Consider the following 55388-nt stretch of genomic DNA (forward strand, 5'->3'; position numbering starts at 1 on the left):
CCTATCAATCCAACGAAAATAAAAACCAGTGGAACTTACCCTGACACGGATTTCCACTGATTTTATCATGTTTTCGCAGACTAACTTCCACGCGACTGGACGGTGGAACTTACTTTGGGAATTTAGCTAATTTTTTCAACCCCACATTTGTTTGAAAGTTCTAATACTTATTTAACGTCAAAATCTGAAACCTGAAAGATAGGTTTGCTTGGTTGTCGGTTGTGATGACAAGCTAAATCGTTATCATTTCTTTGTTAATGGTTTGGAGAATTGGTTACAACTCAAACACTTGGAAAATTAGAATTAGCATGCATTATCTGGTTTTGATTTTATTTGAGTATAAAATGTCTTAGCCACTTTCTAGTTGAAAAAAATATAAAAAAACACCCCAGAGAGTTATCATGTTGTTCACCATAAACACATTAGAAAAATAATGAAAATCATAATCGACTGATCCAACATTGGCTGCCGAAAGAAAGTAGGAAAACGACCCAGAAACAGATTGCTTTTATGAAAACTGCTTGAACAACTATTCACTATCCTTAGAAATTAGCGAACTACTAATCTCCTAGACAAGGTTTGAAATCTGGATAACTGAAATTTGAATTTTAGCTTTATTTGGGACTTGAGTTTTGTCTTTTCTTATCTCCTTCAACCCCGCTCAGTTCCCTTGCTATTATAGTGCCAAAGTCTCTTGATGTAAATAGATTTAAGAGAGGCTTATGTATTTCGCCTTTTATAAAAATTTGCATAGAACTATTGAAATCTCTGGTTAAAAGCTGGTATATTTATGATAAAACGCCTGCTTACGAAATAATTATCAAAAGATAGTTATTTCGTAAACAAGCGTTAACGTTTTATCATAATGTTGATGAGTGTTACCGCTGACTGGTAAAGTCAGCGGTAGACCAGAGCTAGACTAAGATTCATCGTGGGAATCCATCATCATAACACTCAACAAAATTGATGATTTTAGACTAATTCGATGATGGCCATCGGTGCAGCATCACCACGACGTGGTTCAGTTTTCAAGATACGAGTGTATCCACCATTACGTTCTGCATAACGAGGCGCAATTTCAGTGAACAATTTTTGAAGAGCAGTTGTAGAAGTGTACTTATCGGTTTCTTCATCATAGTTTTCTGAAGCAATTTCGTTGCGAACAAATGCAGCTGCTTGACGACGTGCATGTAAATCACCACGCTTACCAAGGGTAATCATTTTTTCAACAGTTTTACGGATTTCTTTTGCACGAGCTTCAGTTGTCACGATTGATTCGTTAATGAGCAAGTCAGTTGTCAAGTCGCGAAGCATCGCTTTACGTTGAGAGCTGGTGCGTCCAAGTTTACGGTATGCCATGTTTTCCTCCTCTATTTATCGTTTTTTAAACCAAGGCCTAAATCAGCAAGTTTGTACTTCACTTCCTCAAGACTCTTACGGCCAAGATTTCTTACTTTCATCATTTCGGGCTCTGTCTTCTCTGTCAAATCAAACACAGTATTGATACCTGCACGTTTTAAACAGTTATAAGAGCGAACAGATAAGTCCAGTTCCTCAATGGTGCGATCAAGCATTTTTTCTTCAGAACTTGTTTCAGCTTCTTTCATTACATCAGCTGTTTTCGCAACCTCAGTCAAATCGGTGAAGAGATCCAAATGCTCTGTTAAAATACGTGCTGACAAGCCAAGGGCATCTTCTGGAATAATCGTGCCGTTTGTCATGATTTCAAGCGTTAATTTGTCAAAACCATCATTGCTCCCTACACGAGCAGGTTCAACTTGGTAATTAACTTTTGATACTGGTGTGTAGAGTGCGTCTACTGCCAGAGTACCTACTGGAGCATCATCTTTTTTGTTACCTTCAGCAGGAACATAGCCACGACCTTTATTTACAGTCATAATAGCTTTAAACCCCTTACCTTCACCAATGGTAAAAAGATAATGATCAGGATTAACGATTTCAACATCGCTATCAGATAAGATGTCTCCTGCAGTGACAACTGCTGGACCTTCAACATCTAATTCGATAGTTTTCTCGTCATTTACATATGATTTTACAGCAATCCCTTTAATGTTCAGGATAATTTGCATGACGTCTTCACGGACACCTGGTACAGTATCGAATTCATGAAGAACACCCTCAATTTTAATTGAGGTAATCGCAGCGCCAGGGAGTGAGGCCAACAGAACCCTACGAAGAGAATTTCCTAATGTTGTACCATAGCCACGTTCAAGCGGTTCGACTACAAATTTGCCGTAATCTTTATTTTCATCAATTTTTGTTATTATTGGTTTTTCAAACTCAATCATTTACAGTACTCCCTCTTCAACGTCAGTTGTGTAAGTTGTATGATCAATTATACACGGCGACGTTTTGGAGGACGAGCACCATTGTGTGGTACAGGAGTCACATCACGAATTGCGGTTACTTCAAGACCAGCAGCAGCAAGTGCACGAATAGCAGACTCGCGACCTGAACCAGGGCCCTTAACTGTAACTTCAACTGTTTTCAAACCGTGTTCTTGTGCTGATTTAGCAGCTGCTTCAGAAGCCATTTGGGCAGCGAACGGTGTAGATTTACGAGAACCCTTAAAACCAAGCGCACCAGCTGATGACCAAGCAATTGCATTACCATGCACATCAGTAATCATGACAATTGTGTTGTTAAATGTCGCATGGATATGTGCAATACCTGACTCGATATTCTTTTTCACACGACGTTTACGTGTTGGTTTAGCCAATTTTTTTACCTCCTATTTTATTTTTTCTTACCTGCAATCGCAACAGCTTTACCTTTACGAGTGCGAGCGTTGTTTTTAGTGTTTTGTCCACGAACTGGCAAGCCACGACGGTGGCGGATACCACGGTATGAACCAATTTCCATCAAACGTTTAATGTTGAGGTTTACTTCACGACGGAGGTCACCTTCAACTTTGATGTTGTCGACTTCGCGACGGATTGCGTCTTCTTGTTCTGGTGTTAAGTCTTTCACACGGATATCTTCAGAAACACCAGCAGCAGCTAGGATTTTCTTAGATGTTGGCAGACCGATGCCATAGACGTATGTTAACGAAATCACTACACGTTTGTCATTTGGAATATCAACTCCAGCAATACGAGCCATCTTTTCTCCTTTCTATATATTAGCCTTGACGTTGTTTGTGTTTTGGATTTGCTGGGCAAATTACCATAACACGACCATTACGGCGAATCACTTTGCAGTATTCGCAAATCGGTTTAACCGACGGTCTTACTTTCATTCTTATCCCTCCAATTTTTTCGACTATTTAAAGCGGTATGTGATACGGCCTCTTGTCAAATCATATGGACTCAATTCAACAGTAACACGATCTCCGACTAAAATGCGAATATAATTCTTACGAATTTTACCTGAAACTGTTGCTAAAATCTGATGACCATTTTCAAGCTCGACAGTAAACATTGCATTGGGCATGGTATCAACTACCTTGCCTTCAATTTCAATCACATCTTCTTTTGCCACGCAAAAGTTCCCCCCTTTAAATTTCGATTTGATGTCCTCTGGGCACAGAGGTAACAATTATAAGTCAGACTAGCTTATCATACCATTTTTTATAGCAAAAAGCAAGCCTAGTAACTATCTTATTTAAGATTAGTCAACACTTTTTCAATCTCTGCAAAAACAAGGTCGATATCTTGGTCCCCATCGATGTCATGAACAAGACCTTTAGCACGATAATGGTCGATAATTGGCTGCCCTTGAGCAATATTAACTTCGAGACGACGCGCAACAGATTCTGGTTTGTCATCTTCGCGTTGGTAAAAATCGTCTTCATTGTATGTTTCTGCCGGTGGGTTGAAGACTTTATGGAAGGTTTCACCTGTGACTTTATGAATAATTCGACCGCTCAACCGTTCTTGTAATTTAGCAGGGTCAATGTCGATATTAATAACACCGTCTAGTGTAATCCCTAAATCAGCTAGATTTTGATCCAAAGCATGGGCTTGGTCTATCGTTCTTGGATAACCATCCAAAAGGAAACCTTTGGTCTGGATGTCCTCTTGAGTCAAGCGCTCTTTAACAATGCCATTTGTGACATCGTCAGGCACTAGATTCCCAGCATCCATAAAGGATTTAGCCAAAAGGCCTAGTTCGGTTTTATTAGCAATAGCTGCGCGGAACATATCCCCTGTTGAGATGTGTGCAATATTGAACTGTTCAACAATTTTAGCTGCTTGAGTTCCTTTACCTGCACCTGGTAAACCCATAATTAAAAGATTCATAATGACTCCTTATTTTGTTTTTCAATAAATCTGCCATTTGTGACAAACTTATTAAAAAACAAAATAGAAGAGGATGAGGTTTTTCTCCCCATACTCTTATTCTATTTCATTTAGTCATTCATAAAGCCAGTGTACTTACGTTTCAACAAGTACCCTTCTAATTGTTTGATGCCTTCGACTGCTGTCGAGATGATGATTAAGAGACTTGTACCACCAAGAGCAACGGCATTAGAAAGACCAAAGGCATTTTGTGCTAAAATTGGGATGATAGCAACAAAGCCTAGGAATAAAGCACCCACTAAGGATAAATGTTTCAACAATTTAGAAAGATAAGCTTCTGTCTCACGTCCGGGACGAACGCCATGGATGTAAGCAGCACTTTTCTGTAGATTTTCAGCAGTCCGTTCAGGATTGACCTGAACAAATGTATAAAAGAAAGTAAAAACTATAATTAAGAAAAGATATACCAACATTCCTGCTGGCTTTGTTGTGACAAACAAATCTCCCAACTTAGATAACCAGGTTATATTCTCATTTCTAGCACTAAAGAATTGGATCAATGCGCTAGGTACTGCAGTAATTGAGCTTGCAAAGATAACTGGAATAACTCCCGCAGGATTTACCTTTAATGGTAAATAAGAACTTGACGGAGCCCCTTGAGCTAACTTGGTGTATTGAATTGGAATTTTATACTCTGCTTGTTGCACAAATGTTGTAAACATGACGATAGCAAATACGGCTAGAACAAACATAACCACAAAGATAATGGATGATGTCAATCGATCGCTAGAAATGTTGACAAATTTATCCTCATAAATGGAGTACATCATGTTTGGTAGGGAAGAGACAATCCCTGCAAAGATAATCATGGAAACACCATTTCCATAACCCTTATCAGAAATTTGTTCCCCCAGCCAAACCACAATCATGCTACCAGCAGTCATAATTGTACCAATAATAAGATAGGTCTGCCATGTTGGGTTTGGAACCAATTGAGCACTGGCCAAAGACTCAAGACCACCTGTTACAACAATAGATTGTACAAAAGCTAGGAAGAGTGAAATCCAACGAGTCGCTTGGTTCAGTTTGCGTCGCCCAACTTCACCCTGCTTGCCCCATTCCACAAATTTTGGATAGAGATCCATTTGCAAGAGCTGGACAACGATCGAAGCTGTAATATAAGGACTGACACCTAAGGCAAAAACTGAGAAGTTTTGCATGGCGTTCCCTGATACCAAACTCAACATATTCAAGAAAGAGAGTTCACTGAGGGCACCAAGTGCAGCAGCATTTACTCCTGGCACTGTAATATGTGTCCCTACTCGAAAAACCAAAATAATAAAAATAGTAAATAAAATTTTGGATCGCACTTGCTTGACTTTTAGTGCTTCTATTAAAAGTTTAAAAAACATATCGGGCCACCCCTTTAGATGATCTCGATTGAGCCACCCTTAGCTGTGATTGCTTCTTCAGCAGTTTTTGAAAACTTAGCTGCTTTAACAGTCAATTTTTTAGTTAATTCGCCATTGCCAAGAATTTTAATGCCTGATTTTTCAGCACGAACAATACCAGCTTCTTTAAGAATAACTGGCGTTACTTCAGCGCCGTCTTCAAAAGCATTCAGTTGATCAAGGTTAACAATAGCGTACTCTTTTGCATTGATGTTAGTGAAACCACGTTTTGGCAAACGACGGAAGAGTGGTGTTTGTCCACCTTCAAAGCCAAGACGTACACCGCCACCGCTACGAGCTTTTTGACCTTTTTGACCACGTCCAGAAGTCTTACCGTTACCAGATGATGTTCCGCGACCAACACGGTTACGAACTTTACGTGAACCTTCTGTTGGTTTTAATTCATGAAGTTTCATTATTTTCTCCTATTTTTTGTAAAATGCTAGCGCCTTAGCATTAGTTAAGGTTAAGCTAATGCTAAAACTCGCCTATACGATAATGGTATTTAAGTCGCGTGGTTGCCCAAGCGACTTAAATCATCAGTTTAATTATTTAACTTCTTCTACTGTTACCAAGTGAGAAATGGTGTTAACCATACCCAAGATCGCTGGGTTGTCTTCTTTGATAACTGAAGAGTTCAATTTACCAAGTCCAAGTGCAACAACAGTTTTACGTTGGTTCGGTTTGCGTCCGATTGGAGACTTAGTCAAAGTAATTTTAATTTGAGCCATGTTAATCTCCTTTCTTAAGCTAAATCAGAAACTGAGATGCCACGAAGTGCAGCAACGTCTTCTGCACGTTTGAGCTGTTTCAAACCTTCGACGGTTGCACGAACAATGTTGATTGGTGTGTTTGAGCCAAGTGATTTAGATGTGATATCTGCAACACCTGCTAACTCGACTACGGCACGAACCGCACCACCAGCAGCTACCCCAGAACCTTCTGCAGCTGGTTTCAACAAGACACGAGCGCCTCCGAATTCAGAGTAAACTTCGTGTGGAATTGTTGTACCAACCATAGGTACTTCAATCATATTCTTTTTAGCAGCTTCTACTGCTTTACGGATTGCTTCTGGAACTTCTTGCGCTTTACCAGTACCGAATCCAACGCGACCATTACGGTCACCAACTACGACAAGGGCTGCAAAGCGAAGACGACGTCCACCTTTAACAACTTTTGTAACACGGTTGATACCAACCAAGCGTTCTTCAAGTTCAACTGCATTGTTGTCTTTAAATGCCATTTTTTAGTGTCCTCCCTATTAGAATTTCAATCCGTTTTCACGGGCTGCATCAGCCAAAGCTTTCACACGTCCGTGATAGAGATATCCACCGCGGTCAAAGACAACTTCAGTAATACCTTTAGCAACTGCACGTTCTGCAACGAGTTTGCCGACGACTTCGGCTTGTTCTGTTTTAGTTCCTTTTGAAACGGCTTTATCAAGAGTTGAAGCGCTAGCGAGTGTGACACCCGCTACGTCATCAATCACTTGAGCGTAGATGCCTGTATTAGAACGGAAAATGTTCAAACGTGGGCGTTCAGCTGTTCCAGAGATTTTACCGCGAACGCGACGGTGGCGTTTTTGGCGGATTTTATTTTTATCTGGTTTAGAAATCACTATATTTCTCCTCTTAATATTTGTAGTCTTTAGAAGTTTTAAGCTGTTAGAAGAAAATTCTCTAACAAGAACTTAATGTTACTTACCAGTTTTACCTTCTTTAAGACGAACGTACTCACCAACGTAACGAATACCTTTACCTTTATATGGCTCTGGTGAACGTAAACTACGGATGAAAGCAGCAGTTTGACCAACAACTTCTTTGTTAATCCCACTAACGTGAATTGTTGTTGGGTTTGGCAACTCAAAAGTGATACCTTCTGGTGCTTCTACTTCGTCCGGATGAGATTTACCAACTGCAAGCACTAATTTATTCCCTTGCAATTGCGCACGGTAACCGACACCTCTCATTTCAAGCTCTTTTTTGTAGCCTTCAGAAACACCAACAACCATGTTATTGAGAAGGGCACGAGTTGTACCGTGGATAGTTTTCATTTCTTTTGAATCGTTTGGACGGTGAAGCGTAACTTCAGTTCCGTCAACACGAATTTCAATATCTGTAGAGAGTGCACGTGACAACTCTCCTTTAGGTCCTTTTACAGTAACTACGCCGTCAGCTTGAGTAAGCTCAACGCCAGCAGGCAAAGTAATTACTTTATTACCAATACGTGACATATTTTATAATTCTCCTGTTAAATTGTCAGGCCATTCGACCAGTTTTCACGGGGCGATACAATTCAAATTATCTAATTTGAACACGAGCTACGGCCTATGTGAAAAAGATAATTCTTCCTAGAATGCAAGCATTCTTAGTTAGAATTCCTATTTTCACTTTGTCCGCTACGCTCTTTGTATCATGGTTTTACCAAACGTATGCTAACACCTCACCACCAACGTTCTTTTGACGAGCTTCTTTGTCTGTCAAAAGACCTTCTGATGTCGAGATGATGGCAATACCAAGTCCGTTAAGAACTTTAGGAATATCGTCGCGTTTTGAGTAAACACGAAGACCTGGTTTTGAGATACGTTTCAAGTTTGTGATAACTTTTTCACCGTTAGTTCCGTACTTCAAGAAGACACGGATGATGCCCTGTTTGTCATCTTCGATGATTTCAACGTTTTTCACAAAACCTTCGCGTTTAAGGATTTCAGCGATTCCTTTTTTGATGTTTGACGCAGGTACTTCAAGCACTTCGTGTTTTGCTTGGTTAGCATTACGAATACGTGTTAAAAAATCTGCAATTGGGTCAGTCATAACCATTTTTTATTTCTCCTCTTACTAGTAGTTTGAAAATTTCACTTGCTAGTTAATGAGCTCTTACGAGCAGTAATGATACTGATGTATCTTTCGTTAATGATGAGCACGGACTAAAATCCTAGTGAAAATGAGACACAACCGTTATAACTTTAGCTATATTACGGGTGTGGCTACCTTTAGGTATAGATTCTCCTAGACGCAAGTCGTCTGTGTCAAATCTCCTATTTTCACTGTAAGCTTTTTACGCACTCGTATCATGTTTTTACCAAGAAGCTTTGGTAACGCCTGGGATTTGACCTTTGTATGCCAATTCACGGAAGCAAACACGGCAAAGTTTAAACTTGCGGTATACTGAATGTGGACGTCCACATTTTTCACAGCGAGTGTAAGCTTGTGTCGAGAACTTCGCAGGGCGTTTGTTCTTAGCGATCATTGATTTCTTAGCCATTTTTTACCTCCCTATTATTTTGCAAAAGGCATCCCTAAACCTGTAAGCAATGCACGTGATTCTTCATCAGTGTTAGCCGTTGTAACGATAACAATATCCATACCACGTGTTTTATCAACATCATCGAAGTTGATTTCTGGGAAGATCAATTGTTCTTTAACACCAAGTGTGTAGTTTCCGCGTCCATCAAATGATTTTGTTGGAACACCATGAAAGTCACGGACACGTGGAAGAGAAACTGATACCAATTTATCCAAGAACTCGTACATGCGTTCGCCACGAAGGGTAACTTTTGCTCCGATAGCAACACCCTCACGAAGACGGAAGCCGGCGATTGATTTCTTAGCTTTTGTAATCAATGGTTTTTGACCTGAGATCAACGCTAATTCTTCAGCAGCCTTTTCAAGGTTTTTCGCGTTTGATACAGCATCGCCAACACCCATGTTGATAACAATTTTATCAACTTTAGGCACTGCCATAACTGAGCTATAATTAAATTGTTCAACTAATGAAGGAACAACTTCTTTAAGATACTTTTCTTTTAAACGATTAGCCATTATACTTCTCCTTTCCTTCGTGATTAGTCAAGCAATTCGCCTGATTTTTTGTTGTAGCGCACTTTTTTACCGTCTACAAATTTGTAGCCTACACGTCCAGCAACACCATTTTTGTCCAAAACCTGTACGTTAGATACATGGATCGGTGCTTCTTTTTCAACGATAGCTCCTTGAGGGAACTCGTTGTTTGGTTTTTGGTGTTTTTTAACGATAGCTACGCCTTCAACGATAACTTTGTTTACTTTTGGTAATGCCACAAGAACTGTAGCTTCAGTTCCCTTGTCCTTACCTGCAATCACGCGAACTTTGTCGCCTTTTTTTACAAACATGGTTTTCTCCTATGTATTTCTTACGCCCTTAATGGGCACCCTAGGCTAGCCTAGGGGACTGAGTTTGTTTAAGATTAAAGTACTTCTGGTGCCAAAGACACAATTCTCATGTAGCCACCTTCACGGAGCTCACGTGCAACTGGGCCAAAAATACGAGTTCCGCGAGGCGTTTTGTCATCACGGATAATAACAGCAGCATTGTCGTCAAATTTGATGTATGAACCATCTGGACGACGAGCACCTGTCTTGGTACGAACGATAACAGCCTTTACAACGTCACCTTTTTTAACCGCACCACCAGGAGTTGCTTGTTTTACGGATGCGACGATGACATCACCGATGTTGGCGAATTTACGTCCTGAACCACCCAAAACTTTGATGGTCAAGATTTCGCGAGCACCGCTGTTGTCAGCGACTTTCAAACGGGTTTCTGTTTGAATCATTTAAGTTTTCTCCTTTCTGGTTAATTAGATGATAACTGCTTCTTCCACGACTTCTACCAAACGGAAGCGTTTTGTAGCTGAGAGTGGACGAGTTTCCATGATACGAACGATATCGCCTTCTTTGGCAACGTTGTTTTCATCATGTGCTTTGTATTTTTTAGAGTAGTTAATACGTTTACCATAGACTGGGTGGTTACGTTTCGTTTCAACTACAACAGTGATTGTTTTGTCCATTTTATCAGACACAACACGTCCTACAAGGACTTTACGTTTATTGCGTTCCATTGAAAATTCTCCTTCCCTAGTCTATTACTTAATTTCAGATTGCACGGTTTTAACACGAGCAATTTGCTTTTTAACTTCGTTGAGGCGAGCAGTTTGCTCAAGTTGACCTGCAGCAGCTTGAAAACGCAACTCAAACAATTCTTTTTTGAGTTCTGTTTCTTTTTTAGCAAGTTCTTCTTGAGAAAGGCCACGAAGTTCTTTTACAAAATCTTTAATTTCTTGAAGTTTCATGTCTTCTCCTTATTCTGCTTCGCGTTTAACGAATTTACATTTAACTGGCAACTTGTGGCTTGCAAGACGCAAAGCTTCGCGTGCTACTTCTTCAGATACGCCAGCAACTTCGAACATGACTTTGCCACGTTTTACTGGAGCTACCCAACCTTCAGGAGCACCTTTACCAGAACCCATACGAACCCCGATAGCTTTAGCTGTATATGATTTGTGAGGGAAAATCTTAATCCAGACTTTACCACCACGTTTCATGTAACGCGTCATTGCGATACGAGCAGCTTCGATTTGGCGGTTTGTAATCCATGAGCTAGTTGCAGCTTGGAGACCGTATTCACCGAAGTCAACTTGTTTACCACCTTTAGCCTCGCCGCGCATTTTTCCACGGAATTCACGACGGTGTTTTACACGTTTAGGTACTAACATCTGTTATTTACCTCCTTGGTTTTTACGAGCCGGCAAGACTTCACCACGGTAGATCCAGACTTTAACACCAAGTTTACCGTAAGTTGTGTCTGCTTCTTCCCAAGCGTAATCAATATCTGCACGAAGCGTATGAAGTGGAACAGTTCCTTCAGAGTAGCCTTCTGAACGGGCGATATCAGCACCATTCAAACGACCAGATACTTGAGTTTTGATCCCCTTAGCACCCGCACGCATTGTACGTTGGATAGCTTGTTTTTGAGCACGACGGAAAGCCACACGTTGCTCCAATTGACGAGCAATGCCTTCACCAACAAGGTGTGCATCAAGATCAGGATGTTTGATTTCGATGATGTTGATGTGAACTTGCTTACCAGTCAATTTGTTTAATTGCGCACGAAGTGCATCAACGTTTGCACCTGACTTACCGATAACCATCCCTGGTTTAGCAGTGTGAAGTGAAACGATAACTTTGTTAACAGCGCGTTCGATTTCAATAGTTGAAACAGAAGCGTCAGCTAATTCTTTTTGAATAAAGTTACGGATTGCAAGATCCTCATGGAGGTAATCCGCGTATTCTTTTTCAGCGTACCATTTGGCATCCCAGTCACGGATAATACCGACACGCATACCGATTGGATGTACTTTTTGACCCACGTTTTTACCTCCTAGTTTACTTCAGATACAACCACAGTGATGTGAGATGTACGTTTATTGATTGGCGAAGCTGAACCTTTCGCACGTGGACGGAAACGTTTCATTGTTGGTCCTTCGTTTGCAAAAGCTTCGCTAACCACCAAGTTAGCTTTTTCCAATCCAAAGTTGTTTTCAGCATTTGCGATAGCTGAGTTCAAGACTGACAAGATAATGCCAGCAGCTTTGTTTGGAGTGAATGTCAAGATGGCAATTGCGTCTGCAACGTTTTTGCCACGGATTGTGTCAAGTACAAGACGTGTTTTACGAGGTGAAACACGCACTGTACGAGCCATTGCTTTAGCTGAAGTAATTTCTGCCATTGTGTTCTCCTTCTATTATTTACGTCTTGTTTTCTTGTCGTCTGCAGCATGACCTTTGTAAGTACGTGTTGGCGCAAATTCACCAAGTTTGTGACCTACCATGTCTTCCTGAATATAGACAGGAACATGTTTGCGACCATCGTAAACTGCGATTGTATAACCGATAAAGCTTGGGAAAATCGTTGAACGACGTGACCAAGTTTTGATTACTTTTTTCTTTTCGTCATTTGCTTGAGCTTCAACTTTTTTCATCAAATGCTCATCGACGAAAGGTCCTTTTTTAAGACTACGTCCCATTATGTAGTTTTCTCCTTTAACTAATGTACCACAGCGGCCCACCCTGCTAAGCGGGGTCACCGAGCTGGCGGATAGATTGTAATGTTAGCTAGCTAACCAAAGATTATTTTTGGTTACGACGACGAACGATAAGTTTGTCTGATTTAGCTTTCTTATTACGTGTTTTAAGACCAAGTGCTGGTTTGCCCCATGGTGTAGATGGTGCTTTACGACCAACTGGTGCTTTACCTTCACCACCACCGTGCGGGTGATCGTTAGGGTTCATAACAGAACCGCGAACGGTTGGACGAATACCCTTCCAACGGCTACGACCTGCTTTACCAAGGTTAACAAGTCCGTGTTGTTCGTTACCTACTGTACCGATAGTTGCACGGCAAGTTCCCAAAATCATACGCACTTCGCCAGATTGCAAACGTACAAGGACGTATTTGCCTTCTTGACCCAAGACTTGAGCAGAAGCTCCAGCTGCACGTACTAATTCCGCACCGCGGCCTGGTTTCAACTCAATGTTGTGTACCACTGTACCAACAGGAATGTTAGCAAGTGGAAGAGCGTTACCGACTTTGATATCTGCTTCTGGACCAGAAACGATGCGTTGACCTACTTCCAGACCTTTTGGTGCAATGATGTAAGCTTTTACACCGTCTGTGTAATGAACAAGAGCGATGTTTGCAGTACGGTTTGGATCGTATTCGATTGTTTTAACGATAGCTTCAACGTTATCTTTGTTACGTTTGAAGTCGATGATACGATAGTGACGTTTGTGTCCACCACCGTGGTGACGAACTGTGATACGACCGTTGTTGTTACGACCTGCTGTTTTCTTTAAAGAAACAAGCAAGCTTTTCTCTGGTGTATTTGTTGTGATTTCAGCAAAATCCAAAGAAGTCATGTTACGACGGCCATTTGTCGTTGGTTTATAAACTTTAATACCCACGTGAATTCCTCCTCAGATTATTCAGCTTCAGCTGCGAACAACTCAATAGCTTTTGAGTCTTCTGTCAAAGTGATGATTGCTTTCTTAACTTTGTTAGTGTAACCAACATAACGACCAACGCGTTTTTGTTTTGGTTTAACTGTAACAGTGTTGACGTTAGCGACTTTCACACCTTCAAACGCAGCTTCAACAGCTTGCTTGATCAAAAGCTTGTGTGCACGTGTGTCAACTTCGAACACATATTTGCCAGCTTCCAGCTCAGTCATAGACTTTTCTGTGATGATAGGCTTTTTAATTACGTCGTACAAATTCATTATGCAAGAACCTCCTCAATAGTAGAGATAGCTGCTTTTGTTACAAGAAGTTTGTCCGCGCCAGTAATGTCAAGAACACTTGCAGTTGATGCAGTAGCCACTTTAACATTTGGCAGGTTACGAGCTGACAATGCAGCAAATTCATTTCCTTCTTCAAGGATAACTAAAACTTTTGTATCAAGGCTAAGCGCTGCAAGTACTTTTGCAAACTCAGCAGTTTTTGGAGCTGCAAATGAAAGAGATTCAACAGCTACAAATTTGTTTTCAGCAACTTTTTCTGAATAAACTGATTTCAATGCTAAGCGACGAACTTTTTGCGGAAGTTTGTAGCCGTATGAACGTGGAGTTGGTCCGAAGACAACGCCACCACCACGCCATTGTGGAGAGCGGATAGACCCTTGACGGGCACGGCCAGTTCCTTTTTGGCGCCACGGTTTACGACCACCACCACGAACTGCTGAGCGGTTCTTAACAGCGTGTGTCCCTTGACGAAGGCTAGCGCGTTGGCTAATGATCACATCGAAAACAACTGACTCGTTTGGTTCGATACCAAAAATCGCATCGTTCAATGTTACTTCGCCAGCTTCTTTACCAGTTTGGTCAAACATTTTTACTTTTGCCATGATGACTGAATTCCCCTTTCCTTATTATTTAGCAGCTTTGACTGCTGATTTGATGATGATAAGAGATTTCTTAGCACCTGGTACGTTTCCTTTGATAAGAATAACGTTCTTTTCTGGAACAACTTGAACAATTTCAAGGTTTTGAATCGTTACACGGTTACCACCCATGCGACCTGCAAGTTTTTTACCTTTAAAGACGCGGTTAGGCGCAACAGGACCCATAGAACCTGGACGACGGTGGTAACGAGAACCGTGAGCCATCGGACCACGGGATTGACCATGGCGTTTGATAACCCCTTGGAAACCTTTACCTTTAGTTGTACCTGTGACGTCAACAACATCACCAGCTTCGAATGTATCTACAGTGATTTCTGCACCAACTTCTAAGCCTTCAATGTTTTTGAATTCACGAATGAAGCGCTTAGGAGCCGTATTTGCTTTAGCAGCGTGGCCTTTGGCAGGTTTGTTGCTCAATACGTCACGTTTGTCATCAAAACCAACTTGAACAGCAGCGTAGCCATCTGTTTCAACGGTTTTCACTTGAAGCACTACGTTAGGAGTTGCTTCGATGACAGTTACAGGGATGAATTCGCCTGATTCAGTGAAGACTTGAGTCATTCCCACTTTTTTCCCTAAGATTCCTTTTGTCATGAGAAAATATTTCCTTTTCTTTTTTTACTTAAAAAGTTTTTAACGAGCGTTTTTTATGCTCAAAGTAAGATACTAAAGGCGTTAAACTCAAAGGAAAAACAGGAAATCTGACGAAGAAACGTTTGTTTCTAGGAAGATTTATCTTTTTCACACAGAGTTTAGCCTGTGTTCAATTGTATTTGAACACATCCCTAGCTTATTTTTTCAAACAATTAAAGTTTGATTTCGACGTTAACACCACTTGGCAAATCAAGTTTCATCAAGGCATCAACTGTTTTTTGAGTTGGCTCAATGATATCGATCAAGCGTTTGTGTGTACGCATTTCAAATTGTTCGCGAGAGTCTTTGTATTTGTGAGTCGCACGAATAATAGTATAGAGACTACGCTCAGTTGGAAGCGGTACAGGACCAGCAATTTGAGCTCCAGTACGAGAAGCAGTTTCTACGATTTTTGCAGCAGCTGTATCAAGCGTACGGTGTTCGTATGCTTTCAAGCGAATGCGGATTTTTTTGTTTGCCATCTTGTTCTCCTTTTTTCGTCTATTTAAGATAATAGGCTAGCTCTTCGAGAAAACCAACACGGATTGCGTGGCAATGCAACCAGGCGTGTCGCAACCTCTCGCGTCAAAGCTAAAGCTGTAATTTTTACAGCACCATAGTATGATACCAAATCTCTGAAGAGAATGCAAGCTATTTGGTGTTTTTTTCTAATTTTTTCCTGTCTCGCTTGTCACCTGTTTGATAAACATCTCAAAATCAGACTAATTATGACTAATTATATAGTAGAAAACTAAAAAACCTCCACATTTGTGAAGGTCGTCAGACTTATCTCGCCTGTTTGCCAATAGTAAAGAGAGCCAGAGTCCCTGGTCCAACATGAGCAGCAATAATCGGTCCCAGCGGAAAAAGGAGGACTTCTTTAATACGTGAATCTTCTAAAAGACGATTTTTGATAGTTTCAGCTGCACCTAATTCATCCGCATAAGCAACAACGACAGTCGATTCAGACAAATCTTCAAGAGCCAAGCCAATGAACTCTGTCATAGCTTTTTTCTTGCCACGGACCTTCGCTGCCGTCCCCAACTTCCCATCAGTCTCAATAGAGATAATCGGTTTGATGTTGACTAAGCCACCAATCATTGCTGAAGCCTTTGAAATTCGGCCACCACGCATGAGATGGTTGAGGTCGTCAACCAGAAAGTAGGTTTTTAGACGTGCTGCTAAGTCTTGAATCTCGGCCTGTGTTTCTTCAAGCGAGTGCCCTGCATCGCGCAATCTAGCAGCCTGCATGACCAAATAACCCTCTCCAGCAGAGGCTGCCAAGGTATCGATAATCGTTATGGCTGCTTCTGGAAATTCCTCTAAAACGAGGTCACGAGCCATAATAGCCGACTGGTAGGTCCCTGAAAGAACGGATGAGAAAGCTACATAGAGAACCGCTTCACCTGCTTGAGCTTTCTCTTTGAAATAGGCTTCAAATTGGCCAACATTGATCTGACTGGTGGTTGGCTGACTGCCTGCTGCCATTTTTTCTAACAGAACGGGACTGGTTAAGCGGTCGTGACCAACTGTTTCATAATGGACCCCATCTAATTGGATGGTTAATCCAAGGACATCGACTTGATTAGTTTCTAACCATTCTGGTGAAAGGTCAGCGGTTGAATCGGTTAAAATATGAAATGTCATAAAAACTCCTTAGTTACGATTGCGATAAACTTCATACATGAGAACTGCTGCTGCCACGCTGGCATTGAGACTTTGGACATGGCCACTCATGGGAATGGTAATCATCTCATCCACCTGCTTTTTAATATTGGCTGAAATCCCCTTGCCTTCATTGCCGATGACTAAAGCAACCTTGCCCGCTGTGTTCCACTTGGTGGACGGTGTGCCATCCATATCGGTCCCAAAAATCCAAAAACCGACTTCCTTGAGCTTGTCAAGGGTCTGGGACAGATTGGTTACCCGAGCAATCGGCATGTGTTCGACGGCACCGGTCGAGGTCTTCGCCACCACCGGTGTCACACCGACAGCCCGATGTTTGGGAATAATGACGCCTGACACATTGGTCGCATCTGCCGTCCGCAAGATAGAGCCAAAATTATGGGGGTCATTCAGACCATCTAGAATCAGAACCAAAGGGTTCTCCTCAGTCGCAACCTTTGCTAGAATGGTGTCCAACTCTGCATAGGCATACTCAGCTACACGCAAGACAAAGCCCTGATGAACAGCGCCCTCTGTCATTTCTGACAGGGTCTTTTTAGGGGTCCAGGAAATGGATACCTTCTTCTCTGCCGCCAAGGCCTTGACCTTGTCGACATTTTTACCCCGCAGATCATCTTGAATGTAGAGCTTATTGCCCGTATTGGCCTGCAAACTCTCTACAACGGCATGCACGCCGTAAACAATATCTGTTTTATCCATAATGCCATTATACCACGAAAAGAGGCTGGGATAAAAGTCCTAGCCTCCTAATAATTTATTATCAGTTAAACAAGACGCAGTGGTTGAGTGGCCTGTAATTCGCTGATTTCATCAGCTTTTACAGCCCTACTCAACTGTGCGGGGGTGGGACGACAAAATCGAACCTATTCGGTTACCGATTTTTGTCCCACTCCCTTTATTTTTTATTTGAGATAATGGCTGATCGCCTCCACCATAAAATCGGTCAAATGAGGGTCTCCATATTTTATAAAATAAGACTTAAACCGCGGATCACAAGTGTAGGATTTTGCAATGGAGCGCAGGACATCATCTGAAAAATCACTGACTGTCAGCAAAGCAGTCTTCCAATTCTCCACAGCCTCAGCTACTTCCTTTGCAGTAAGGGGCAAATGGCTAACAGTCAAAAAATCTTGAAAGACTTTATCAAATCGGTCTTCAATAGTTTGATTGTGTGTCGTTTTTTGAGACGAATCAAGCTGTGCTTGTCGCTGTTTATAGGTCTGGTAGGCTGAGGTGGCTCCATAACGACATTCTGCTTCTGCCTGATATTGATCAACTAGTGGTGTCTCAAACATTTCCAAGTCAAGCAAGGGTGTTCCTGCTAAAAAATCCTTGAGTTGTTTTTGTCTTTCTTGGAGTTCAAGAATTTTTTGAGTCAGACCTAGCTGTCGCTCCTCTAAAAAAGGACGCAAGTCTGTATCAGACAGTTTGAGCAAGGGCTGGATGTCTTTAATAGAAAAGCCCAGCGCTTTAAGAAAAAGGATGCGCTGCAAGTCGATTAAATCCTGTTGACTATAAATACGGTAGCCATTGCTTAATTTTCGGGCTGGTAGGAGACCTGTCTGATCGTAATAGTGGAGCGTTCGTTTGGTCAAACCGGTGATCATCATGATTTCTTTTAATGTGTAATCTCTGTCCAAAATCCCTCTACCTCCGCTAAGATTTCTGAAGCCGGCAAAAGCGTCGCTGCTTCTACTGATTGACCTGTCTTTTCTAAGTAGTATTTTACCAGATAATAACCACAAGCGTAACCTGCACAATAAGGCATTCCAACTCCTTCTTGTCCCATCATGGCAGCTATTTCGTCACCGTAAAGATAGGCAGTAACCTTCTGCAGGCCAGTCACTTCAAGATTTTCATACAAAAAAAGTTTTATCAATTGATTGAGCGTCTCTAAGTCTGTCTTATCCACCCAGGGGCCTAGCTTTTCTTTACCATACATCTGCACCGCAAAATTCTCTGCCAGCCCTTCTGCCACAAGCATTTCTTTTAAGGAACCACCATCCCAGTCGATAAATTGATAACGGACATTGTGATTAACTTCGTGGGCCAGAGCAGATTCTACACGACTTAGGGTATTGGGGTTAGGAACCAAAGATAAGAAAATATACCCTGGTATTCCACCGTCTCCACTGTAGCCATCATTAATTTGTAGCATAGGAGCAGTTGGATTGGCCAGTAAGGTGGTGAATATATAGTCTTGAATTGGCAAATGGAACGAATGGAATCTTGCCAGACTATCTCGAATAGCTTTCTCACATTTTCTCCAAAAGTCGTCATCTAAACGGTCCATAAAGACCTGATCCTGTCTTGTCACCATTTCAGGCATGAGGTGCATCCAGCTCAGTAGCATCATGACATCAAAGCCGCCACTCTGTTTAGCCTTATAAGGAATTCCCTGCTTGTAGAACTTGGGCTTAAAAGGCGCCAGTAACTGTTCCTTAAAATAAGCTGTCCTCTCTTCTAAGGGCATCTTTAGCAAATCACGGTAAATGTTATCTGAACGAATTATACGAATAAACATTATATTTTCCTCCTATACCTAACAGTATAAAGGATGACGTAAGGTGATGGTCAAGTAAAAAAACAGTTTCCCTTTGAAAACTGTTTTCAACTAGTCTCCACCCGCTCAATGCACCAGGCGATCAGATCTTCCAGACGGTCATGGCGCTCCAACATGTGGAGGTAGCCAAGGACCGCTTCAAAACCAGTGGACATCTTGTAGGTGACGATGTCGGTGTTTTTGGCCTTGGTGTGGGTGCTGGCATTGCGACCGCGTTTGTAGATGGTTTCTTCTTCCTCGGTCAGCAGGTTTTCATCCAACATTTGGCTAACTAACATAGCCTGAGCCTTGGCCGAGACGTAGCGGGTTGCCTTGTGATGCAGCTGACTAGGCTTGGTTTGTCCCTGAAAGATGAGGTGACGGCGGACATACATGGAGTAGACCGCATCGCCTTCAAAGGCCAGAGCTACGCCATTAATCAGTTTGACATCGACTCTAGTCACGCAACCACCTCACGCCATCTTTGGTGTCCAAGAGCTTAATGCCTTGCTCTGCCAGTTCATCGCGGATCCGGTCTGCTGTCGCAAAGTCGCGATTCGCACGAGCTTCCTGACGCTGGGCGATCAAGGCCTCAATGTCTTCATCTAGAACCTCCGTCTTAAAGGCAATGCCGAAAACGTCCAACATGCGGGCAAATTCCGATTTGACCGTTTCAGTGTAGTTGCCTGAATTGATCCACTTAGCCAAGTCAAAGAGTACCGTCACACCGTTTGCAGCGTTGAAGTCATCGTCCATAGCTTCTTGGAAACGTCGGATAAATTGGGCCAACTCTGCCTCATCTGCTTGCTCGGTCAAGGGTTGTGAGTAAGTGTTTTTCAGGTACTTGATATTGGTCTCAGCATCGTGGATGGCCTTCTCGGTATAGTTGACCGGACGGCGGTAGTGTTGGGTCGCTAGGAAGAAGCGCAAGACCTGACCATCAACCGTTTCCAGCATGTCATGGGCTGTGACAAAGTTGCCCAGTGACTTGGACATCTTTTCGTTATCAATGTTGAGCATGGCATTGTGCATCCAGTAGTTGGCAAAGGTCTGACCGGTCTTGGCTTCTGACTGGGCAATCTCATTGGTGTGGTGGGGGAACTCTAAATCGGCCCCGCCACCGTGAATGTCAATGGTGTCACCAAGCAACTCCGTCGCCATGACAGAACACTCAATATGCCAACCTGGGCGCCCGTCTCCCCATGGACTGGCCCAAGATACCTCGCCCGGTTTGGCCGACTTCCAAAGGGCAAAGTCGACCGGATTTTCCTTGAGGGCTGACTCGGCATCCACACGACCACTGGCTCCCAATTCCAAATCTTCTAGGGTCTTATTAGCGAGCTTGGCATAGTCCTTGGCCTTTTCCACGCGGAAATAGACGTCGCCACCGCTTTCGTAGGCATAGCCTTTGGCCATCAAAGCCGCTACAAAAGCGATAATCTCATCCATGAAGTCGATGACCCGTGGGTGGACCGTTGCAGGCTTAACGCCAAGCTTGGTCACGTCCTCACGAAAGGCAGCGATAAACTTGTCCGCAAAGGCCTTGGTGTCCATCTGGGCCTCCGCAGCGCCCTTGATAATCTTATCGTCCACGTCGGTGAAATTGGAAATGTAGGTAACCTCGTAACCCCGGTACTCAAAGTAACGGCGAATGGTGTCAAAAGACACAACACTTCGGGCGTTGCCGATATGAATGTAGTTGTAAACCGTCGGTCCGCAGACATACATCTTGACTTTGCCCTCTTCCAGAGGAACAAATTCACGTAAACTGCGGCTCATGGTATCGTAAATGCTAATCACAGGCTTTTTCCTTTCAAAAAGAGGCTTACTTTCGGGTAATGTGGTAGAGGTAGAAAAAAACAAGCAAGGCAAAGACAAGAATGGCCAGAGCTGCTAATGGATTCCCAGCGTGAAACTGAGCAGAGCTCGACAGCAAGCTTCCCACAAGATAGATCGCAAAAAGCTTGTTTTTCTTAAAAAAGGCTTTCATTTAAAGCTCCTTAGCAATGGCCAAAGCAATCTCAAAGAAGGTCAGTACATCTGCTGTCCGTTCTTCTTGGCGTTTGTCCCACTGGTTGGTCGTGTGGTCCACATAGTCTGACGTGTAGAAGAATTGGTAGACCTTGGCTGAGCGAAACTGGGCCCAGGCCATGATGGCAGACGCTTCCATATCGACTACGGTTGCCCCAGCCGCCAAGCGCCGTTTGACCTTGTCGGCCGTCTCTCGGTAAAAGGCATCGGTCGTCCAAGCCTTGGCACGGACGTGTTCAATCCCGTGTTTATCAAGGGCTTTTTCCATGGTTAAAAGCAGGGCTTCCTCATAAAAAATCTCATCGCTAGCTGGCGCATAGTGATAGCTGGTCCCCTCGTCCCGTAGGGCTGACGCTGGTAGAATTATCTTATCAGCTCCGATGGACTTGTCCAGAACCCCACAAGAGCCTACAACAATGAAATTCTCAAAACCAAAAGCCTTGAGTTCTTCCAGTTGTCCTACTGCCATAGCTGCGCCAACCACTGCCATCATGACCGCCACCTTGAGCCCATCTTTTTCATAGAGATAGACCGGATTGTGGCCATTAATGCTGTTCACAAATCCAATCTGCTTGACGCCTGGCATCTGGCTCACGCGCTGCATAATTTCCCCATTGAAAGAGTAAATCAAGGTCGGACAGACCTCGTCCATATGGTGACTGGCCCCCAGATTACTAGGCTCAATGACTGCAGGACTATTTTCAAATTCTTCTAGTAGCATTCAGTCTCCTTGGGGATAGTCTAGATAGATGATTTGCGTCTGTTCGGAAAAGCCGATTTTTTCATAAAGGCGCCTTGCGCCAACATTTTCATCTTCCACAGCAATCTGAAAGGCCTTATCATTTTGCTCTATCAGGGTATTGACAATCGATTGGACCAAATAGGTTCCGTAGCCTTGACCTTGATGACTAGGCAAAACAGCTAAGCCGTAGAGGTAATTGTAGTCTGAACTCACATCAACAGTACAAGAAGCGATGACTTCCTCGCCTTTTTGGAGAAGGTAGAGCAGGCTGTCAGGATCTCCTATGGCTTCTCTAGCATAGCGCAGACTGACGTCATAAGGATTGTCAAAGACCTGACTTTGAAAAGTGGCTATCGCTTCACTATTTTCCAAAGTCGCCTGGTCAAACACAATATCCTTCCGACTACTCAGAGGATAGGACGTCCGCTCACGGACCAACCAGGTGTCTCTATCTGGATTTTCAACCAATCCCCAATGTTCAGGCAGGCTAGGGTTCTTTTCTAGAAAGGCTCGTTCCGTCCAAAAGGTCACTGCTGTTATCGGATAGCTAGCTGTCTCTGCCTGAAAAGCCTGAAACAGCTGCCTGGCAATCCCTTTTCGCCGATGGTCTGGATGAACCAGTATAGCTAACTCAGCTTCCTCATCCTCATCATCCGCATAGACGGTTAAAAGGGCAATTAATTGATCTGCATCATAAGCCAAGAAAAAAGCTGGCATGGTCGGATCAAAATTCATTATATTTGACAGATAAGGGTCACGGGCTGTCCCATCTGCCTGTTGAACAGCTGCAATCAATCCTTTAGCTGCAGCTAACTGGTCCATTGTTAACCGAGAAACGGCTGTTATCATGGTCGTGCTCCTATATTCTTTTGACGAAGAAATGCTCCGAATAGTCATCTGTTTCATGGCGATAATGACCAACTTCTTCGTAGCCGATGGCTTTGTAAAAGTCATAGCCCTGCCAGTCAAAGGTATCCAGACGTATGGTGTCAGCACCAAGGAGCTTGGCCTGCTTTTCCATTTCGGACATAAGCTGACGCCCTAGGCCTGTTCGCCGGTATGGCTCTGATACAAACACTGTCGATACATAGAGAATGTTAAAAGCGGTCATCGTTGCATCTAAGCCAGCAATTACTGCTCCAGTGTCCTCTTTAATCCCGATAGAGACCTTACCCTCTTTGGGATAACGGATAAACTGACGGTCATACTTGTCAAGGTTATTTTCTAGGGTTGTTACTTCCTTTTCGGTCAAGGTTACCATTTCCATTTTTTCTACCTACAAATGCGAGGAATGGTGGCTGGCATCTCGCATAGCTTCCAGCTTAGTCGTGTAGTATTGCCCTTCTCGAACTTCTTCCAGCTGATGGATGGCTTCTTCGTCTTTTTCACCGTGGACACGGACAACCTTAGCAGGTATACCTACTACGGTCACGTCTTCTGGGACATCTGCCAGAACCACTGAAGCCGCTCCAACCTTAGCATTACGTCCGACTTCAACTGGGCCAATCACTTGAGAATGAGCTGAAATCAGTGCACCTTCTCGTATGGTCGGATGGCGTTTGCCCACATCTTTTCCTGTTCCGCCAAGGGTCACGCCATGATAGAGCATGACCCCACGTTCAACAACAGCAGTCTCCCCAATCACCAGTCCAGACCCATGGTCGATAAAGACTCCTGGAGCAATTTGGGCCCCTGGATGAATCTCAATCTGTGTCCAAAACCGCCAAAATTGACTGTGCATACGGGCTAACAGCTTAAAATTATGGTTCCAGAGGAAGTGGCTCAGCCGATGCGCTGCTAAAGCTTTAATGCCAGGGTAGGTCAAAACCACCTCAAGACCGTTTCTTGCCGCTGGGTCTAGCTCTTTCACAATATCTATGGATTCTCTCCACCAGCCCATACTGACTCCTTTACCTCTACGATTCCTCTACATAAGTTCTTATCTAAACAATTGTATCATACAATTCCAAATAATCATCAATTACACCCTCTATTGCCTCTTGACATTTACCTTGGATAGCTTTTTCAACTTGATTTCGAATCGCAGTTAGGGAACTCTTTGTTTCAGTAGCGACATCTTGTATCTCGTTCTTGTATTGCTTTCTCAACCGTTCTTTTTGTTGCAACACAATTTTTGCCATGACTTTTGCACGATTTATCTCTGCCCTACGACGTATTTGTTTCAGTTGAAAAGCTTGTTCCTCAACAGATACATTATCCGTGTATAAAATATCAATGGGATCGAACATATTGTTTCCTTGCCTCCTCTATTTCATCATCCAATTGGTATCGGTTTTTTCGATATTGATCTTCTATATCTTCCAATTGTCTTTCTAACCTTGCATAGGCTTGAAAATATCCATCTTCAGACTGTTGGTTCATCAAAGACATCGCATTATAGAAGGAAGATTGGATTTCAGAATCAACTGTGTCTCCGCGACTCCTTAGAAATGAGCCCATTTTTGCAACTTCCTCATCGACAATTTGTTCAACCATTCTGCGTCGCATATCTAAACTTTGAAGTTGTTCTTCTAGCGCTTGTTTTTCCTTTTTAAAGGTCCGAACAAGATCTTCATAGTCTTGCTCTTTGGCAATAAGTAGTTGATAAGCTTTTTCTCTGTCTATACGCTCCATCTTTGAAACTCCATTGCCAATTCGTTGTCTTGTTCTATTTTCTTTTGAACTAGCTCGTTTATATCACTACTTAGCGTGGCAAATTTATCCGAGATAGCCTTTGCTTTTGTTCGTCGCTTGTCGAAATAGCGATTCGTATTTCCAACAATTCTATCGTACGTGACACCTTCTGCAGCAAAAATAGATTGCACCTCTACACTACTTAACTCCTGAAAACCATACCAGTCAATCGTACGCCATTTTTCTTCTACCGCTTGTGTAGCCTGATCGCAATATCGACTTATTTCATCACTACCTACTTGAGCCGCTAAATCAAACCCTTCAGCAACATTTAACGCCTGGATGCTGTCAAGATAGATTTTCGCCACGCCACTCAATGCACCTGCTCGTCTGTAATCATCATAGCGCAGTTTGATCTGGCGCAACTGTGACAAGGTAAAATCTTGATAAAAACGTGCTTGCCCTCGAACAGTATTGCCATCTTCATCCACCACTAAACCTGTCTTTTCATCAAACTTCCAAGTTGATAAGCCATGGTGATGAGAGACCAAATCCTTAAAGAATCCCTTCTGGGGTGCTGTGGTAGTGATATAGCGGGAAATGCCTAAAGGGTCCCCGCCAAAATTGCCAATATGATCGTCAGCGTTCCGGTAGTTGATAAAAAGGTGCCTATTTTGCTTAAGCCACTCTTTTTGTTCCTTGGTCAAAAACGAAGCATAGATCTGTGGTGCATTAAAAGCTGTTACAGGCGATTGGTTGACAACACCAGCATAACAGGCCAAAAAACCACCTAGTGAGTGCCCTGTATAGCTGATGTGGGCTCCTTTGAAGCGAGGATCGGTTTTTATCTTATTTGCAAATTCAAGCGCCGTCTGAACCTGACCTTGTGTCACTTCATAAGGACTAGCATTCATATCGTAATCCTGTTGGTACAACATGACCTGATTGAGATCGACATAGAGGTCTTTCTTATCATCTGGATTCGTACCAGCGTAGGCGATGGTGATATTGTTATAATCCACCACACCATTCACCACCGGCGCTACCGCCATGGCCTGCATGCCGTTGTCTGTATTGTCTTCAACCGCAACCACTTGGAATTGACCGAGGGAGGGATTGTCAGGATTATATGGGTATTGCTTACCTTCTTCCGGTCTATAATTAACTCCTTCCTTTTGAGAATCAACCCAATAAGATTGTTCTGCTAGCCATTTATTTTGTTCATCTGTAGTCATCTTCAATCCTCCAAATAAATAATTTTAACAGCCGATATATTAACATCTTCGCTTTGAGATAACTCCTCAATTCTTTTTAAGTACGCAAAATCATTAATCGGACCTAAACCTATACTACTAGTATCATCATCAAAACGAGATAGGTCTGTAACAGGTAACATCGCCTTTAGATTATCATCGTTATTTATTGTAAAAAACAAGTAATATGTCCCCGTTTTTTCGTGCTGCATAAACTCAGTAAATTCAACTTGTGTAATTGGGTCATATCCTCTGACAATTCTTCGCACCACATTATCTTGTTGCTCCTTGGTCAGAGTTAATTCCTCTTCCTTCTTCTGCACAGTCCTTTCTTTTTGCTCTAAAATTGAATCTCCAAATCCAAAAATCATCACAATTCCTCCTAAAAAAATAAATGATAAAAGACCTAAAACTAAAATAATTTTTTTCATCCGCTTGTCCTCCATCCCTCTAATCAACACTTTCTCCTAGATTTGAAATCTACCCAATACGACTGTTCTGCTAGCCATTTATATTGTTCATCTGTAAGCATACTTAATCCCCCAAATAAATAATCTGCACGGTAGATATATCTACACTTTCATTTGAAGGAATCTCAATATCTCTTTCCAAAAATTTAAAATTTTCTATTGGACTCATACCAATATTCCCTGTACTATCATCGAATTCAGAAATAGTTGAAATAGCTAATCCTGTCTTTAAATTATCATCATTATTTAACTGAAATAACAAATAATATGTTCCTGTTTTTTTATCTTTGCTAAACTCTGTAAACTCAACTTGTGTAATCGGATCATACCCTCTGACTATCCATCTTACCACATTATCCTGTTGTTCCTTGGTTAAGGTTAGCTCCGACTGCTTCTGCACGGTCCTTTCTTTTTGCTCTAAAATTGAATCTCCAAATCCAAAAATCATCACAATTCCTCCTAAAAAAATAAATGATAAAAGACCCAAAACTAAAATAATTTTTTTCATCTGCTTGTCCTCCATCGCTCTAATCAACACTTTCTCCTAGATTTGAAATCTACCCAATAAGATTGCTCAGCTAGGTTTTTATTATGCTCACCCGTAGTCATATTAGTCCTCCAAATAGATAACGATTACTGTAGCAATGTCAACATCTTCATTTTCAGGTATCCATTCCTGTAACTCGTAACCTTTGAAACGGTTTACAGGATTCAACCCTAATACACCATATGATTCATCAAATTCCACAATTTGATTTATAGAAATTGTTGTAACTAGTTTAGAATCATCATTCAATTCAAAAGATAATAAATAACTTCCTGTTTTTAGATCCTTGCTAAACTCTGTAAACTCCACTTGAGTTATCGGATTATATCCTCTGACTATTCATCTTACCACATTATCTTGTTGTTCCTTGGTTAAAGTTAGCTCCGATTGCTTCTGCGCAGTCCTTTCTTGTTGCTCCAAAACTGAATCTCCAAAATGAACAAATAGGACGATTCCCACCATAAAAAGGACGGATACAATGATGCTGTAAGTCTTTCTGATGTTCATTATTACACCTATCGTTTAATATTTTTTAACAAAACGACTCTTACAATTAAATGATAAAGTCATTCTTCTCACCTCTATTTGAAGATAAGAGGCTAGATACTTCTAGCCTCTTTGTACGATTATTATTCAACCTTGTAGAGCTTGAATTCACAAAATCCAATGTTGTCTTTTTTCTCTCTTGGTCGACGAGGCTGGCTTTTGGCCCGCCTCATCTCATCGTATTACTGGTCACGTTTGACTTCGTGGAATTTTAGGCCACCAAAGCTGTTGTCATCTTGGCGTGGTTTACGGTTGTGCTGGTGATTGCCATGACCGTTACCATTGCCATGATGTCCTTTGTGCTCACGAGGACGGCGTTCTGGTTTTGCTGGCTCCTCGTAACCTTCTGGTTTTGGAAGGAGAGCTTTCATAGAAGCATCCACACGGCCTTTGTCATCAATCTTGATGATTTTAACGTCGACTTCATCACCGATTTCAACCAAATCTTCCACACGGTTGGTACGGGTCCATGCCATTTCTGAAATATGAACCAGAGCGTCTGTCGAGTTAAAGAGGTTGACAAAGGCACCGAATTTCTCAATGCGAACGACTTTAGCGCCTGTGAAGACTTCACCGACCTTAGCTTCACGCAAGAGGTTTTGAATGATTTCTTTAGCTTTTTCAATGGCGTCCCGATCGCTCGAGAAGATAGATACATTGCCTTCTTCGTCGATATCGATTTTCACGCCGGTTTCTGCGATAATCTTATCAATGGTCTCGCCACCTTTACCGATAACAATCTTAATCTTATCGACATCAATCTTGATGGTATCAATCTTAGGTGCCGTTGGCGCCAAGTCAGGACGGACTTCTGGAATAGTCGCTTCAATCACATCAAGGATTTCAAAGCGGGCTTTCTTAGCTTGGGCAAGGGCTTCTGTCAAGATTTCTGGGGTAATCCCTGAAATTTTGATATCCATCTGCAGGGCAGTAATTCCCTCACGGGTCCCTGCTACCTTGAAGTCCATGTCGCCGAAGTGGTCTTCAAGACCTTGAATATCGGTCAAGACGGTGTAGTTGTTGCCGTCTGAAATCAGACCCATGGCAATCCCTGCCACTGGCGCCTTAATTGGGACACCTCCTGCCATAAGGGCAAGGGTTCCTGCTGTGATCGAAGCCTGTGAAGAAGAACCGTTAGACTCTAAGACTTCTGCCACCAGACGGATAGCGTATGGGAATTCTTCAAAGCTTGGCAAGACTTGCTCAAGCGCACGCTCACCAAGGGCACCGTGACCAATCTCACGACGGCCTGGCGCACCGTAACGACCGGTTGAGCCGACGGAGTATTGTGGGAAATTATAGTGGTGCAAGAAGCGTTTCTTATACTCATCTCCAAGGCCGTCGATGATCTGCGTTTCACCCATTGGCGCTAGGGTCAAGACGGATAGCGCCTGGGTTTGCCCACGCGTAAAGAGACCAGAGCCGTGCACATTTGGCAAGAAGTCCACTTCAGCATCGAGCGGACGGATTTCATCGACACGACGGCCGTCAGGTCGAACCTTGTCTTCTGTGATGAGGCGTCGCACTTCTGCGTGCTCCATCAATTCCAATATTTCATTGACATCACGCATGATGGTGTCAAAATTCTCGTCGCCTTCAAACTTCGCTTCGTAATCAGCAATCACGCGTTCACGGACAGCATTGGTCGCGTCTTCGCGCGCCAATTTTTCCTCGACTTGGACTGCTTTCTTTAAGTCATCGTTGTAGATAGACACAATCTCAGCTTGCAAGACTTCATCCACATGGAGCAATTCCACTTCCGCTTTAGCTTTGCCAACCGCTGCCACGATTTCGTTTTGAAATTCCAAGAGTTTTTGGATTTCGGCATGGCCCAATAGCAGAGCTTCCAGCATGATCTCTTCTGACAACTCTTTGGCACCAGACTCTACCATGTTAATGGCGTCTTTGTTCCCAGCCACAGTCAATTCAAGCAAGGATTCTGCTTGCTGGTCTTCTGTAGGGTTGATGACCAGTTCACCATTGACATAACCAACCTGAACACCCGCGATAGGACCGTCAAATGGGATATCTGAGATGCAAAGGGCCAGAGATGAGCCAAACATAGCCGCCATCGGTGCGGACGCATCGCCATCGTAAGAGAGAACGGTGTTGATCACTTGGACTTCGTTGCGGAAGCCTTCAGCAAACATGGGACGGATCGGACGGTCAATCAAGCGTGCTGTAAGGGTCGCATCCGTTGATGGACGGCCTTCACGCTTGAGCCAGCCACCAGGGAATTTCCCTGCGGCATACATTTTTTCTTCATAGTTGACTTGAAGGGGGAAGAAATCGCCTGTCGACATCTTCTTGGACATCACAGCAGCCGTCAAGACGGTACTATCCCCGTAGCGAACCACTACAGCACCGTTAGCTTGCTTGGCAACTTGACCTGTTTCAACAATAAGGGGACGGCCTGCAAAGGTCGTTTCAAAAACTTGTTTTGTCATTTGTTCTCCTGACATCGCTCAGTAAAACCCAACGAAATTCTCATCGCTGACACATTTATCACGATTGATTTCTCCTTGGCCCATACTGAGTGGCATTATATTTTTTTTCGGACGTGTTTTCCACAAAAAACAACTGGCTAACGTGCATCAAACAGATTGACCAGCTCCTCTTTGTACAAAACCACGTACCGCCTTCTATTTTAGCATATTTTTAGCAGAAAAGTAGTGGAGAAAAGCAAATTGACAAGATTTTTCTCCTCTACTATACTAGTTAAAACTTTTCAGGAGGTCACAACATGGAAAAATTCTATTTAACCAAGCCCAGTATGGAGTGGGAAGATCAGATCCTCAATTTTAAACGTGCCTTTCAAGACGAGCACCTCAACGGAGGACAACATCTCGACAGAATAGATTCCATCTCGGACTGGCTAGAACACATCGAAGCATCCTCTTTCGATGATACCTGCCAAGAAGGGCGCTCGCCATCTTCCACCTTTCTGTGCATCCAAGAGCGTGACCAAGAGATGGTCGGCATCTGCAACATCCGCCATGACCTCAATCAGGATTTTCTCATTAACTATGCAGGTCACATCGGCTATTCGATCAAACCCAACCAGCGCAAAAAAGGCTACGCAACTGAGCAACTACGTCTTGCCCTTTTGGAAGCGCAAAAACTGGGTATCGACCGTGTATTGGTGACGGCTGCCGAATGGAACATTCCCTCTCAGAAAACCATTCTATCCAACGGCGGTGTCTACGAAGATTCCCGCTGCGATGCCACTGAGCAGGAGATGATGCTACGGTATTGGATTTCAAACTAATGAATAAAGGTCAAATAGAGTTACTTCTATCGATTTCTTCTCAAACATCAGAAACAGCAGTTCATAAAAAACAACTGTTTTTGAAATTTTTCAAAAAAATGATGACGAACAAACTCTCTTAGCTCTCTTCGTCATCACTTGTAAAAAGAGAAAAGCCCCACCAGCGTTTCCAGTCAGCCTTGGTCAAGCGAAAGACAAATGCCGACAATAAAATGGCGATCAGAAGGGATACGAGGACAAAGACTTTGGAGAGGCGTAACCCATCATAACCAAAGATTGGGATGGCATAAATCATGATACCAGCAAAGATTAGCATAATCAGCAATTTGTACCAGCGAAAGCCTTTGCCGTCCGCATGCATAAACGCATAAGCAAAGGGTAACACTAGATTTAGGGGAGGAACACCGTAATGGCTTCCCATATCTTGAAACATCAAGAGGGTCGTCATTCCCATCCAGATGCCCCAGTTAACCAAAAACCACTTTATCCACTCGAATAGGTAACGTCTGACTGTCATACCTCAACTCCTCCCGCTATTTGATAATTCTATTATAGCAAAATCACCTCTATTTCCCCAGCCTTCCCTTTGTAGCTGAAAAATTTTCCAGAGCCTTTAGGTTGCTTTTTTCGTAAATTTATCATAGAATTTTTACTCAGGAGGAAATCATAATGAAAAAATTCTTTGCCGAATTAATCGGTACATTCATGCTTGTCTTTTTCGGGACAGGTGCAGTCGTCTTTGGAAATGGTGTTGCCGGTGTTGGTCACCTTGGTATTGCTTTAGCCTTTGGTTTGAGCATTGTTGCTGCTGCCTACTCTATCGGGACAATCTCAGGTGCTCACTTGAACCCAGCCGTTTCAATTGCTATGTTCGTCAACAAACGTTTAGACGCTAAAAATCTTGGCATCTACATCCTTGCTCAGCTTGCTGGTGCCCTTCTTGGATCTGCAACCCTCTACTTCTTCTTGAACAATGCAGGTGCTGAAGTGACTAGCCTTGGTGAGAACGGCTTTGCACAAGTGACTACTTTAGGCGCTTTCTTGTTCGAAGTGATCGTATCCTTCATCTTTATTTTGGTCATCGTAACTGTTACCTCAGCTACTAAAGGCAATGGTAAAATTGCTGGTCTCGTTATTGGTTTGACATTGGCCCTTCTCATCCTAGTTGGTCTTAACGTGACTGGTCTTTCAGTTAACCCAGCCCGTAGCTTGGCACCTGCCTTGTTTATCGGTGGCACTGCCCTCCAACAAGTTTGGGTCTTCATCCTTGCGCCAATCGCAGGTGGTGTTCTCGCAGCCCTTGTCGGCAAACACCTTCTTGGCACTGAAGAATCTTAATCCATAACAGATGAAAACAGCAGATAACCAGTCTGCTGTTTTTGTGTGTCCTTAATTTTATTTTACATAGCATTTTATAAACTTAACCCACCAGGCAAGTTAACAAAGTCTCCTCAGACAACAAGAAAAGTTCCCTAAATTTAGAAAGCTTCAGATGTAACATTTTAAGCGATTAAAAACCATTATTTCTGAAAAAAAAACGGTTACCAGATTGACATAAATCAAAAAGACACCCCTGAATACAAAGGTGTCTAATGGTAAATCTTAAGGGATAAAAAATCTTGAGGCTAGGAAGTGAAGCCGTAGATTGGACTTGAGTCCATCAAGGCAAGCTGACAACGCAGCAAAAATCAGACATGCAAAAAGGCACCTCTGAAAACAAGGGTGCCTAATTGAACTCGGGCTAAGGTCTTAGCGAAAAAGATAGATTTTAGCGGTGACCTCTTAAACCTCCTGTTTTTTTCAAATAAAGTGGCTATAATCTAGGCAGAGCGCTGACGATAAACCTAGAGGTTATCAAAGCGCTCTAACGACGAGTAAAGGCACTTTATTGAAAAAATTAACGACGAAGTCCGAGAGAGTTAATCAACTCACGGTAACGGTTAACGTCGTTCTTACGCAAGTAAGCCAAGAGGTTACGACGGTGACCGATTTTTTTCATCAAACCACGGTAAGTTGCGTGGTCTTTTTTATGTTGTTGGATGTGGCTGTTAAGGTGGTTGATCTCCCAAGTAAGGACAGCAACTTGAACCTCTACTGAACCAGTGTCACCTTCGTGACGAGCGTATTGTGAAATGATTTCATTTTTTTTCTCTTTTGAGATTGCCATGAGTTTTGTTCTCCTTTTATTTTACTACTTAATCCGAGTGATAGGGTGGCAGCCTACAACCAAGAAAAAGTTCTGTCGTTCAAGACGACACCTAGTATTCTAGCAAGATTTCCTAGGTTTGTCAAATGCCTTTGCTCTTTATTTGCCTTGACCAAAAGACTTCTTTGGACTACAATGAAAGTAATCTATGAAAGCAGGTGTTTTATGGAAAATCTTGACCGTATTAAAGAAATGGGTGAGCGCTACGATGCAAGCATCACCCAGCTAGAAGAACTCAAGGCTCGTCTAGCCTTGTTAAAAGCGAATAAAAGCAATTACAATACCTTATTGAGCTATTACAGCCAAGACTGGGCAAGCGATTATGAGGCTTCTAATCTTCCAGATTTCCCCTCAGAAGCTAATCATGCCATCCTCAGCCAAGATGCTATTTTTGATTTGGTCAGTGATTACCAATCCTTGGCTATCGAGATGATTGAAGTCGGCCTGAGCTATTTAAAATAAAATTTAGCAGGTGTTTAGGCTAGTCTCCGGTGGTGTAGACCTGCAGATGGGATGGCAGAATGCTAAGAGTGACCGGAAGGCTATCTCCTTCATCGCCATCGACGTTTAAAGTCAAGGTCTCTTGTGAATCAAGCAAGGAAATGGTGATGTCTTTAAAATCCTGATAGGCGACAAATCGATTGGAGCTGTCTACGCCTGAGACCAGACTTGGGATGGCTTGGATGGTTTCTAGGAGATTCTTATCCTTGAGGTAGATGAGGTGCAACTTGCCATCATTGACCTCAGCATCTGGCAATATATTTTCAAACCCACCGATAGAATTCGTGAGCCCGATGATAATGGTCGTGCTAGTAATTTCCTTTTCTTCCCCATCAATATTCAACTGAAAACGATAAGGAGAGTTGTTGATAAGGTTCTCAACTCCAGAAATAAAGTAGGCCAATTTCCCATACTTGGTTTTTTCCTCGCTGTCGACATCATTGATTGACTCTGGAATAGCCCCGATTGCCACCACATTCATGAAATAACTGTCATTAACCTTACCGATATCCAGTGGCTTAGTCCTACTCAAATCGATCTGGGCGATGGCCTCAGCTGGGTCTAATGGCATCTTAAGGGCACGCGCTAGGTCATTGACCGTTCCCAAAGGGAAAAAACCAAAGGCTGGACGGTAGGGTTCTTCTGCCAATCCACTAATTCCCTCATTAACTGTCCCATCTCCTCCCATGACAAAAACTGCATCGAAATGCTCATGGGCAGCGGTTTTGGCAAAGGTGAGGGCATCCCCTGCTTTTTCAGTATAGCTGACCGTCAGGTCATCAAAGGCTGTGGCTAATTTTGCTTTTGCGGAGGCTTCATATCCTAGGGCCTTCTCACCACCAGCACTAGGATTTATAATCAATAGGGCACGTGTCATGGCAGACCTCACTTTCTTTTTGTGCTGCTACTGTGCTTTTTTATTTTACCAAAAAATGTTCTGATTTTCAGAGAATTATCTTTATTTCTGAAATTGTTTTTAAAGGATTTGTGATGCCATTGCATATGATCATTAAAAGTTGGAGTTTTTATGGAAATAATACGTTTCTATAGCAAAAAAGATGGTTGTATCAAAGAAATTGAAATTCCCGAAACGATAAAAGCAACTGAAGTTCAATCAGACCTCAAATATAAAAGTATTTATGGTAGTGATTTGCATGAATATATAGGTGGATCGATGGTCATTCCTAATCATTCAGAGTATCCTTATTCTCGCCAAAAGTTCCCATAATAATAAGATATATGACTTTGGGGGAGCCGATTTCAATACATCCTTTGGCTAGTGGCGCATTTTCCAAAATAATATTAAGCTAAGCACTAAACCAACCAGAGCATAAATGCCATAGGCACCAGCTCCAAATGTTGGAAGCTTTTCTAGAAGAGGGGGTAATAAGGACGAGGTAGCCCCTCCAGTGTTACAACCAACTAAAATGATGGTCATCACCGAATTAAGTAAGGCATGAGGCGTTTGTTCCGAAGCCATATTAAAGACCAAAGTTAAAACCAAGCTATAAAAGAAGCCCGTCACCATCGCACCAATATAAAGAACAAGGAGATTCATTGGCTGGGTCACCAAGAGAATACAGAGCGAAAAGATTAACACTGAGACAGGAAGCAAGGCATTTTTTAGACGACCTAAAAGATGGCTAAAGACCATACCAGCTAGAATCCCCATTAGCATCATGGAACTAAGGATGAGACTAGCCTGCTGCGGCGTAGCAATCCCAGACTCCTGCACCATAACAGGGATTCGCAGGGTCAAAGCCGAATTGACATTGATGACAAAAAAGGCAATTACCGCTAACCCAATTGCTCTTAGCCAATCTCCCTGACTGAGTTTTGCCTTTGGAACATCCAAGCTTTCCTCTGCTTTGTCTGCTTCTGCAGGAACAAAGCGCAGGTAGAGAAAGAGAACCACAAGGGCTAAGAGATAGATGGAAAAGGCTATAGGCCACCCAAAGCCCAATAAAGCACCGACGATAGCTGTCAAAATAGCAGATCCCAATACTTCGGTAGACCCTCTAAGACCCATCATCTGGAGGCGCTCTTTCCCCTTAAAATGAGTACTGACCATATTGATGGCTCGTGCATTGATCATCCCTATTCCAAAACCAAGGAAGATGCGCCCAATAAATAAGATGGCATAAACCTGGCTTAATAAGGGAACCGATCCGCCTAGCGCTACCAAAATTAGCCCGATAGAAATCATGGTCCGTTCGGATAGCCATCTGGTCAAAACAGGGTTTAGGATTAGGCTCGTCATAATAGCAAAGGAGGTCACTGTAATCAGAAAGCCAACCTGCTGTTCTGAATAGCCGTCCTTTGCAAAATGGTCCAGCATAGCTGGAAGGGCAGGAGAAACCGCAAAGGTCGATACCAACATAAATGACAATGAAAGAATACTTATTCTTTCTAAAAAGCGTTGCATAGGCTTGTCCAATCTGTCTCTTTTACTTGAAATCCTGTTCTGCTTCATTATACAGGAAATCCCCTTAAAACACAAAGTACCCTTGATTGAAAATCTTTTATTCTGAACGCTTTTGTGGTATAGTAAGACTATTACTGGACAACATCAAAATAGCTGTCAAAGACTGAAACAGTGGTAACTAAAGGTCTGCTCACTTTTGCTAGACAGTATTTTTGAGGATCCACAGTTATAGTTTTACAGAGAAACGGAGACACCATGACTGTTATTGAAAAATTAACCCGTGCGAGCCATTTGATTGACATGAATGATATTATTCGGGAAGGAAACCCGACCCTACGTCAAGTTGCTGAAGAGGTCAGTTTACCTCTATCGGACCAAGACATTATCCTCGGTGAAAAAATGATACAGTTCCTCAAACATTCCCAGGACCCTGTCATGGCTGAAAAATTAGGGTTACGTGGTGGTGTTGGACTGGCTGCTCCCCAGCTGGATATCTCAAAGCGTATCATCGCCTGTCTCATTCCCAATCCTGATGATGCTGAAGGTAACCCGCCAAAAGAGGCCTATGCCCTTGAAGCCATCATGTATAACCCTAAAATTGTCGCCCACTCTGTCCAAGAAGCAGCGCTGGCTGACGGTGAAGGTTGCTTATCCGTAGATCGTCCGGTAGAAGGCTATGTCATCCGCAATAGCCGGGTAACCGTGGAATACGTGGATAAGAACGGTGACAAGCAACGGATCAAACTCAAGGGCTACAACGCCATTGTCGTCCAACACGAAATCGACCACATCAACGGCATCATGTTCTACGACCGCATTAATCAGGATAACCCATTTGCTGTCAAGGAAGGGTTATTGATTATCGAATAAACGTCAAAACAAAACCGCATATTTTGAAAATACGCGGTTTTTTGATGCTTAACGCAACTGCTCAAAACGAAGGTGCACAGCATAGCGGTCGTCAAAACCGATGCGCTCAAGGTCACGCTGGAGGCGATACTCAATGTAGTGCTGAGCAATCTTAAAATGACCAGCATCTAGCAGGCGATACTCCACCTGAGACTGCACCATACTGATGGTCGGACGCTCGGCCTGAGCCTCACTCAAATCGAGGACTACTTTCTTAGTCACTTCAGCCAGCTCATGACGAAGCTTTTCATCAAGAACATAAACGGTCTGAGCTGCCTTAAGAATGGCTTGGTAAATCTTATCGGGGTCAAAGTCAACAACCTGTCCACTGCGTTTGGTAATCTGCATAGGCACCTCCATGAAATTCGTTTTCTTTATTATATTATCCCTATTTTCCAGTGGTTTGTCAACTCTAAAAGTCGCTTAACGACACGTTTTCATCCTATTTCCATAAAAACGTTTGGAAAATAGCCGAGCAGATGAGCAAGTTGTTGCTTGGAAGCTGATAAGCTAGCCCACCCAACTCTTCTAGTCACCGGCAGTCAGACTATCCCGGCCTCTGTCAAGGCCTCTTTGAGGGCTTTGATTTTGTCTAGCGAGACCAGGTCATAGCCACCTGGCTGCGCGTAGCTATAATCAACCCCGTTCCCAGAGCTGGTCGGGTCTTGATTCCAATCCTTAAAACTGGCATGGACTTGGTCGATTCCTGTCTCTCGGACGAGGTCAACCACATTGTCTGCTGAGATGCCTGCTCCCATGCAAAAAGCAATCTGCTGGCCAAAGCTGGCCTGCAGTTGCCTGAGCAGGGCGCGGCCTTCTGGGGCTGTCACCATCTGGCCAGAGGTCAAAATCCGATCACAGCCAAGAGCGATTAACTGCTCTGCCATGTCCCAAGGATTCTTGGCCACATCAAAGGCGCGGTGAAAGACAAATTCGGAGCCCTGACTGTGGCAAAGGGCAATAAGTTCGGCAATAAAGGGGCTGTCGAGCTGGCCATCCAGCGTCAGGGCACCGGCAGCGATACCATCGGCACCGGTCTCTAAAAGCAACTGAACATCGAGGCGCATGACTGCTTTTTCAGCCTCTGAGTAGCAAAAGCCCGCTCCACGAGGACGAACCATGCAGATCAAGGGCAAATCAACCTGTGCCTTGGCTAGTTGAAGGGTGGCTAGACTGGGCGTGAGACCGCCGAGGTGCAAGGCGCTGTTAAGCTCAATCCGATCAGCACCAGCTCGCTGAGCTGTTAAGCAGTCCTCTAGAGAACCCGCACAAACTTCGATAATCATAAACCCACTCCTTTTTCTTTTATTATAACACAGGAAAACCAGTTGACAGCGCGTCAACTGGTTTCTTAGTCTTAAAACAACTCATCAAAGAGGCTAAGTTGGTTGTCTTCTGGCAGGTTGCCGAGAACCCCCATATCATCCATCTTCTCAACCAGGGTAGATGAGAGCCCACCGCGTTTACGAAGTTCGGTCTTGGAGAGGAATTCGCCTTCTGCCCGTGCCCGAACGATTTGACGGGCAACGTTGTCGCCTAGACCATCCATGGCTGAAAACGGTGGAATCAAGGTATCTCCCTCGATTAAGAATTCCGTCGCATCGCTCTTATAGAGGTCAAGTTTACCAAATTTGAAACCACGCTCCAACATTTCATTGACAATCTCAAGCGTTGTGTAAAGGTCATTTTCCACATTTGAAGCTAGGTTATTTTTCTTTTTCTCAGCAATCTCAGCCATCTTAGCCTTGACACGGTCGAGACCACCAGACATGGTCGCCAAATCGAAGGCCTTGGCCCTGATGGAGAAATAGGCGCAGTAGTAATAAATGGGGTGATGAACCTTAAAGTAGGCTACCCGCAAGGCCATCATAACATAGGCTGCCGCATGGGCTTTGGGGAACATGTACTTGATTTTTCCACAGGACTCGATGTACCAATCTGGCACATTGTTGGCCCGCATGGCTTCGATATAGCCATTGCGCTCTTCTTCTGAAATCTTGAGCCACATGCCCTTACGCACCCGCTCCATGATATTAAAGGCCATCTTCGGCTCAAGTCCAGCATGCATGAGATAAACCATGATGTCATCCCGACAGCCGATAACAGTGGACAAATCAGCAATCCCTGAACGAATCAAGTCCTGAGCATTGCCCAACCAGACGTCCGTTCCGTGCGAGAGACCTGAGAGCTGCAAGAGCTCAGCAAAAGTCGTCGGGTGGGTTTCATTGACCATGCCACGAACAAAGTTGGTTCCAAACTCTGGAATCCCCAGCATACCTGTTGGGGTTCCGATTTGTTCCGGCGTCACCCCGAGGATTTCAGTCCCTGAAAAGAGAGCCATCACACCGGGGTCATCTGCCAATATGGTTTTTGGATCGATACCAGAGAGGTCCTGAAGCTTACGGATCATGGTCGGGTCATCATGGCCCAGCACATCAAGCTTGAGGATATTTTCATCGATATCATGGAAGTTAAAGTGAGTGGTTTGCCATTCAGCCGTCGTATCATCCGCCGGGTACTGTACAGGAGTGAAGTCATAAACATCCATATAGTTTGGAATAACGACAATGCCACCTGGGTGCTGACCGGTTGTCCGCTTAACCCCAGCAGCTCCTGCCGCCAACCGTTCCACCTCGACATCTCTGTAGAACTTGCCATAATCTCGCTCATACCCTCGGACAAAACCATAGGCCGTCTTGTCAGCAACGGTACCCACCGTTCCTGCACGAAAGGCGTACTCTGCCCCGAAGATGTCCCGAACATCCAAATGGGCACTCGGTTGGTCATCACCTGAAAAGTTCAAATCGATATCGGGTACCTTATCCCCATCAAACCCAAGGAAGGTCTCAAAGGGAATATCCTGACCGTCTTTCATGAGACGCTTGCCACAGTTTGGACAGTCTTTATTGGGCATATCAAAACCTGAACCGTAAGAGCCATCCGTGATGAACTCCGAGTACTGGCAATCTGAGCAGTAATAATGAGGCGAAAGGGGATTAACTTCTGTAATCCCAATCATGGTCGCCACAAAGCTGGAGCCGACCGATCCCCTTGAACCAACCAGATAGCCTCGCTCGTTAGAGCGCTGCACCAGCATCTGGGAAGCCAGATAGATTACCGCAAAGCCATTTCCCAAGATAGACGACAGCTCTTTTTCAATCCGCAAATCGACAATATCTGGCAGAGGATTTCCATAAAGTTCAAAAGCCTTGGCATAGGTCATCTCAGCCACCTGCTCCTCGGCCCGCTCAATGAAGGGCGTGTAGAGATCACTCTTGACGACTTGCACATTGTCAAAACGTTCTGCCATGGCTTGCGTATTGGTCACAACCACCTCATAGGCCAAGTCCTTGCCCAAGAAGGCTAACTCGTCCAGCATCTCATTGGTCGTGCGAAAATGTGCCTTGGGAAGCGGTGCAGGCTGGGCATTTTCGCCGTGGCCGATGGTTCGGTTAATCATGGCCCCTTGACCGAGGCTTCGGACAATAATTTCCCGATAAATCTCCTGCTCAGGGTCCAGATAATGGGCATTGCCCGTCGCTAGAACTGGTAAGTCCAAACGCTTACCGACCTCAATCATGGCCTTGATGATTTCTTGAATCTCCGCTTCATCCTTGACTTGCTCACGCGCAATCAGCGGTGCATAGATGGCAGGTGGCATGATTTCAATAAAGTCGTAATACCGCGCGACCTTGACTGCTTCATCAATCCCTTTTGAGGTCACAGCATCAAAGAGCTCCCCCTCCGAGCACGCTGTCCCGACGAGGAGACCCTCACGGTGGGTATCAAGGACTGTTCTTGGAATCCGTGGCACCCCTTCAAAGTACTGGGTGTTGGACAGACTGACCAGCTTGAACATATTCTTCAGCCCTATCTGGTTCTGCACATAAAGAGTGGCATGTTTAACGCGGGCCTTTTTATAAGAATCTTCCGCAATCAGCTGGGTGTTGAGCTGATTGAGATTGGTCAGTCCATGTTTTTCAGCTGCTTCTTTAAGAAAGATAAAGAGCAGACGTCCGGTGGCTTCCGCATCGAAGTTGGCCATGTGGTGGTGCTCCAGAGCTACGCCAAAGCGTTTGGTCAGAGGAGCTAAACCGTGGCGTTTGTATTCCGGGTAGAGGTTACGGGCCATTTCCAAGGTATCGATGACCGGCTGGCTGATTTCAGCTAGGCCATGACGTTTGTAGTTGACATCCATAAAACCCACGTCAAAGCTGGCATTGTGGGCCACTAGAATGGACCCCTCACAGAAGTCGTGAAAGGCTTTGAGGACGGTTTTAAGTGGTCTAGCGTTTTTCACGTGTTCATCGGTAATGCCAGTCAAGTCTGTCGTAAAGGCTGACAAGGGATGACCAGGATTGATAAACTCATCAAATTCTTCAATAACATTGCCCTTGTGCATCTTAGAGGCTGCTATCTGAATCAGGTCATTGTAAACAGCTGAAAGCCCCGTTGTCTCCACGTCAAAGACCACATAGGTCGCATCTGCCAAGTCGACATCAGCAGCATTATAGACAATGGGGACACAGTCCTCCACGATATTAGCTTCCATTCCATAAATCAGCTTGATGCCGCGTTTTTTGGCCTGCTTATAACCATGGGGGAAGGATTGAACATTACCGTGGTCCGTGATGGCTAGGGCCGTGTGACCCCAATCAGCAGCACGATCGACCAAATCCTCGACCGTTGGCAGAGCATCCATAGTTGACATGTTGGTGTGGGCGTGAAACTCGATGCGCTTCTCCCCTTCAGGCATGAGGTCCTTACGACTTGGCTTAGTCACTGCCATGATGTCCTGAGCATTCATGTTAAGGTCATTGGTAAAGGGATTGAGGCTGATATTGCCTCGAACGCGGAGCCAAGCGCCTTTTTTAATCATGTCAAATTTTTGAGCTTCTTCTTCATTTTTGGCCCATTTTTGGAGAGCAAAGGACGAGGTGTAGTCTGTCATCTTGAAGTTAATCAAGCAACGACCAGTCTTAGTGACCTTAGTTTCCACAGCAAAGACCAGTCCCTCAAAAACCAGACGATTTTCCTCTGTCGTCACTTCGACCATAGGGGTAATCTCAGCCTTGTCGAGCTTAGCGCTATTTTTACGTATTTTAGCTGCCTCACCAAAATCTAAGGCAGGCTTGCTATCGGCCTGAGGCGGTGGTGTTTGCTTGTCTAAGGATGCTAGAGCATTTAGAGCTTCTTCGTTGGCTGCTTGAACAATCTGCTCATTTTTAGCCTCATAGTCCGCCTGTTGACTATGGGTCAATTCTTCACAGACCTCAAGGGAAATACTAACGGGTCCAAAGCCAAAAAGTGCCAGTTGTTTTTCCAAGTTTGGCAGGTGAGTTTTCTTAAAATGAGGATTAGTGATTGGTTCCGGTCCGCGAATGGTTAGGGTCTGATCTGCCAAACTAACGTCAAGACCCTGAAAAATAGATTTGAAACCAATACTTTGGCACAATTCTTCCGCAAAAGCCTGCTGGTAATAGGCTTGGATGTGGTCAGCTGCATCAGCCAAATCGGTTACCGTTATATCGAAAGTCACCCGATTACCTAAAGCTTCAAAGGTCGTTATAAGACCATGTTTTAGAGCCTGATAAGAAGCAATCGGCAGGAGCTTGTCAAACTGAAAATGAAACTCCCAGTGCTTGCTGAGTTTATGGAGCTGGACAGCGCTAATCTGACCACTGGAAAAAGCGCTAGATTCTTGCAAATCCAGCGACAAATTAATCTGAGCCATCAGCAGTTTAAAGGTATCTGACATGTCCAACTCCTCAACACTTAGTCTCTCCATTTTACCACAAAGATCTGTAATTTTCGAGCTAGAGGTGACCTATGTTGTCTAAGCATACGAAAGGTTCTGGTCTGTTATGATAGCGCTTTATTTGAAATATGATATAATAGGCATAGAATTGTTAAAGGACGAGATTATGACGAAATCAAGTAACACTATTGCCACTATTGAAAAATACATGTCATCCATGACCGAGGTCGAAGCCAGAATTGCCCAGTATTTCATTACCCAAGCCTTAACATCTGAAGATCTTTCTTCTCAGCAGGTAGCTATAAACCTCCATGTGTCCCAAGCCGCCTTGACCCGATTTGCAAAAAAATGTGGGTTTTCTGGTTATCGAGCATTTATATTTGAGTACCTTAATAGCAGAGATTCTGTTGAACAAACTTTCGAACATCTGTCCCATCCTTTAACCAAGCGAGTGTTGATGGATTATGACGATATCACCCAGCAGAGTTACCAATTAATTGATGAAGACCAACTGCAACGCATTGCAGAACTAATTGAGCAGGCTGATCGGGTCTATTTTTTCGGCCAAGGAAGCTCTGGACTCGTAGCCAGAGAGATGAAACTTCGTCTCATGCGTCTTGGTGTCATTTGCGAGGCCTTAACGGATCAAGAAAGTTTTGCTTGGACTATCAGTATCTTGGACCCTAAATGTCTGGTCATTGGCTTTAGCCTGTCAGGAAAGACTGCTACCGTTCTCAACAGCCTTACAGCTGCTAAAGATAAGGGTGCCAAGACCGTCCTCTTTAGCACTCGGGCAGCAGACTACAAAGAACAGTACGCTGAAACTGTCACCCTGGCCTCTGTCCCCCACTTGGATTACGGCAATCGGATTTCACCCCAGTTTCCTATGCTGATTCTATTGGACATCCTCTATGCCTATTTCCTTGAAATCAACCGCGAGCAGAAAGAAGCTATCTTTAACGCCTACACCTTTCCACCAGCAAATCAAAAGGTCTGAGCCAAAACTCAGACCCCAGACTGTAGCTAAAGTCTTTTTGAAACTTTTGTTTTTAATCTGAAACCAGCCAAGAGCTGGTTTTTTGCATCTCTTATCCTCTACAAGCCCAAAACCTTAGTTCCAAAGAGTTTGTCAAAAACATAGTCGTTAACCTTGACATTGAGGGCATCATGTCCATAATCAGGTAGAAGCTTGATATCCTTGTCGCAGGTTAAGCGGTTGTAAATGGCATACTGAGTTGATGGCGGGCAGATGATGTCATCTAAGCCCGTCACCATGTGCACAGGGCAGGTGATCCGGTGAGCCAAGTTCTTCACATCGATGTAACCTAGCGTATGCAGGAAGGTCTCTTCTGTTTCATGGAAGGGATCTGAAAAACGGAAATAACGGAAGAGTTCATTGTAAGGCTCGTTGACGTCATTAAGTTCCATCACCCGCTTGAAGTCAGACAAGAAGGGATAGATGGAAACAACCCTCTGGATGCGAGGGTTGAGAGCTGCAGCCACCAAGGCCAGAGCACCACCTTGAGAAGCCCCGTAGCTGTAGAGGCTTTGGTCATCCACACGGTCAAAGCTTGCCACAATCTCAATCAACTGGTAAACATCGAGATAAACATCCTTGTAAAAAAGGTGTTCTGGCCCTTCAACAGCCCCGCGAATCACCTGGCCTTTCACCGTCATGCCCTCAAATAGGCCCATATCGGTCGAGCGACCCGCTTGGCCACGTACGTCCATACAGACGACCCCGTAACCAGCCGCTACAAACTTCAGGTTTTCTGTCCAGTCAGGACTTTGGCCTTGGTAGCCATGGAAGTAAAAGAGTACAGGAACAGGTTTCTCAGACTTTGGAAAGACGCACTTGGAGAAAATCGTCGAGCCATTTTCAGCGGTAAAGGTTAAGGCATAAAAGTCTGCGTTAGGAACGGCAAAATCCTGCTCTATCAGTTCATAATCTGGTAAGTCTTGATGTTTAGCCAGCTGGCCATCCCAAAATTGGTCAAAATCCTCTGGCACTTCCTGACGGCCACGATAGGTCTGCATGGCCTCCAGAGACATGGTATCAAACATAGTATCTTCCTTTCACAAACTTAGGCCTGAGCCCGTTTTTCCTGTTGATTCTTAAAGTTATAATAAGCACCAAACATACCCGCAGTGTTGAGATGCTGGGCAAAGACCAGCTCTGTCTTTTCAGCGATACTTGGTACTAAGTACCCTTTTAAGGCTGTCTGAAGTTTTGGTTTTAAAATGGCTTCTTGGGCCATGATGCCACCACCTAGGACGACCTTTTGCGGATTAGCCACAAAGCAGATATTGGCAATCCCTTGGGCCAGATAATCCACCATGCGATCAATCCCTGCAATACAATGGGTGTTTCCTTCTGTTGCTTCTGTAAAGACCCTAAGACCATTCCACTGGTCTACAGGATCGCCGTGTTGCTGGGCCACATAATGGACCAAGGCTGTGGTTGAGGCCAAATCTTGAAAGGGGCCATCGTTCAGGTGCATGTAGCCGACTTCACAGGCAGAGTTGCTATAGCCATGAAAGACCTGGCCGTCAATCACCAAGCAACCGCCAATCCCGGTACCTATTGTCAAACAGACCGCCACTGGGCTGCCTTGGGCACTGCCTGACTTCACCTCAGCGAGACCGGCACAATTCACATCATTTTCAATTTCACAGGGCAGGTTAAAGGTTTCTTCCAACTCTTTTTTAAACTGGGTGCCAGCATAGTTTGGGATCTGTGGACCTGCATAAAAGATTTCCCCCTTATCAGGATCCACCATACCAGCCGACGACAGGCAGATGCCAGATAATGCTTCTTCTGCCTGATAGTTGGCTACTATATCCTTGACCTTTGCCATAATGCCCGGACCACCAAGATGGGCTTCTGTCGGCATCTCGTGCCCTTCAACCAAGGTCTCCTTGTCATCAATTAAGCCATATTTAATACTGGTTCCACCAATATCAATGGCGACATACCTACTCATTTCATCATCCTCCTCATAAAAGGGTTTCAATAAGAGGTGGGAGGCCGCCAACCGGCCCCTCCCACTATTTTTTCTTATAGAAAGCGTTTCTTAGCTTCGCGAATCAAACGCGCAGCCTCTTCGACGACACTTGCGTCCTCCTCGCAAACCGGCATCAACGGCTCACGGACAGATCCCAGCTCTAATCCTTCATTGATTTTGAGCGTTGCTTTAATGACACCATACATATTCCCTCGAGCCACGACCAAGTGACCGATGATGTTGTTAATGGCATACTGCAATTCACGCGCAGTTTCAAGGTCTTTTTCCGCAATCAAGCTATCCAACTTAAGGAAGAGTTCCGGCATGGCACCATAAGTACCGCCAATCCCACCTGCTGCTCCCATGAGGCGTCCACCAAGGAATTGCTCATCTGGACCATTGAAGACCACATGGTCATCGCCACCGAGCGAGCGGAAAATTTCAATGTCCTGAATCGGCATGGAGGAGTTTTTAACCCCGATGACCCGTTCATTTTTCAGCATTTCACGGTAGAGCATTGGTGTCAAAGCAACTCCAGCTAGCTGTGGAATATTGTAGATGATAAAGTCTGTATTAGGCGCAGCCGCACTGATGTCATTCCAGTATTTGGCGATGGCATGCTCCGGCAAACGGAAATAAATCGGTGGAATGGCTGCAATAGCATCGACACCAAGGCTTTCTGAATGCTTAGCTAGCTCGATACTATCGCGCGTACTGTTGCAGGCTACATGGTTGATGATGGTCAATTTGCCCTTAGCCACCTTCATGACATGTTCAAGGACCAATTTGCGGTCTGCCACACTCTGATAAATACATTCGCCCGAGGACCCATTGACATAGAGTCCTTTGACGCCCTTGTCAATAAAGAACTGGGTCAAGGCTTCAACACGTTCAGGGCTGATGTTGCCTGCCTCATCATAGCAAGCGTAAAAAGCAGGAATAATTCCATGGTATTTGCTTAAATCTTTCATAGGTTTTCTTACTCTAATCCTATCTAGAACTTTTTTAAATGCATTACTGCTGTCCAATTTCGTTTACTAATCATTTAAAACTTTTGATAATTTCTGACCTTTCTCAATCGCTTTATTACCAGTTTCTACAAATGAATCCAAAGCTGCTTGAGAATCTTTATCCCCCGTTAATACAGCTTGAATTTCTGGGAACAAAGCATTCCGAACTTCTGCATAGCCTGGTGTATTGTTAGAGAAGTTAATAACATACTCATCATTTTTAATGTAACTAGCTAGAAGCGGTTTGCTGTCTTTTTCTTGGTCAACAATACTTTGGCGTACTGGTAAGAAGTTCATACTTGCTTTTACCAATTCTTCATTCTCGGAATAAAATTTTACAAAATCTTTTGCCAACTCTGTCCGCTCATCACCATTTGTATTGAAAACAGCAGAACCAAGAACATAGGTAAAGGATTTTGGTCCATCGACACTAGGAATAGAAGCTAGGCGGATGTCAAATTTATCCATGGTGCCATTTTCCATATTGTCAAGCATTCCCTGATAGAGCACTGCATTGGCAAAACTGATGGCAACCTGCTGATTTTGGAACATGGCGTTGACGTCTGTACTTGAAAGAGATTCAGCACCTTTTGTGATTAGACCTTCTTCATTTAATTTTTTAATAAAATCCAAAGCTTCTACACCATCTTTTTCATTGGCAACTAGCAGACCTTCTTCATTAAAGAACGGATTACCAAACATCCGAAGATACATCATATTCCATGTGTCTGCTTGGTTGTTTTTAGCATAGAACCCAAGAGGAGCTACCTGATCATTGTGCTCCTTCAAACCATTCAAAATAGCTTCGAAATCTTCAACTGACCAATTAGCAATTTCACTCTCTTCACCAACATACTTTTCTAACCCAGCTTCTTCAAACATTTTGACATTGTAGACTAACATACCTGGGTTTTGTGCAAATGGGTAGAAATAGACTTTATCATTTATGGAAACGTTGTTCCAAACACCCTCAGCAATATCAGTTTTACTGTCTTCACTTACGATATCATCTAATGGCGCGAATAAGCCTTGATGCGCATAATTCGTCATTGCAAATGACGATTCAAAGAAAATATCAGGTAAAGTGTTGGTCTGAGTGGCAACACTTAATTTACTGTCCCGCTCATCCCCAGGAATCACTTGAACCTTAATCGTCACATCGGGGTGTTCTTCTTGATACATCTCAGCGGCTGTTTTCAAAAAACTATCATAATCAGCCCCTTCTTCTGACGCTGCATAAGTCCCCTTCCACTGAGGAGTTAACCAAATTTCAAGTTCGTTAGCCGGTTTAGAGGAGGCTTCTTTTTTTTCACTACCACCGCCGCTACCGGAGCAACCAAGTAAAGCCACACTTGCTAATGCTAGAGTAGCCAATAATTTCATCTTTTTCATAATATTTTTTCCTCCTTTTATGAAAAATAGCTTAATTGATAAACGGATTATTCTTTAACAGCACCGGCTGTCGCACCTCTAACAAAATATTTTTGGAAGAGGAAGAAAATGATAACCATCGGCATTGCTGCAATTGCTGCACCAGCAACACGCAAACCAATATTCGGATTAATGTCCTGTTGTAAACTTGCAACACCTATTGTTAACGTTTGCATTTCCTTACTACGGGCCATCAATAATTGCCAAAGGTAATCATTCCATACAGAAACAAAATTAAGGATAAACAATGCACCTAAACCTGGTTTTACAATAGGCAACATCAAGCTAGAGAAAATCGTCCATTCTTTGGCCCCATCAATTTTAGCAGACTCTCGTATCGATTCGGGTATAGCCTTAAAGTAAGAATAAAGCATAAAAGTTCCAAACCCTGTCGCCAAATTAGGAACAATCATGGCTTGATAGGTATCGATCCAGCCAAAACTTTTCACAATATCAAAGAGGGGCACAATAAACGTTTCTTTAGGTACCATAATAGAAGCAATAACGATAAGAAAGAGAACTGTTCTTCCCTTAAATGGAATTTTAGAAAAGCCGTAGGCTGCTAAGGCAGAAATGAGTACACTGAGCAGTGATGTCACTGATGATACAATAAAACTATTGAAAATCCATCTTCCTGCCGGTTGACCAGCAAAAAGCTCTTGCAAATTTCCCATGTACCATTTTTCAGGTAAGATGCTAGGTGGCATTTGATAGATTTGTGTCGATGTCTTAAAAGTATTTATCATTAGCCAAAATAAGGGCAACACAAATAATATAGCTAAGATAAACACGAGAATGTTGGTCACAAGGTCATAGGTTTCCATTTTTTTGATTTTCTTAAACATAGCAACCTACCTTTCCTTGCTCTGTGTCACAAAAGATTTTAACTGTGGGATACTTAATAAAATAGCAATCACAAACATGAGGACTCCAATAGCTGAAGCAACACCCGTATTATTGTAAATAAAAGCATTTTGATACAGATAGTACATCATTGTCACAGAAGCATTATTTGGTCCACCACCTGTTAGCAACTGGATAACCACAAAAATTTTTAGAACCGCAATGATATTGATAATGGTCAAATAGGCTGTCGTTGGTTTCATCAACGGAATAATAATATAGCGGATTCGTTGCCACCGACTGGCTCCATCAATTTGTGCGGCTTCAAAGTAATCTGAGGGAAGGCCTATCATTGTAGCTAAATACAGAATAATCGCCTGCCCCACATTCCCTACAAAAGTCACAAATATAATAACTGGCATAACCGTTTTGACATCGCCTAGTAGGTTTACATTATCAATCCCAATCCTTCCCAAAACGTAGCTGATTAAGCCATTAGAGGGATTCAATAAGAAATTCCAGATGATACTCATAACAACCATGGAGACCATAACCGGTAAGTAGTAGCTTCCTCTGATAAAGGAAACATAGCGACTATTTTTGTCAAATACAGTTGTTGCCACAAATAGTGCAAAAAGGATGGTCAGCACAACAATAGCAACTACAAAAATAACCGTATTCAAAATAGACTTAACAAATGTTGCATCAGTAAATAAAGCCTCAAAGTTTGCCAAGCCTACAAAGTAAGAGTCCATGCCATAAACCTCATATAGACTCATCTTAAATCCTTTGATAACCGGATAAACGATAAACACCAACATCAATAACATTTGAGGCGCTATAAATAAATATCCAGATAACGGATTTTCTCTAACAGACGCTCTCCTGTTTTTTTTCATCAATGAACCTCCTTTTTAAGATAAAGATTATGATAGCGTTTACAGTTTCATTATAAATAGATTTAAGATATTTGACAAGGCCTCTTATAGATTTAGATTCTACTATCTTTTTTCTTGGGAAAATAAAGTCGTTTTAAAAGTACTTTCAATTCTCTAATACAATTTAATCTTAGACATAAAAAATACCCGAGACCAATTAAAGTGAACTTGGGTATTTTTCAGGAGTGTCAGCGAGAAATATAATGGTTAAAAATAGTTTCCATAATCCAGACTTGACCAAACCCAAGACTTGAAAAGCCTGCTAGTAGCAAAAGACTAAGGCCTAAGAGGAAGGTCAAACTAGTGGTATATAGCAGTGTTGTCAAGAGTAGGATAACCCCAATCATGAGGAAGGTCCAGGGAAAATGAACCCCTGCTAACACAAAAGCATTTTTTAAAATGTCTTTTATCCCCATGTCAAATCGTGTCGCAATCGGATAAGCATAGAGAAAGAGAATGGTTGCCAAAATCAAAACCGCCATGGCCAAGACTTGAATCAAGCGTGCTCCTGTCATATCCAAACGGCTGACTAAGAGCAGGTCCAAAACACAAAAACCAACAATCACCAATTCCAGTATACCTAAGCGAAGGCCAGGTTTTCCATGCTTTTTAAAAGCAGTCAGATAAGTGGGGATAATGGCCAAGCGTTTTTGCTGCTTGAGGTCAAAGAGCACCTGATAAAGGCTCATCTTGGCGATTCCAATCGTAACGATAGGTAAGCATGTCAGAAGAAAGAGGAGATTGAGAACCACCAGGTCCAAAACCCGCTCACAGGCCCGAACAAAGGCATTGTCAACTCCAAATACTGTCTTGACTATTTTTTCCGTTTTCTCGCCCATAAGGTTTCCTCTCTATTCCTTCTTTTTGAACATACGTTTCTCTAATCAATCAAGACCTTGACCACACATTTTTTGACGATTTCACCAGCATTAGCATAGACATTTGGCCGATGGGCCTCACCAGGAAAATAAATGACAAAGTGGTCAGGGTCAATCACCACATCCATCTCTCGTTCACAAGTTTCCTGACCAAAGTCGATGGAGGCATCATAGGCTTTACTAACCTCATGGTTACCAAAGCCATACTTAGTGATCTCTTTCCCCTCCAGGAGGAAATGCAGATCTAAATAATCTCTGTGAACCTCAAAGTCTGGCCCAATCTCTTTGTCTAGCGTATTCTGCTGAAGCATGAAGAAAGCTTTTTCGCCATCAATGTCGTGCTTGCCCAGCTCTAAAGCGACTAAATCAAGCTCTGCTAGAGCATCAATAGCCCCATCTAAATTGGGATGCAATCCCCTGTAAGTGCTCAGTTCTGATAATTGATCGTAAATCATAAGCTATCTCTCTTTTAAAAGCATTATCCTTTAACAGCTCCCATGGTAATCCCTTGGGTAAAGGATTTTTGGAAGATTAAGAAGACAAGGACAATCGGTACTGCCGCTAAGGCAGCCCCTGCCATGATGAGACCGTAGTTGGTCGCCATCTCAGCCTGCATGGTTGCAACCCCCAGCGAAATGGTCAGGTTTTGCCGGGAGGTCAACATGACCAATTGCATGAAATAATCATTCCAAGAGTTGATGAAAGTAAAGATAGCTAGTGCCGCAAAGCCCGGTTTGACGATAGGAAAGGCGACATTCCAGAAGGTTCGCAATTCACTACAGCCGTCAATCTTAGCAGATTCTAAGAGCTCTGTTGGGATGTTTTCTGAGAATTGTTTCATCAAGAAGACCCCAAATGGCCAGCCGACCAAGGGTAGGATAACCGCCGCCAAGGTATCATGAATACCCATGAAGTTGATGATGCGCACCAGAGGTACAAGAACAACCTGTTTTGGAAGGGCCATCGCCGCAATAAAGATAGAAAAGAGCAAGCGTTGTCCATAAAAACGTTTTTTAGCCAAAACATAACCGGCCAAGGCTGATGTCATACAGACCAAAAGCATGGTTGCTAGAGAAATAAAAATCGAATTCCACAACCATTGAAGGGCAGGGTTTTGTACTACCAATTTTTCAAAGTTTTCTAATGTTGGTTCAGCTGGCCACCACTGTGGTGGAATCTTGATGGTGGCAGGTTGAGATTTAAAGGCACCCGTCAAAATCCAGTAGAATGGAAAGATGAAAAGCACCGTCAACAACAAGAGTATGATGTTACTGATTATTCCAAAAACGGTAATCTCTTTCTTTTTCATATCCTTCCTCCTAATACTTCACGTCATCGCCCAAAATCTTGAACTGAGCATATGAAATCAAGGCAATTAAGACTGCCAAGAAAACACCCATGGTGTTGGCATAACCATATTCTGAGAGTTTAAAGGCTTTTTCGTAAAGGTAATACATCAAGGTTGATGTTGAGTAGTTTGGTCCTCCAGATGTTAAAAGTTGAATCAAGGCAAAACACTGGAAGGAGTTAATCGTTGTAATAACTGCGATGTATAGGGTTGTTGGCAAGAGCGATGGCCACTTAATATTCCAGAAAACTTGAGTCTCAGTGGCACCGTCTACACGCGCTGCCTCAACGAGGGAGTTATCAATATTTCCCAAAGCTGCAATGTAGAGAATAATCGGTTGCCCGACAGAGGTCGTCAACAAGATCATGATAATCGCCCAAAGCGCCCACTGCTTGTCTCCCAACCAGCTGATATTCTGATCAATGACGCCACCAGTCTTTAAGAGGAAGTTTAAAATCCCTGAAAGAGGATCATAGATCCATTTCCAAACAACAGTTACTGCCACACTCCCTGTAACGACTGGGAGGAAGAAGACAAAACGGTAAAAGGAACGCGTAATCACATTCTTATCATAGGTTCTTGCTGCGACAAAAAGGGAGAAGAAAACAACGACCGGAACAGAGCCAATAACGATAATGACCGTGTTAATTAACGACTTGATGAAGATTTCATCGTTAAACATACGGATGTAGTTGTCAAGTCCAATAAAAGTGAACTCTGTCATCGTGTATTTAAAGAAACTCGTCACAAATCCCATGATCATAGGCGCCAAGACAAAAACGGTAAAAAACACCAAAATCGGCGCCAAGAAGGCATAGGAGACGATGGTTTCGCGCATTCTAATTTTATTGATTCGCACGATAAATACCTCTCTATTTAGAATTTTTTCCAAAAAGGATGTGAGGTCATCTCTCTGTGTTAAACACCTTTTCCCTCATGCTCAACACAGAGAATGCGCCATCACTTAACAGAAAACCCCCTCTTCCAGCACACATAGACTGTCATGGGGAAAAGGGGGCATCGTCAGAAATTAGTTAGCTGGTTTGATTGTTGCGTTTGCTTTTTCTGTGAATGATTTCAAAGCTGCTTCTGGCTCATCATCACCGTTAGATACAGCTTGAAGAGTTGGGAACCAGAGGGTACGCATTTCAGCAAAACCATCGATAGTGTTGTAGTATGGAGAGTAGTATTGAGTCCATCCGCTGATGGTTTCCATACGTTCGTCATCATAAAGGGTACCAAATGATGTGCGAACAGGGAAAGCGCCTGTACGAACAACGTTCTTAGGACCCCATTCTTCATCGTCAGCGATGAATTGGATGAATTTCTTAGATGCTTCAACTTTAGCATCGTCTCCGTTATTAAAGACTGCAAAACCATTTACCAAGTACTCAAGAGCTGGTGTGCCATCTTCTGATGGGAATGGTACTTCAACGACTTCAACACCACTTGCTTCAAGCAATTGACCTTGGATGCCGTTTTGAGCAGGAGCCCAAAGGATTGTGTAAGAGGTTTGACCGTTCGCAAAGTTTTGGATATCTGCACCACCATCGTATTGAGAACCGTTCATGATGAGCCCTTCATCCATCCAACCTTTAACGGTTTCAAGGGCTTTAACCATCTTAGGATCGTCAGTTGTATACTTCGTTACTGCTTCATCAGTGATACTTCCGCTGTATAGGTTAGCCAAGAAAGCACGGTTACCTTGGTCACCACCTTGACCGTTAGCAAAGAGTGAACCTGGATTATAGCCTTTATCTTTCAAAGCCTTCAAGACTTTTTCAAAGTCTTCTGTTGTCCAGCCTTCTTTAACAAGGTCAAGAACCCCAGCATCTTCTAACATGGCCTTGTTCATAGCCATATAGAATGGTGCTGAACTGATTGGATACATGTAGGCTGTATCACCTGCTTTACTAGCTTGGATGATATTATCATTGTCAACATCCTTGATGTACTCATCTGTAAAGAGGTCATTCAAGTCTGCTAATTTGCCATTTTTTCCGTAAGTGATAATACGGCCTGGTGCGTCAAAGAGCACGTCTGGTGCTGTACCCGCTTCGATGGCAGTTGTGATTTTTTCAGGACCCGATGTGAAATCAATGGTTTCAAGGTTAACCTTGATATCTGGGTTCGCTTCTTCAAAGGCTGCAATAATTGCTTTTTCGTAAGTCCCTACAGCGTCGCTAGTATTTTCTTGGGTAAAGACTGGGAAGGCCCACCATGTAATTTCTGTCTTAGCACTGCCAGTGTCTTTAGCTTCTGACGATGTGCTTGTTGTTTCACCACCTGAATTACCACAGGCTGCCAAAGCCAACAAGGCTGCACCTGTTAATAGGGTACGTGCAAATTTTTTCATTTTGTTACTCCTTTAAGTAATTTTTTAATCTTAAATGTTCTCCTTTAGGGATGCCAACGATATCTTTTTCTTACCATCTATCTCATCAATCACTCCATTCTTTCTTGGTTTAGGGCTTTCTGCCCTTAGTTTAATGATGATTTAGTTGCTGCTACAAAGCGCTCTGTGATTTCTTTGGGTCGGGTAATGGCTCCGCCAACAACGATTCCTTTGACACCTAGAGCCTGAATTTCCTTGACCTGCTCTGGCGTATGGATTTTTCCTTCTGCAATCACATCAACACCTGCGTCACAGAGGGCACGAATCAGTTCAATGTCTGGACCACTTTCCTGTCGGCTGTATGAAGTGTAACCAGAGAGTGTCGTTCCAACAAAGTCGACGCCAGCTTCATAGGCCACCAAACCTTCTTCTAAAGCGCTAATATCTGCCATAAGGAGCTGGTCAGGGTATTTTTCTTTAACCTTTCGGATAAAGATCCCAATTTCTTCCCCATCATGGCGTTCTCGCTTAGTACAATCCAGTGCGATAATTGCAATATCAAGTTCAGCTAATTCATCGACCTCTTTCATGGTCGCTGTAATGAAAGGTTCTTGCGGGGGATAATCCCGTTTGATGATGCCGATAATCGGCAAGTCTGTCACAGCCTGAATTTCTTTAATATCACGGACGCTATTAGCACGAATTCCTACAGCTCCACCCTCTTCTGCAGCTTTTGCTAGAAGTGGCATGACACCACCGGCTTCCGTGTAAAGCGGTTCACCAGGAAGAGCCTGACAGGAAACGATGATGCCTCCTTGAATTTGACCAATCAGGTCTTCTTTACTTAACTTGACCATCTGGTCCCTCACTTTCTTGTTTAATTTAATATATGATAGCGTTTACAATATTATTATAAAAAAAGGAATTTCATTTGACAATACCATTCCGTCATTTAGATTTTAC

The 55388-nt window shown here is 43.3% G+C and carries 72 protein-coding genes; 6 read left to right on the plus strand and 66 right to left on the minus strand.

The window, feature by feature from the left end:
- Positions 1-972: 972 nt before the first annotated feature.
- The 47 genes from rplQ to pnp all read right to left on the minus strand — a co-directional run bounded on the left by rplQ (position 973) and on the right by pnp (position 30017).
- Positions 973-1359: a 50S ribosomal protein L17 gene (gene rplQ / locus ACVRYP_RS08210; RefSeq protein ID WP_447468252.1), complete on the minus strand. Its 387-nt coding sequence runs from the start codon at positions 1357-1359 to the stop codon at positions 973-975.
- 11 nt (positions 1360-1370) lie between these two features.
- A complete protein-coding gene (locus tag ACVRYP_RS08215; RefSeq protein ID WP_447468253.1) occupies positions 1371-2309 on the minus strand; it encodes a DNA-directed RNA polymerase subunit alpha in 939 nt (312 codons plus the stop codon).
- Between the two features lie 47 nt (positions 2310-2356).
- On the minus strand, positions 2357-2740 hold the full coding sequence (gene rpsK / locus ACVRYP_RS08220) for a 30S ribosomal protein S11 (protein WP_004195509.1): 384 nt from the start codon (positions 2738-2740) through the stop codon (positions 2357-2359).
- A gap of 17 nt (positions 2741-2757) precedes the next feature.
- On the minus strand, positions 2758-3123 hold the full coding sequence (rpsM, locus tag ACVRYP_RS08225) for a 30S ribosomal protein S13 (RefSeq protein WP_447468254.1): 366 nt from the start codon (positions 3121-3123) through the stop codon (positions 2758-2760).
- A gap of 19 nt (positions 3124-3142) precedes the next feature.
- Positions 3143-3259, minus strand: coding sequence for a 50S ribosomal protein L36 (rpmJ, locus tag ACVRYP_RS08230; protein WP_001808836.1), 117 nt, complete (start codon positions 3257-3259; stop codon positions 3143-3145).
- A 23-nt stretch (positions 3260-3282) separates the two neighbouring features.
- A complete protein-coding gene (gene infA, locus ACVRYP_RS08235; protein WP_018374463.1) occupies positions 3283-3501 on the minus strand; it encodes a translation initiation factor IF-1 in 219 nt (72 codons plus the stop codon).
- A 119-nt stretch (positions 3502-3620) separates the two neighbouring features.
- On the minus strand, positions 3621-4262 hold the full coding sequence (locus tag ACVRYP_RS08240; protein WP_447468255.1) for an adenylate kinase: 642 nt from the start codon (positions 4260-4262) through the stop codon (positions 3621-3623).
- A 110-nt stretch (positions 4263-4372) separates the two neighbouring features.
- Positions 4373-5674 (minus strand): preprotein translocase subunit SecY, encoded by a 1302-nt coding sequence (secY, locus tag ACVRYP_RS08245; RefSeq protein WP_447468256.1) that lies wholly within the window; start codon positions 5672-5674, stop codon positions 4373-4375.
- Between the two features lie 14 nt (positions 5675-5688).
- On the minus strand, positions 5689-6129 hold the full coding sequence (gene rplO / locus ACVRYP_RS08250; RefSeq protein ID WP_447468257.1) for a 50S ribosomal protein L15: 441 nt from the start codon (positions 6127-6129) through the stop codon (positions 5689-5691).
- Between the two features lie 132 nt (positions 6130-6261).
- On the minus strand, positions 6262-6444 hold the full coding sequence (gene rpmD / locus ACVRYP_RS08255) for a 50S ribosomal protein L30 (RefSeq protein WP_168548267.1): 183 nt from the start codon (positions 6442-6444) through the stop codon (positions 6262-6264).
- Positions 6445-6458: 14 nt separating this feature from the next.
- Positions 6459-6956 carry a 30S ribosomal protein S5 gene (gene rpsE / locus ACVRYP_RS08260; protein ID WP_307121645.1) on the minus strand — a complete coding sequence of 166 codons (498 nt, stop codon included), beginning with the start codon at positions 6954-6956 and terminating at the stop codon, positions 6459-6461.
- 18 nt (positions 6957-6974) lie between these two features.
- Positions 6975-7331 carry a 50S ribosomal protein L18 gene (rplR, locus tag ACVRYP_RS08265; RefSeq protein WP_307121644.1) on the minus strand — a complete coding sequence of 119 codons (357 nt, stop codon included), beginning with the start codon at positions 7329-7331 and terminating at the stop codon, positions 6975-6977.
- A 78-nt stretch (positions 7332-7409) separates the two neighbouring features.
- The gene (gene rplF, locus ACVRYP_RS08270; RefSeq protein ID WP_447468258.1) at positions 7410-7946 is read right to left on the minus strand and encodes a 50S ribosomal protein L6; all 537 of its coding nucleotides are present in this window, start codon (positions 7944-7946) and stop codon (positions 7410-7412) included.
- Between the two features lie 187 nt (positions 7947-8133).
- Positions 8134-8532, minus strand: a complete 399-nt coding sequence (rpsH, locus tag ACVRYP_RS08275) for a 30S ribosomal protein S8 (protein WP_447468259.1) — start codon at positions 8530-8532, stop codon at positions 8134-8136.
- A 259-nt stretch (positions 8533-8791) separates the two neighbouring features.
- Positions 8792-8977: a type Z 30S ribosomal protein S14 gene (locus tag ACVRYP_RS08280; RefSeq protein WP_001085697.1), complete on the minus strand. Its 186-nt coding sequence runs from the start codon at positions 8975-8977 to the stop codon at positions 8792-8794.
- Positions 8978-8991: 14 nt separating this feature from the next.
- Positions 8992-9534, minus strand: a complete 543-nt coding sequence (rplE, locus tag ACVRYP_RS08285) for a 50S ribosomal protein L5 (RefSeq protein ID WP_447468260.1) — start codon at positions 9532-9534, stop codon at positions 8992-8994.
- 23 nt (positions 9535-9557) lie between these two features.
- Positions 9558-9863, minus strand: coding sequence for a 50S ribosomal protein L24 (gene rplX / locus ACVRYP_RS08290; protein WP_307121640.1), 306 nt, complete (start codon positions 9861-9863; stop codon positions 9558-9560).
- Positions 9864-9937: 74 nt separating this feature from the next.
- A complete protein-coding gene (gene rplN / locus ACVRYP_RS08295) occupies positions 9938-10306 on the minus strand; it encodes a 50S ribosomal protein L14 (protein WP_307121639.1) in 369 nt (122 codons plus the stop codon).
- Between the two features lie 24 nt (positions 10307-10330).
- Complete coding sequence (gene rpsQ, locus ACVRYP_RS08300; protein WP_018374475.1) at positions 10331-10591, minus strand: 30S ribosomal protein S17; 261 nt, start codon at positions 10589-10591, stop codon at positions 10331-10333.
- A gap of 24 nt (positions 10592-10615) precedes the next feature.
- Positions 10616-10822 carry a 50S ribosomal protein L29 gene (gene rpmC, locus ACVRYP_RS08305; protein WP_447468261.1) on the minus strand — a complete coding sequence of 69 codons (207 nt, stop codon included), beginning with the start codon at positions 10820-10822 and terminating at the stop codon, positions 10616-10618.
- A 9-nt stretch (positions 10823-10831) separates the two neighbouring features.
- Positions 10832-11245 carry a 50S ribosomal protein L16 gene (rplP, locus tag ACVRYP_RS08310; protein ID WP_307121637.1) on the minus strand — a complete coding sequence of 138 codons (414 nt, stop codon included), beginning with the start codon at positions 11243-11245 and terminating at the stop codon, positions 10832-10834.
- Positions 11246-11248: 3 nt separating this feature from the next.
- Positions 11249-11899, minus strand: a complete 651-nt coding sequence (gene rpsC, locus ACVRYP_RS08315; protein ID WP_307121636.1) for a 30S ribosomal protein S3 — start codon at positions 11897-11899, stop codon at positions 11249-11251.
- Positions 11900-11910: 11 nt separating this feature from the next.
- Entirely contained in the window at positions 11911-12258 is a 348-nt protein-coding gene (gene rplV / locus ACVRYP_RS08320; RefSeq protein WP_307121635.1) for a 50S ribosomal protein L22, read from the minus strand.
- Between the two features lie 15 nt (positions 12259-12273).
- Positions 12274-12555, minus strand: coding sequence for a 30S ribosomal protein S19 (gene rpsS / locus ACVRYP_RS08325; protein ID WP_000533766.1), 282 nt, complete (start codon positions 12553-12555; stop codon positions 12274-12276).
- A 103-nt stretch (positions 12556-12658) separates the two neighbouring features.
- Positions 12659-13492, minus strand: coding sequence for a 50S ribosomal protein L2 (rplB, locus tag ACVRYP_RS08330; RefSeq protein WP_307121634.1), 834 nt, complete (start codon positions 13490-13492; stop codon positions 12659-12661).
- Between the two features lie 17 nt (positions 13493-13509).
- The gene (locus tag ACVRYP_RS08335; RefSeq protein ID WP_447468262.1) at positions 13510-13806 is read right to left on the minus strand and encodes a 50S ribosomal protein L23; all 297 of its coding nucleotides are present in this window, start codon (positions 13804-13806) and stop codon (positions 13510-13512) included.
- Positions 13806-14429 carry a 50S ribosomal protein L4 gene (gene rplD / locus ACVRYP_RS08340; protein WP_447468263.1) on the minus strand — a complete coding sequence of 208 codons (624 nt, stop codon included), beginning with the start codon at positions 14427-14429 and terminating at the stop codon, positions 13806-13808. Before rplD ends, ACVRYP_RS08335 begins: the two co-directional genes overlap by 1 nt.
- A gap of 24 nt (positions 14430-14453) precedes the next feature.
- Entirely contained in the window at positions 14454-15080 is a 627-nt protein-coding gene (gene rplC, locus ACVRYP_RS08345) for a 50S ribosomal protein L3 (protein ID WP_447468264.1), read from the minus strand.
- Between the two features lie 212 nt (positions 15081-15292).
- Positions 15293-15601 carry a 30S ribosomal protein S10 gene (gene rpsJ, locus ACVRYP_RS08350; RefSeq protein ID WP_307121630.1) on the minus strand — a complete coding sequence of 103 codons (309 nt, stop codon included), beginning with the start codon at positions 15599-15601 and terminating at the stop codon, positions 15293-15295.
- Positions 15602-15905: 304 nt separating this feature from the next.
- Positions 15906-16766 carry a DegV family protein gene (locus tag ACVRYP_RS08355; RefSeq protein ID WP_447468265.1) on the minus strand — a complete coding sequence of 287 codons (861 nt, stop codon included), beginning with the start codon at positions 16764-16766 and terminating at the stop codon, positions 15906-15908.
- A 9-nt stretch (positions 16767-16775) separates the two neighbouring features.
- Positions 16776-17504 (minus strand): 23S rRNA (guanosine(2251)-2'-O)-methyltransferase RlmB, encoded by a 729-nt coding sequence (gene rlmB / locus ACVRYP_RS08360; RefSeq protein WP_447468266.1) that lies wholly within the window; start codon positions 17502-17504, stop codon positions 16776-16778.
- Positions 17505-17707: 203 nt separating this feature from the next.
- Entirely contained in the window at positions 17708-18415 is a 708-nt protein-coding gene (locus tag ACVRYP_RS08365) for a MerR family transcriptional regulator (protein WP_447468267.1), read from the minus strand.
- An 8-nt stretch (positions 18416-18423) separates the two neighbouring features.
- The gene (locus ACVRYP_RS08370; RefSeq protein ID WP_447468268.1) at positions 18424-19329 is read right to left on the minus strand and encodes a DUF2268 domain-containing putative Zn-dependent protease; all 906 of its coding nucleotides are present in this window, start codon (positions 19327-19329) and stop codon (positions 18424-18426) included.
- 86 nt (positions 19330-19415) lie between these two features.
- A complete protein-coding gene (locus ACVRYP_RS08375) occupies positions 19416-19811 on the minus strand; it encodes a Mini-ribonuclease 3 (RefSeq protein WP_447468269.1) in 396 nt (131 codons plus the stop codon).
- Positions 19804-21147, minus strand: a complete 1344-nt coding sequence (gene cysS, locus ACVRYP_RS08380; RefSeq protein ID WP_447468270.1) for a cysteine--tRNA ligase — start codon at positions 21145-21147, stop codon at positions 19804-19806. The genes ACVRYP_RS08375 and cysS overlap by 8 nt, the downstream gene beginning before the upstream one ends.
- Before the next feature lie 25 nt (positions 21148-21172).
- Complete coding sequence (locus ACVRYP_RS08385; RefSeq protein WP_447468271.1) at positions 21173-21337, minus strand: hypothetical protein; 165 nt, start codon at positions 21335-21337, stop codon at positions 21173-21175.
- The gene (locus ACVRYP_RS08390) at positions 21338-22099 is read right to left on the minus strand and encodes a nucleoside phosphorylase (RefSeq protein ID WP_447468272.1); all 762 of its coding nucleotides are present in this window, start codon (positions 22097-22099) and stop codon (positions 21338-21340) included.
- The gene (locus tag ACVRYP_RS08395) at positions 22100-22969 is read right to left on the minus strand and encodes a GNAT family N-acetyltransferase (protein ID WP_447468273.1); all 870 of its coding nucleotides are present in this window, start codon (positions 22967-22969) and stop codon (positions 22100-22102) included.
- A gap of 10 nt (positions 22970-22979) precedes the next feature.
- The gene (locus ACVRYP_RS08400) at positions 22980-23387 is read right to left on the minus strand and encodes a GNAT family N-acetyltransferase (protein WP_447468274.1); all 408 of its coding nucleotides are present in this window, start codon (positions 23385-23387) and stop codon (positions 22980-22982) included.
- Between the two features lie 9 nt (positions 23388-23396).
- Positions 23397-24020, minus strand: coding sequence for a serine O-acetyltransferase (cysE, locus tag ACVRYP_RS08405; RefSeq protein WP_447468275.1), 624 nt, complete (start codon positions 24018-24020; stop codon positions 23397-23399).
- Between the two features lie 43 nt (positions 24021-24063).
- The gene (locus tag ACVRYP_RS08410; protein ID WP_447468276.1) at positions 24064-24369 is read right to left on the minus strand and encodes a hypothetical protein; all 306 of its coding nucleotides are present in this window, start codon (positions 24367-24369) and stop codon (positions 24064-24066) included.
- Positions 24353-24754, minus strand: coding sequence for a hypothetical protein (locus ACVRYP_RS08415; RefSeq protein WP_447468277.1), 402 nt, complete (start codon positions 24752-24754; stop codon positions 24353-24355). Before ACVRYP_RS08415 ends, ACVRYP_RS08410 begins: the two co-directional genes overlap by 17 nt.
- Complete coding sequence (locus ACVRYP_RS08420; protein WP_447468278.1) at positions 24742-25989, minus strand: Tle-like phospholipase domain-containing protein; 1248 nt, start codon at positions 25987-25989, stop codon at positions 24742-24744. The genes ACVRYP_RS08415 and ACVRYP_RS08420 overlap by 13 nt, the downstream gene beginning before the upstream one ends.
- A 2-nt stretch (positions 25990-25991) precedes the next feature.
- Complete coding sequence (locus tag ACVRYP_RS08425; protein ID WP_447468279.1) at positions 25992-26438, minus strand: hypothetical protein; 447 nt, start codon at positions 26436-26438, stop codon at positions 25992-25994.
- 103 nt (positions 26439-26541) lie between these two features.
- Entirely contained in the window at positions 26542-26985 is a 444-nt protein-coding gene (locus tag ACVRYP_RS08430; RefSeq protein ID WP_447468280.1) for a hypothetical protein, read from the minus strand.
- A gap of 378 nt (positions 26986-27363) precedes the next feature.
- On the minus strand, positions 27364-27531 hold the full coding sequence (locus ACVRYP_RS08435; protein ID WP_447468281.1) for a hypothetical protein: 168 nt from the start codon (positions 27529-27531) through the stop codon (positions 27364-27366).
- Between the two features lie 221 nt (positions 27532-27752).
- Positions 27753-30017: a polyribonucleotide nucleotidyltransferase gene (gene pnp / locus ACVRYP_RS08440; protein ID WP_447468282.1), complete on the minus strand. Its 2265-nt coding sequence runs from the start codon at positions 30015-30017 to the stop codon at positions 27753-27755.
- A 296-nt stretch (positions 30018-30313) separates the two neighbouring features.
- Between pnp and ACVRYP_RS08445 the strand changes: the two genes are divergently transcribed.
- The gene (locus tag ACVRYP_RS08445) at positions 30314-30838 is read left to right on the plus strand and encodes a GNAT family N-acetyltransferase (RefSeq protein WP_447468283.1); all 525 of its coding nucleotides are present in this window, start codon (positions 30314-30316) and stop codon (positions 30836-30838) included.
- 118 nt (positions 30839-30956) lie between these two features.
- Here the strand turns inward: ACVRYP_RS08445 and ACVRYP_RS08450 are convergent, their stop codons facing one another.
- Positions 30957-31355 carry a hypothetical protein gene (locus ACVRYP_RS08450; RefSeq protein ID WP_447468284.1) on the minus strand — a complete coding sequence of 133 codons (399 nt, stop codon included), beginning with the start codon at positions 31353-31355 and terminating at the stop codon, positions 30957-30959.
- A gap of 152 nt (positions 31356-31507) precedes the next feature.
- Between ACVRYP_RS08450 and ACVRYP_RS08455 the strand changes: the two genes are divergently transcribed.
- The gene (locus ACVRYP_RS08455; protein WP_447468285.1) at positions 31508-32176 is read left to right on the plus strand and encodes an MIP/aquaporin family protein; all 669 of its coding nucleotides are present in this window, start codon (positions 31508-31510) and stop codon (positions 32174-32176) included.
- A 559-nt stretch (positions 32177-32735) separates the two neighbouring features.
- On the opposite strand, the gene rpsO is transcribed toward ACVRYP_RS08455, so the two are convergent.
- Positions 32736-33005 carry a 30S ribosomal protein S15 gene (gene rpsO, locus ACVRYP_RS08460; protein ID WP_307121599.1) on the minus strand — a complete coding sequence of 90 codons (270 nt, stop codon included), beginning with the start codon at positions 33003-33005 and terminating at the stop codon, positions 32736-32738.
- A 204-nt stretch (positions 33006-33209) separates the two neighbouring features.
- On the opposite strand from rpsO, the gene ACVRYP_RS08465 reads away from it, so the two are divergent.
- On the plus strand, positions 33210-33506 hold the full coding sequence (locus ACVRYP_RS08465; protein WP_447468286.1) for a DUF4298 domain-containing protein: 297 nt from the start codon (positions 33210-33212) through the stop codon (positions 33504-33506).
- A 19-nt stretch (positions 33507-33525) separates the two neighbouring features.
- On the opposite strand, the gene ACVRYP_RS08470 is transcribed toward ACVRYP_RS08465, so the two are convergent.
- Complete coding sequence (locus tag ACVRYP_RS08470) at positions 33526-34422, minus strand: diacylglycerol/lipid kinase family protein (RefSeq protein WP_447468287.1); 897 nt, start codon at positions 34420-34422, stop codon at positions 33526-33528.
- A gap of 150 nt (positions 34423-34572) precedes the next feature.
- Here ACVRYP_RS08470 and ACVRYP_RS08475 point away from each other — a divergent pair, with 150 nt between their 5' ends.
- Complete coding sequence (locus ACVRYP_RS08475; protein WP_447468288.1) at positions 34573-34773, plus strand: hypothetical protein; 201 nt, start codon at positions 34573-34575, stop codon at positions 34771-34773.
- Between the two features lie 48 nt (positions 34774-34821).
- On the opposite strand, the gene ACVRYP_RS08480 is transcribed toward ACVRYP_RS08475, so the two are convergent.
- Complete coding sequence (locus ACVRYP_RS08480; RefSeq protein ID WP_447468289.1) at positions 34822-35970, minus strand: MFS transporter; 1149 nt, start codon at positions 35968-35970, stop codon at positions 34822-34824.
- Between the two features lie 255 nt (positions 35971-36225).
- Between ACVRYP_RS08480 and def the strand changes: the two genes are divergently transcribed.
- Complete coding sequence (gene def, locus ACVRYP_RS08485) at positions 36226-36840, plus strand: peptide deformylase (protein ID WP_447468290.1); 615 nt, start codon at positions 36226-36228, stop codon at positions 36838-36840.
- 48 nt (positions 36841-36888) lie between these two features.
- Here def and ACVRYP_RS08490 read toward each other — a convergent pair whose 3' ends face one another.
- The 3 genes from ACVRYP_RS08490 to ACVRYP_RS08500 all read right to left on the minus strand — a co-directional run bounded on the left by ACVRYP_RS08490 (position 36889) and on the right by ACVRYP_RS08500 (position 42637).
- Positions 36889-37227: an ATP cone domain-containing protein gene (locus ACVRYP_RS08490; protein WP_447468291.1), complete on the minus strand. Its 339-nt coding sequence runs from the start codon at positions 37225-37227 to the stop codon at positions 36889-36891.
- A 194-nt stretch (positions 37228-37421) separates the two neighbouring features.
- Complete coding sequence (locus tag ACVRYP_RS08495; RefSeq protein WP_447468292.1) at positions 37422-38165, minus strand: copper homeostasis protein CutC; 744 nt, start codon at positions 38163-38165, stop codon at positions 37422-37424.
- Positions 38166-38236: 71 nt separating this feature from the next.
- Positions 38237-42637 (minus strand): PolC-type DNA polymerase III, encoded by a 4401-nt coding sequence (locus tag ACVRYP_RS08500; protein WP_447468293.1) that lies wholly within the window; start codon positions 42635-42637, stop codon positions 38237-38239.
- A 166-nt stretch (positions 42638-42803) separates the two neighbouring features.
- Between ACVRYP_RS08500 and ACVRYP_RS08505 the strand changes: the two genes are divergently transcribed.
- Positions 42804-43634, plus strand: coding sequence for a MurR/RpiR family transcriptional regulator (locus tag ACVRYP_RS08505; RefSeq protein ID WP_447468294.1), 831 nt, complete (start codon positions 42804-42806; stop codon positions 43632-43634).
- A 98-nt stretch (positions 43635-43732) separates the two neighbouring features.
- Here the strand turns inward: ACVRYP_RS08505 and ACVRYP_RS08510 are convergent, their stop codons facing one another.
- From ACVRYP_RS08510 to ACVRYP_RS08565, 12 genes are all read right to left on the minus strand, one after another.
- Positions 43733-44701 (minus strand): alpha/beta fold hydrolase, encoded by a 969-nt coding sequence (locus ACVRYP_RS08510; RefSeq protein WP_447468295.1) that lies wholly within the window; start codon positions 44699-44701, stop codon positions 43733-43735.
- A 20-nt stretch (positions 44702-44721) separates the two neighbouring features.
- On the minus strand, positions 44722-45621 hold the full coding sequence (locus tag ACVRYP_RS08515; RefSeq protein WP_307121580.1) for an ROK family protein: 900 nt from the start codon (positions 45619-45621) through the stop codon (positions 44722-44724).
- 74 nt (positions 45622-45695) lie between these two features.
- Positions 45696-46613, minus strand: a complete 918-nt coding sequence (locus ACVRYP_RS08520) for a dihydrodipicolinate synthase family protein (RefSeq protein WP_447468296.1) — start codon at positions 46611-46613, stop codon at positions 45696-45698.
- Positions 46614-46679: 66 nt separating this feature from the next.
- A complete protein-coding gene (locus ACVRYP_RS08525; protein WP_447468314.1) occupies positions 46680-48047 on the minus strand; it encodes an ABC transporter substrate-binding protein in 1368 nt (455 codons plus the stop codon).
- A gap of 44 nt (positions 48048-48091) precedes the next feature.
- A complete protein-coding gene (locus ACVRYP_RS08530) occupies positions 48092-48928 on the minus strand; it encodes a carbohydrate ABC transporter permease (protein ID WP_447468297.1) in 837 nt (278 codons plus the stop codon).
- 6 nt (positions 48929-48934) lie between these two features.
- Positions 48935-49825 (minus strand): carbohydrate ABC transporter permease, encoded by an 891-nt coding sequence (locus ACVRYP_RS08535; RefSeq protein WP_447468298.1) that lies wholly within the window; start codon positions 49823-49825, stop codon positions 48935-48937.
- A 227-nt stretch (positions 49826-50052) separates the two neighbouring features.
- Positions 50053-50703 carry a DUF624 domain-containing protein gene (locus ACVRYP_RS08540; protein WP_447468299.1) on the minus strand — a complete coding sequence of 217 codons (651 nt, stop codon included), beginning with the start codon at positions 50701-50703 and terminating at the stop codon, positions 50053-50055.
- 41 nt (positions 50704-50744) lie between these two features.
- Complete coding sequence (locus ACVRYP_RS08545; protein WP_447468300.1) at positions 50745-51197, minus strand: NanQ anomerase/TabA/YiaL family protein; 453 nt, start codon at positions 51195-51197, stop codon at positions 50745-50747.
- 23 nt (positions 51198-51220) lie between these two features.
- Entirely contained in the window at positions 51221-52051 is an 831-nt protein-coding gene (locus ACVRYP_RS08550) for a carbohydrate ABC transporter permease (RefSeq protein WP_447468301.1), read from the minus strand.
- A 10-nt stretch (positions 52052-52061) separates the two neighbouring features.
- A complete protein-coding gene (locus tag ACVRYP_RS08555; RefSeq protein ID WP_447468302.1) occupies positions 52062-52949 on the minus strand; it encodes a carbohydrate ABC transporter permease in 888 nt (295 codons plus the stop codon).
- 171 nt (positions 52950-53120) lie between these two features.
- Entirely contained in the window at positions 53121-54446 is a 1326-nt protein-coding gene (locus tag ACVRYP_RS08560) for an extracellular solute-binding protein (RefSeq protein WP_447468303.1), read from the minus strand.
- Positions 54447-54571: 125 nt separating this feature from the next.
- Positions 54572-55282 (minus strand): N-acetylmannosamine-6-phosphate 2-epimerase, encoded by a 711-nt coding sequence (locus ACVRYP_RS08565; protein WP_447468304.1) that lies wholly within the window; start codon positions 55280-55282, stop codon positions 54572-54574.
- Positions 55283-55388: the final 106 nt, after the last annotated feature.

Source organism: Streptococcus rifensis (assembly GCF_053203525.1).

Excerpts from the sequence above, each read along its gene's own strand:
- ACVRYP_RS08355 (WP_447468265.1), bottom strand. The coding sequence starts at position 16,766 with ATGACATTTCATATTTTAACCGATTCAACCGCTGACCTTTCACCAGAA.
- ACVRYP_RS08535 (WP_447468298.1), bottom strand. The coding sequence starts at position 49,825 with ATGAAAAAAAACAGGAGAGCGTCTGTTAGAGAAAATCCGTTATCTGGA.
- rplN (WP_307121639.1), bottom strand. The coding sequence starts at position 10,306 with ATGATTCAAACAGAAACCCGTTTGAAAGTCGCTGACAACAGCGGTGCT.
- ACVRYP_RS08365 (WP_447468267.1), bottom strand. The coding sequence starts at position 18,415 with ATGATGATCACCGGTTTGACCAAACGAACGCTCCACTATTACGATCAG.
- rpsS (WP_000533766.1), bottom strand. The coding sequence starts at position 12,555 with ATGGGACGTAGTCTTAAAAAAGGACCTTTCGTCGATGAGCATTTGATG.
- ACVRYP_RS08480 (WP_447468289.1), bottom strand. The coding sequence starts at position 35,970 with ATGCAACGCTTTTTAGAAAGAATAAGTATTCTTTCATTGTCATTTATG.
- ACVRYP_RS08240 (WP_447468255.1), bottom strand. The coding sequence starts at position 4,262 with ATGAATCTTTTAATTATGGGTTTACCAGGTGCAGGTAAAGGAACTCAA.
- ACVRYP_RS08335 (WP_447468262.1), bottom strand. The coding sequence starts at position 13,806 with ATGAATTTGTACGACGTAATTAAAAAGCCTATCATCACAGAAAAGTCT.
- cysE (WP_447468275.1), bottom strand. The coding sequence starts at position 24,020 with ATGGGCTGGTGGAGAGAATCCATAGATATTGTGAAAGAGCTAGACCCA.
- ACVRYP_RS08560 (WP_447468303.1), bottom strand. The coding sequence starts at position 54,446 with ATGAAAAAATTTGCACGTACCCTATTAACAGGTGCAGCCTTGTTGGCT.
- rplF (WP_447468258.1), bottom strand. The coding sequence starts at position 7,946 with ATGTCACGTATTGGTAATAAAGTAATTACTTTGCCTGCTGGCGTTGAG.
- ACVRYP_RS08530 (WP_447468297.1), bottom strand. The coding sequence starts at position 48,928 with ATGTTTAAGAAAATCAAAAAAATGGAAACCTATGACCTTGTGACCAAC.
- ACVRYP_RS08215 (WP_447468253.1), bottom strand. The coding sequence starts at position 2,309 with ATGATTGAGTTTGAAAAACCAATAATAACAAAAATTGATGAAAATAAA.
- ACVRYP_RS08490 (WP_447468291.1), bottom strand. The coding sequence starts at position 37,227 with ATGCAGATTACCAAACGCAGTGGACAGGTTGTTGACTTTGACCCCGAT.
- rpsJ (WP_307121630.1), bottom strand. The coding sequence starts at position 15,601 with ATGGCAAACAAAAAAATCCGCATTCGCTTGAAAGCATACGAACACCGT.
- ACVRYP_RS08545 (WP_447468300.1), bottom strand. The coding sequence starts at position 51,197 with ATGATTTACGATCAATTATCAGAACTGAGCACTTACAGGGGATTGCAT.
- rplQ (WP_447468252.1), bottom strand. The coding sequence starts at position 1,359 with ATGGCATACCGTAAACTTGGACGCACCAGCTCTCAACGTAAAGCGATG.
- ACVRYP_RS08425 (WP_447468279.1), bottom strand. The coding sequence starts at position 26,438 with ATGAAAAAAATTATTTTAGTTTTAGGTCTTTTATCATTTATTTTTTTA.
- ACVRYP_RS08515 (WP_307121580.1), bottom strand. The coding sequence starts at position 45,621 with ATGAGTAGGTATGTCGCCATTGATATTGGTGGAACCAGTATTAAATAT.
- secY (WP_447468256.1), bottom strand. The coding sequence starts at position 5,674 with ATGTTTTTTAAACTTTTAATAGAAGCACTAAAAGTCAAGCAAGTGCGA.
- ACVRYP_RS08395 (WP_447468273.1), bottom strand. The coding sequence starts at position 22,969 with ATGATAACAGCCGTTTCTCGGTTAACAATGGACCAGTTAGCTGCAGCT.
- rpmD (WP_168548267.1), bottom strand. The coding sequence starts at position 6,444 with ATGGCTCAAATTAAAATTACTTTGACTAAGTCTCCAATCGGACGCAAA.
- ACVRYP_RS08500 (WP_447468293.1), bottom strand. The coding sequence starts at position 42,637 with ATGTCAGATACCTTTAAACTGCTGATGGCTCAGATTAATTTGTCGCTG.
- rpsQ (WP_018374475.1), bottom strand. The coding sequence starts at position 10,591 with ATGGAACGCAATAAACGTAAAGTCCTTGTAGGACGTGTTGTGTCTGAT.
- ACVRYP_RS08410 (WP_447468276.1), bottom strand. The coding sequence starts at position 24,369 with ATGTTCGATCCCATTGATATTTTATACACGGATAATGTATCTGTTGAG.
- ACVRYP_RS08420 (WP_447468278.1), bottom strand. The coding sequence starts at position 25,989 with ATGACTACAGATGAACAAAATAAATGGCTAGCAGAACAATCTTATTGG.
- ACVRYP_RS08400 (WP_447468274.1), bottom strand. The coding sequence starts at position 23,387 with ATGGAAATGGTAACCTTGACCGAAAAGGAAGTAACAACCCTAGAAAAT.
- rplC (WP_447468264.1), bottom strand. The coding sequence starts at position 15,080 with ATGACAAAAGGAATCTTAGGGAAAAAAGTGGGAATGACTCAAGTCTTC.
- ACVRYP_RS08505 (WP_447468294.1), top strand. The coding sequence starts at position 42,804 with ATGACGAAATCAAGTAACACTATTGCCACTATTGAAAAATACATGTCA.
- rplE (WP_447468260.1), bottom strand. The coding sequence starts at position 9,534 with ATGGCTAATCGTTTAAAAGAAAAGTATCTTAAAGAAGTTGTTCCTTCA.
- ACVRYP_RS08550 (WP_447468301.1), bottom strand. The coding sequence starts at position 52,051 with ATGAAAAAGAAAGAGATTACCGTTTTTGGAATAATCAGTAACATCATA.
- rlmB (WP_447468266.1), bottom strand. The coding sequence starts at position 17,504 with ATGGATAAAACAGATATTGTTTACGGCGTGCATGCCGTTGTAGAGAGT.
- rplX (WP_307121640.1), bottom strand. The coding sequence starts at position 9,863 with ATGTTTGTAAAAAAAGGCGACAAAGTTCGCGTGATTGCAGGTAAGGAC.
- ACVRYP_RS08370 (WP_447468268.1), bottom strand. The coding sequence starts at position 19,329 with ATGTTTATTCGTATAATTCGTTCAGATAACATTTACCGTGATTTGCTA.
- ACVRYP_RS08385 (WP_447468271.1), bottom strand. The coding sequence starts at position 21,337 with ATGAAAGCCTTTTTTAAGAAAAACAAGCTTTTTGCGATCTATCTTGTG.
- ACVRYP_RS08415 (WP_447468277.1), bottom strand. The coding sequence starts at position 24,754 with ATGGAGCGTATAGACAGAGAAAAAGCTTATCAACTACTTATTGCCAAA.
- ACVRYP_RS08450 (WP_447468284.1), bottom strand. The coding sequence starts at position 31,355 with ATGACAGTCAGACGTTACCTATTCGAGTGGATAAAGTGGTTTTTGGTT.
- ACVRYP_RS08510 (WP_447468295.1), bottom strand. The coding sequence starts at position 44,701 with ATGTTTGATACCATGTCTCTGGAGGCCATGCAGACCTATCGTGGCCGT.
- ACVRYP_RS08475 (WP_447468288.1), top strand. The coding sequence starts at position 34,573 with ATGGAAATAATACGTTTCTATAGCAAAAAAGATGGTTGTATCAAAGAA.
- ACVRYP_RS08390 (WP_447468272.1), bottom strand. The coding sequence starts at position 22,099 with ATGCTACTAGAAGAATTTGAAAATAGTCCTGCAGTCATTGAGCCTAGT.
- ACVRYP_RS08445 (WP_447468283.1), top strand. The coding sequence starts at position 30,314 with ATGGAAAAATTCTATTTAACCAAGCCCAGTATGGAGTGGGAAGATCAG.
- ACVRYP_RS08435 (WP_447468281.1), bottom strand. The coding sequence starts at position 27,531 with ATGAACATCAGAAAGACTTACAGCATCATTGTATCCGTCCTTTTTATG.
- ACVRYP_RS08520 (WP_447468296.1), bottom strand. The coding sequence starts at position 46,613 with ATGAAAGATTTAAGCAAATACCATGGAATTATTCCTGCTTTTTACGCT.
- ACVRYP_RS08540 (WP_447468299.1), bottom strand. The coding sequence starts at position 50,703 with ATGGGCGAGAAAACGGAAAAAATAGTCAAGACAGTATTTGGAGTTGAC.
- rplV (WP_307121635.1), bottom strand. The coding sequence starts at position 12,258 with ATGGCAGAAATTACTTCAGCTAAAGCAATGGCTCGTACAGTGCGTGTT.
- ACVRYP_RS08455 (WP_447468285.1), top strand. The coding sequence starts at position 31,508 with ATGAAAAAATTCTTTGCCGAATTAATCGGTACATTCATGCTTGTCTTT.
- rplP (WP_307121637.1), bottom strand. The coding sequence starts at position 11,245 with ATGTTAGTACCTAAACGTGTAAAACACCGTCGTGAATTCCGTGGAAAA.
- rplD (WP_447468263.1), bottom strand. The coding sequence starts at position 14,429 with ATGGCAAAAGTAAAAATGTTTGACCAAACTGGTAAAGAAGCTGGCGAA.
- ACVRYP_RS08470 (WP_447468287.1), bottom strand. The coding sequence starts at position 34,422 with ATGACACGTGCCCTATTGATTATAAATCCTAGTGCTGGTGGTGAGAAG.
- rpsE (WP_307121645.1), bottom strand. The coding sequence starts at position 6,956 with ATGGCATTTAAAGACAACAATGCAGTTGAACTTGAAGAACGCTTGGTT.
- ACVRYP_RS08495 (WP_447468292.1), bottom strand. The coding sequence starts at position 38,165 with ATGATTATCGAAGTTTGTGCGGGTTCTCTAGAGGACTGCTTAACAGCT.
- ACVRYP_RS08430 (WP_447468280.1), bottom strand. The coding sequence starts at position 26,985 with ATGAAAAAAATTATTTTAGTTTTGGGTCTTTTATCATTTATTTTTTTA.
- ACVRYP_RS08465 (WP_447468286.1), top strand. The coding sequence starts at position 33,210 with ATGGAAAATCTTGACCGTATTAAAGAAATGGGTGAGCGCTACGATGCA.
- rpmC (WP_447468261.1), bottom strand. The coding sequence starts at position 10,822 with ATGAAACTTCAAGAAATTAAAGATTTTGTAAAAGAACTTCGTGGCCTT.
- rpmJ (WP_001808836.1), bottom strand. The coding sequence starts at position 3,259 with ATGAAAGTAAGACCGTCGGTTAAACCGATTTGCGAATACTGCAAAGTG.
- ACVRYP_RS08280 (WP_001085697.1), bottom strand. The coding sequence starts at position 8,977 with ATGGCTAAGAAATCAATGATCGCTAAGAACAAACGCCCTGCGAAGTTC.
- def (WP_447468290.1), top strand. The coding sequence starts at position 36,226 with ATGACTGTTATTGAAAAATTAACCCGTGCGAGCCATTTGATTGACATG.
- rpsH (WP_447468259.1), bottom strand. The coding sequence starts at position 8,532 with ATGGTTATGACTGACCCAATTGCAGATTTTTTAACACGTATTCGTAAT.
- ACVRYP_RS08565 (WP_447468304.1), bottom strand. The coding sequence starts at position 55,282 with ATGGTCAAGTTAAGTAAAGAAGACCTGATTGGTCAAATTCAAGGAGGC.
- rpsO (WP_307121599.1), bottom strand. The coding sequence starts at position 33,005 with ATGGCAATCTCAAAAGAGAAAAAAAATGAAATCATTTCACAATACGCT.
- pnp (WP_447468282.1), bottom strand. The coding sequence starts at position 30,017 with ATGACAAAACAAGTTTTTGAAACGACCTTTGCAGGCCGTCCCCTTATT.
- rplO (WP_447468257.1), bottom strand. The coding sequence starts at position 6,129 with ATGAAACTTCATGAATTAAAACCAACAGAAGGTTCACGTAAAGTTCGT.
- rpsM (WP_447468254.1), bottom strand. The coding sequence starts at position 3,123 with ATGGCTCGTATTGCTGGAGTTGATATTCCAAATGACAAACGTGTAGTG.